Source organism: Rathayibacter caricis DSM 15933 (assembly GCF_003044275.1).
GTDB lineage: Bacteria > Actinomycetota > Actinomycetes > Actinomycetales > Microbacteriaceae > Rathayibacter > Rathayibacter caricis.
In genome coordinates this window covers 3,791,245-3,848,915 of the sequence record NZ_PZPL01000001.1, presented here as the reverse complement: position 1 = coordinate 3,848,915, position 57,671 = coordinate 3,791,245, and the positions used below count along the sequence as shown (strand labels likewise).

Genomic DNA, 57,671 nt, shown 5'->3' with positions numbered 1-57,671 from the left:
GGTGCAGTGGCCGCTCGGGAGAGCGCGGCCTCAGTGCGGTGACGCGGCCCGTCCGTTCTCCTCGGTGCCGCGCGCCGGTGGCCCAGGGGCTTCCTCCACAGGGTCGCGCCGTTGCGCCATACCGGTGTTGTCCCTACTCTCCGAGGAAACCTCACCGATCCGAAGGAGATCCCATGTCCCTCACCCGGCGCGCAAGCGCTTTCGCCCTCGTAGCGGTCGCCGCAGCGACCCTCGCTGCTCCCGCCGCCACCGCGGCGGAGAGTCAGTGCCCCACCGGCTTCAGCTGCGTCTGGACCGACAAGGACTACTCGAGCAGCTACTCCGGCCGCGGCAACGCCAACTACCACGAGTACTACGCCGTCGGCGGCCGCATCTTCAACGACTCCATCTCGAGCATCAAGAACCGGTACCCGGGTCAGAAGACCTGGTTCGAGCACATCGACCGCGGAGGCCAGTACCTGAAGGTGAAGGCGTACGAGAAGATCTCGAACCTCCAGGACCGCTCGCCCGGGGTCTGGTACCACTCCGACTGGAACGACTTCATCTCGAGCGTCGACTGATGGCGGGGGTCCGCCTGCTCCCGCCGCTCGTCCTGGTCCCGGTGCTCGCGCTCTGCGCGTGCACCGGGCCGGGCCCCGAACCGACCGGCGCCACGATGCCGGAGCGCGTCGACATCAGTGAATACGCGGACGTCAGGGCCGGCCTGGACGCGGCGAACGAGACGATGACGTTCCCGATCGACGCCTTCTTCCTGTCTCCCGCCGCGCTCGGCCGGGTCGGCCAGGCGAACGCGCTGCTCTGGGACGCGTGCATGCGGGAGGGCGGGCGGACCTACCCTCCGGCCGCTTTCGACCTCACGACGTCGGGCATGCTGCCCGACACGCTGTACGGGATCTGGAGCCCGGAGAACGCCCGGCAGTGGGGGTACGGGCTCGACCCCGCGAACGACGCGGTGATGGAGGCGGCGAACGAGGCCTTGATGGCGGCCGCGGCGGCGGATCCCGGATGGGATCCCGCGTTCGACGTCTGCCTCGAGTCGACACCCCGGATCCCGGAGCCCGGGCGCGGCTACGGCGGAGACGAGGAGCTGGCGATCTCCGGTCCGGCCAAGCAGGTCGCCGACGACGCGAAGATGCTCGCGATGACGGACCCGCGCTGGGACGAGGCGAGGGCCAGGTGGACCGACTGCCTCGTCGCGGAGGGACTCCGCCTGCGCGAGGGCGAGACGTCGCCCTGGGCTCCCGAGGTGCCCGAGGATCCCGAGGCGGCGATCAGGACGGCCGTCCTCGACGTCGAGTGCAAGGCGAGGACCGAGCTGGTCGAGACGCTGAGCTCGCTCGAGGCGCAGTACCAGGCGGCCCTCATCGATCGGGAGCGGGCGGCTCTGGACGAGGTCGCCGAGAAGGAGCGGGAGATCGTCGAGCGGGCCGACAGGATCATCGCGGGGAGCGGCCGGTGAGCGACGAGCCGCCCTCCCGTGTCCGCCTGCCCGCCGTCGTGCGTCCGCGCGCTCTGGCGGTGTTCGCGGTCGCGGTGCTACTGGTCGGTGCCGCGGGAGTCGCGCTCGGGGCCTCGATGCGCTCGACGTCGGACGTCGACGACGAGGCGCTCCTGGCTCCTCCGCCGGTCGACGCGGCGGTCGAGAGGCGCTCCATCGATCCGGCCCGGATGCTGCAGGGGGCCGTCGACGCGGGGGACACGACGACGGTCGCCTTCCGCGACGCGGGCGGTGAGGACGTGCTGCCCTACGTGACCGAGGTCGGCACCGCTGCGGGAGCGGCGCTCGTCAACGGAGGGCTCCTGCTCGCCGTCGCCGACCGGCCCCGGATCGCGCTGCACGTCGCCTCGCCCCTGTACCGCGACCTCCGCGTGGGCGACGAGGGGAAGGACGTGCGGGCGTTCGAGACCGCGCTGAAGGCCGTGGTCCCCGGCGACTTCGACGTCGACGAGGATTTCACCGCCCGCACCCTCGCGGCGGCGGAGCAGCTCTGGCAGCGGCTCGGGTACGACCTGCCGACCCGTCCCGGCGAGGTGGTCGCTCCGGCGCCGTCCCCGTCGGCACCGGGTCCGGTGGCCACCGGTGCTCCCGTCGCGACGGCGACGACACCTCCCGCGACGGCCACGACTCCGGCGATCGCTGCGGCTCCGGAGGCCTACATCGACGTGGCGCAGATCGTGCAGCTGCACGCCGACGCGGTCGGCGTGCTGACCGTGCTCGACGTCGGCGCGATCGCCGAGGCCGGCGCCCCGCTCGCGACGCTGCTGACGAGCCCGCGCCGGGTGGTCGCCCGCGCGAGCGTCCTCGATGCGGACGAGTTCGTCGTCGGGACCGCGGTGACCCTGCGGGCGAGCGGACGGCCCGAGCAGAGCGGCACCGTCGCAACGGTCGGCGGGTTCGTCGCCGCCGACGGGACCGCGCAGAGCGTGTCGGGACGCGACGTGCGCGTCGACCTCCCGGCCGACTGGGCCGATCTCGCCGAGAAGTCGACGGTCACGCTCACGACCGTCGAGGCGGGCGAGCCGGTGCTGGCGGTGCCGCTCACGGCGGTCCACGACGCGTCCACGGACCCCTACGTCGTCTCCTCCGAGACGGCGGGCTTCGACCGGGGAGAGCGGGTGCCGGTCCAGGTGCTCGGTTCCGGCGACGGCTGGGTGCGCATCGACGAGGAGTCGGGGCTCCTCGAGGGCGATCGGATCGAGGTGGGCCCGTGACCGTGCCGCTCCTGTCCCTCCGCGGCGTCTCGCGGCGCTACGCCGGCACGACCGGCACCCTCGCGCTCCAGGGCATCGACCTCGACGTGCACGAGGGCGAGTTCGTCGCCGTCGTCGGCCGTTCCGGAGCGGGCAAGTCGACGCTCCTCAACGTGCTCGGGCTCCTCGACTCGTCCGACGCGGGGGAGTACCGGATCGGCGGGCTCGACGTCTCGCAGCTGCCGGAGGGCGACCGGGACGCCCTGCGGGCGTGCACCTTCGGCTTCGTGTTCCAGGACTCGTTCGTGCTGCCGGGCGAGAGCGTCGCTCGCAACGCGGCGCTGCCCCTGCGGATGCGGAGGGAGTCCCACGAGTCGCAGACCACCGCCGTCGCCGCGGTGCTCGACCGCTTCGGGCTGCTCCGACTGGCGGAGCAGCCCGCCGGCACGCTGTCGGGCGGGGAGCGCCAGCGGGTCGCCCTGGCCCGCGCCGTGGTCGGCCGGCCCGCGGTCGTCCTCGCCGACGAGCCCACGGGGAACCTCGACTCGGCGACGACCGCGGTCGTGATGGACCTGCTCGTCGAGCTGCACCGCAGCGGGGTCACGGTCGTGCTCATCACGCACTCGGCGGAGGTCGCCGCGGTCGCGGGACGGCGGATCCGACTCGAGGACGGCGCGATCGTCGCCGACAGCGGCGACGGCGTCGACGATCGGCTCGGGGTGCCCGGAGGAGTGGCGACCGCGGTGCCGCGGGAGCGGGGGCGACGCGGTCCGGCCTGGGTGCTCGCCGACGCCGTGTCCGCGCTGCTCCTCTCGCCCGCCCGCACCCTGGGGGTCCTGGCCGCCTTCGTCCTCGCGATCGCCGGACTCGTGTCCTCGGTCGGGATCAGCGCCACCGCCGCGCAGCAGGTGACCGAGCGCCTCGACGCCGCGGCGCTCGACCAGGTGACCGTCCGGATGCCCGAGTCCTCCTCGGACGAGGACCTGCGGCACGCGGCCGCGGCGATCGCCGGTCTCGGCGGAGTCTCCGCGGCGGGCCCGAGGGTCCTGCTCACGGGATCGGAGGGACGACCGGGGCGTCTCCTCGGGCCGGACGGACTGTCGACGGAGGCGACCGTCCTGGCGGTCGACGAGTCGTTCCTCGCCGTCGAGCTGGTCGCGGTCGCCCCCACGACGGCGCCGGCCTGGCTCGACGTCGTCGACGGCGTGCCCGTCGCACTGCTCGGGATCGGAGCGGCGGAGGACCTCGGGATCCCCATCGGGCGCACGGGGGACACGATCCGCATCGCAGGGCAGTCCGTCGTCGTCGCGGGGTTCCTCACGTCCTCGGAGCGGGATCCCGCGCTGACGGAGTCGATCCTCGTCTCGCTCACCGACCTGTCCGTTCCTCCGCGGTCCGAGCGCCAGGTCGTCGCCCGGACGAGCCCGGGTCGTCCGGCCGCGGTGGCCGGATCGATCCCGCTCGCCGTCGACCCGGGGCATCCCGAGAGGGTCGTCGTCGAGACCGTCGCCGACCTGCGGCTGCTCGCCCGCGGGGTGAGCAGCGACCTCGCGTCCAACCTGCTCGTGGTCTCGGCCGTGCTGCTCCTGCTGGTCTGCTTCAGCAGCGCCACGTCGATGTTCCTCGCCGTGTCGGCCCGCACCCGCGAGATCGCGCTGCGGCGGGCCGTCGGAGCGACCCGACGCGACATCCGCCTGCTGTTCCTCATCGAGGGAGCGGTCATCGGATTGGCGGGTGGGGTCTCGGGGCTCGCTCTCGGCGTCCTCGCGACCTCGGTGCTCAGCGGTCTGCAGGGCTGGTCGCCCGTGCTCGACGCGACCAGCGCCGCCGTCGGCCTGGTCGCGGGCGTGGGGGCGGGGGCGCTGTCCGCGGTCGGACCGGCGCTCCGTGCCGCGCGGATCGAGCCGGCGCTCGCCCTGAGGGCGGGATGAGCGCGGCGGCGGGGGCGGGGTCCCTTCCGGGAAGCCGGTCTTCTAGGGTGCTGGTATGTCGAGCACCCCTCCCGACCCCCGTCCGGAAGCGCTGCCGCCCGCGCAGCCCGCGCCGCCCACCGGGGCGATGCCCTACGCCCTCGGCTTCCTCGCCCTGACCGGGATCCCGTTCCTCTCGCTGATCGTCGCGGGCGTCGTGATGGCGGCCGTGTACCCGTCGGCCCGGCGGCGCGGGGGAGCGGCCGCCGAGAACGGCCGGCGGGCGGCGAACTGGGGTCTCACGACGGTCCTGATCACCGTCCTCTGCCTCGTCGGCCACTTCGTGCTGCTCTTCGCGCTGACCGCCGACGCGCCGTCGACGAGCTTCTACCCGATCGGCATCCCGATCACGGTCTTCGCGGTGCTGGCCGTGGCCCACCTCGTGGTGATCATCTGCGGCCTCGTCTCGGCGAACCGCGGGCACGTGTTCCGCAACCCGCTCGCGATCCCGTTCCTCCGCCGCCGCACCGCGCACTGACCGCTCAGGACGTCGCGACGGGCCAGACGTAGTCGAGGTCGTCGGGGGTGCCGGGGAAGCGCGGCGCGTAGAACTCCGGAGCCTTCGCGAGCAGCTTGGAGCGGTGCGAGCGGTGCAGCTCCTCCCGGCCCAGCCACGGCGGCACCGGGAAGCCGTCGAGCAGGTACGCCTCGGCGTCCTCCGGCACCGTCTCGAGCACGGCCATCGTCTTGACGAGGCAGGTGTCGGCGAAGCCCCGCTCCGTCCAGACGGCGCAGGTCTCGCGCTGGTACTCCATCAGCGCGGGCCGGTAGCCGCGCCACATCGCGGTGACCGGGTGGTGCTGCCAGCCGTAGCCGGCGACGGTGAGCGCCTTCATCACCTGCAGCGTCTCGACGCGCTGCTTGCCCAGGCGCCGGTCGTCGAGGGAGCTCGCGCTCGCGTGGAAGTCGGGGAACGGGAGGAACGTCTGCATCCCCTCCAGTCAACACGAGGGCGCGCGTGCGGGACGAGCCCCCTCTCCCCTTCGCCGCGTCGCCCCCCGGCCACCCGGTCGTCACGTCGAGGACGCCTGCGGCCCGTACCGTGCGGTCCATGACCGGACTCCCCCTCCTCGCCACCGACGACGTCCAGCTGCGCTGGGCGCGCCCCGAGGTGCTCGACTCCTCGCGGCACCGGATGCTCCGCCTCCTCACCCTCGCCGAGCGCCTGCGCTTCGAAGCCACCGGCCGCCGCGAGGCGCGCGACAGCTTCCTCCTGGGCCGGGTGCTCGTGCGCGAGCTCGCCGCCGAGACGCTCGGCATCGATCCGCTCGAGATCGCGGTGGAGGCCCGCTGCGCCCGCTGCGGCGGACCGCACGGCCGCCCCGTCCTCGCGGGGGAGCACCCCGCCCTCGAGCGGATGCGCATCAGCATCGCCCACTGCGAGGGCGCCGTCGTCGCGGCGCTGGCCACCGGTCGCGACGTCGGGATCGACGCGGCCCGCACCCGCGTCGTGCGCGAGCGCATCGCCTCCGGGCAGGAGAGCGCCGAGCAGGTGCTCGAGGGGCTCCGCGCGCAGGCCGTCGCCAAGGCCGACGGTCGCGGCACGGACATCGACGAGGCGGTGCGCTTCCGCACCCGCGAGGGCGCGACCGAGGCCTGGATCGACGGCTCCGAGCGCTACTTCGCGGTCTCGGAGCCGACGGTCCACTCGGCGCTCGTCGTCACGCTGGCGCTCGCCGAGGCCTGAGCGGCGGGTCGGCGGCGCGCCGACCGCGCGTCAGAGATGCGGAGCCACGTGCTCCGCGAAGCCCGCCGCGACCTTCGCCGCGACGTCCGCGTACGCCGTGTCCCAGACCTCCTGGTGGAAGATCTCGACCTCGATGTCGCCCGTGTAGCCCGCTTCGACGACGGTCTGCGTGAGCAGCGCGAAGTCGATGACCCCCTCGCCCACGTAGTGGCGCGAGAGCAGCACGTCGGCGGCGAGCGGAGTGGCCCAGTCGCACACCTGGTACGAGGCGATGCGCCCCTCCGCCCCGGCGCGCAGGATCTGCGGCAGCACCTGCGGGTCCCACCAGACGTGGAACGTGTCGACCACGACGCCGACCGCGGCCGCCTCGAACGGCGCGGCGAGGTCGAGGGCCTGGCCGAGCGTCGAGACGACGGCGCGATCGGACGCGTACATCGGGTGCAGCGGCTCGATCGCCAGCTGCACTCCGGAGCCGCGTGCGTAGTCGGCCAGCTCGGCCAGCGCCTCCGAGACCCGGGCGCGCGCGCCGACGAGGTCGCGCGAGCCGGTCGGCAGGCCGCCCGCGACGAGCACCAGCGCCGGTGCGCCCAGCGCGGACGCCTCGTCGATGGCTCGGCGGTTCTCCTCGAGGGCCGCGCGGCGGTCCGGCCCCTCGGGCACGGTGAAGAAGCCGCCCCGGCACAGGCTCGAGACGCGCAGGCCGCTCTCGGCGACCAGGCGCATCGCCTCCGCGACCCCCACCTCGGCGATGGGCTCGCGCCACAGGCCGATCGAGGAGTAGCCGGCCCGCGCGGTGACGTCGAGTGCCTCGCGCAGGTCCGCGTACTTGATGGTCGCCTGGTTCAGCGAGAGCCGCGGATGCACGGTGGTCGCATCGGCCCGCACCACCGGATCGAGCGCGGTCATGCGAGCACCGTCCGGAGCGCATCGACGCCGTTCACGGCGAGCAGGCCCGTCCAGCGGGCGGCGGCGAGCTCCGGGCGCTCGAGCGCTCCGGCCTCGTCGGCCAGCCGCACGATCTCGGAGAGGTGCGGCAGCGAGCGCGCCGAGTGCAGTCCGCCGACCATCGCGAACGCGGTCTGGTGGCCGTTCAGCCACGAGAGAAACGCCACGCCGGTCTTGTAGTACTGCGTGGGCGCCGCGAAGACCTGGCGAGCGAGCGCCTCGGTGGGCCCCAGGACGCGGCGGTAGGCCTCGACGTCGTCGACGTCGAGCGCCTGGATCGCGGCGGAGGCGTTCGGTGCGAACGCGGCGAACGCCCCGAGGAGCGCGTCGGAGTGGCGCACCTCGCCGTCGGCGTCCTGCCCGCCCTCGATCAGGCCGACGTAGTTGAAGTCGTCGCCGGTGAAGAGCGTCGCGCCGAACGGGAGGCGCGCTCGCACCGCGATCTCGGCGTCCGCGTCGAGCAGCGACATCTTGATGCCGCGCACCTTCGCGAGGTTGTCCTCGATGATGCGGATCACGGTGTCCGATGCCGTGGCGACGTCCTCGCTGCCGAAGTAGCCGGTGAGCACGGAGTCGAACGCCGGTCCGAGCCAGTGCAGCACGACCGGGCGCGAGGCCCGCTCGAGCACGGCGCGGTAGACGCGCTCGTAGTCCGCGCCGGACTGCGCCGCGCGGGCGAGATGGCGGCTGGCCATCAGCACCACGCCGACTCCGGCGTCCTCCGCGACCTCGAGCTGCTCGAGGTACGCGTCGATGACGCGCTCGAGCGGCACGACCTCGTCGGTCAGCTGGTCCGTGTTCACTCCGACCACGACGTCGCCGCCGACCGAGGCCGCCTCGGCGCCGCTGCGGCGGATGAGCTCGGTGGTCGCGGCCCAGTCCATGCCCATGTTGCGCTGGGCGGTGTCCATCGCGTCGGCGACTCCGAGGCCCCACGACCAGACGTGGTGCCGGAACGCGAGCGTCGCGTCCCAGTCGACGGCCGCGGGGCTGCCGGGGGTGTTCTCGGCCCAGGTGACCGGGACGACGTGCGCGGCCGCGTAGGCCACCCGCGCGCCCAGCGGACGGCGCGGTCGGACGAGGTCCGGCGCGGCCGAGACGGTGTGCACGCGGAGCGATCCGTCCGCGGCGAGCAGGGTGACGTCGGTCACGGAGCGACCTCGGCGGAGGTGGCGGCGGAGGCGGCGAGGGCCTGCTCGTCGGCCGCGGCGTCGAGCGCGGCGACGTCGATCCGGCGGCCCTCGCGGGCCGACTCGAGGCCCAGCTCGGCGAGGCGGACGCCGCGGGCGCCGGCGAAGAAGTCGTACGAGTGCGGGCCGTTCTCGACCACGTGGCGGATGAACTCCTCCCACTGCGTCTTGAAGCCGTTCTCGAAGACGTCGTTGACGGGCAGCTCCTGCCAGTCCTCGGCGTAGACGTGCTGCTCGGGCAGGTCGGGATTCCAGGTCGGCTTGGGGGTCGCGACGCGCGGCTGCACCTTGGCGCCGAAGAGCCCGACGACCGCGCTGCCGAGGGTGCCGTCGACCTGGAACTCTACGAGCTCCGGGCGGTTCACGCGCACGGCCCAGGAGGAGTTGAGCTGCACGGTCGCGCCTCCCGCGACGTCGAAGATCGCGTAGGCCGCGTCGTCGGCGGTGGCGGTGTACTCGTCGCCGTTCTCGTCCACGCGCACCGGGATGTGGGTCGCGGCCTTGGCGTAGACGCCCTCGACGGCGCCGAACAGGTTCTCGAGCACGTAGTTCCAGTGCGGGAACATGTCGACGATGATGCCGCCGCCGTCCTCCTTGCGGTAGTTCCAGCTGGGGCGCTGAGCGTCCTGCCAGTCGCCCTCGAAGACCCAGTAGCCGAACTCGCCGCGCACCGAGAGGATGCGGCCGAAGAATCCGGAGTCGATCAGGCGCTTGAGCTTCTGCAGGCCGGGCAGGTAGAGCTTGTCGTGCACGACGCCGTTCTTGATGCCGGCCTCCTCGGCCAGCTCGGCGATCTCGAGCGCCTCGGCGTAGCTCTCGGCGGTGGGCTTCTCGGTGTAGATGTCCTTGCCGGCGGCGATGGCCTTCTTCAACGCGGGGACGCGGGCCTTGGTGACCAGAAAGTCGGCGTAGATCTGCCACTTCGGGTCGGCGAGCGCGGCGTCGAGGTCGGTGGTCCAGTGCTGCAGACCGTGCTTCGCGGCGAGCTCGGCGAGCTTGGCCTCGCTGCGGCCGACGAGCAGCGGCTCGAGCTGCACTCGGGTGCCGTCCGAGAGCAGCACGCCGCCCTGCTCGCGGATCGCGAGGATCGAGCGGACGAGGTGCTGACGGTATCCCATGCGGCCCGAGACGCCGTTCATGATGATGCCGAGGGTCCGCGGTTCGGCGGAGGTGGTGGCGGGGGTGGTCGACTCTGACACGGGAGGCCCTTCTGCTGTGCGGTGCCCCGATCGGCCGACGGGCCGGACGGAAAGCGTTTACCAGAGTGTAGGACCGCGGATCGATCGGGGGCAAGCGCATTCCCGCCGAGTGTCGCTGAACGGCCGGTCCGCGCAGGGCCGAGCCCTCAGACCACCGACGCCGTGACGCGCAGCGCGCCCTCGAAGACCTCGGCGCCCTCCGCGGCGACCGTCAGGGTCAGCCGTGTCAGCCGCTCCCCCCAGCTCGCCTCGAGCAGCGGATCCTCGAGCAGCCACTCCTCCGTCGTCGCCTCGGCGCCGGTCCACTCGACCCTCAGCCGCCTCGCCCCCTCGATCGGAGTCACGACCGCGGCGCCGTCCTGCAGCTCCACGTCTCCCGCGATCAGCAGGTGCACCTCGACGCCGTCCACCACGACGCTCGGGGGGCGGGGCAGGCGCCACTCGTCCTCGACGACGACCTGCGCCCCCTCGCGCCGAGCGCGGCGCCTCAGGCTCGATCCGGCGGGCAGGGGGTACGCGGTGGCGAGCTCGAGCAGCAGCCCGGCCGGCCCCGACGAGACGTCCGACGCGCCGAAGCCGCGGCCGACCCCCTGCTCGAGACCCCACGGTGCCGGAGCGGAGTGCCAGCGGCTCTGCATCGCGCGGATGCCGTACCGCTCAGGGCCGAAGGTCTGCGACGTGTACGTCGGCTGTCCGGCGTCGACCAGCACGGGCACGCCGTCCAGCGCCACGATCACGCTCCCGACGTCGAGGTGGTTGTGGTGCTCGCCGTTGTGCCCGCCCTTGACGACGAGGCCCAGACCCTCCGCGCCGCCCGGGTGCTCGCGCGTCACGAGGAGCTGCACCGACGGCAGCCAGGTGGGGGAGACGAGGGGTGCCGGCCCGGGCTCGGCCGCGATCCACTGCCGGTCCGAGAGGGCGCGGACGAGGCGCCCGAGCCCGGCCGCCGGATCGGCGAGCGGCTCGGCCGGCCGGCGCAGGGCGGCGGCGTGCGCGATCACGTCCCGGTCCCCGATCCGCCGCCCCCAGCGGTGCAGCACGTGCCAGGGCAGAGTGTCGGAGGCGCGCGCCGGCCCGTCGGCGACGTTCGCGTACCACGCACCGCCGAGGTGCATCCGGTGGGGGAACCGCACGGCCTGCCGCACGACGGGCAGGTCGGAGGCGTCGAGCGCGCCGTCGGTCGCCTCCGCCAGCAGCTCCAGGGTCTCGAGCGCCCGGCCGGCGCCGTTCCACCAGTAGGCGAAGCCCTCGTCGATCGCGCCGTCCGCCGGCAGCGAGTCCAGGAACCGGTCGAGCCCCTCGAGCACCAGCGCGATGACGTCGGCCCGCTCCTCCGGGTCGTCGACCAGCGCGACGGCGGCGAGCAGGACGTTGCCGTGGATCCACGGGTTCCAGTTGTGCACGTCGCCGTCGAGCCCGAGCCAGTGCCAGTCGCGCCGGTCGAGGAACGGCCGGATCACGCGCGTCCGCGTCTCGGCACGCATCCGCTCGCGCAGGCCAGGGGCCCGTCGGCCGAGCGGCTCGCCCAGCAAGGCGTCGATCCAGGCCAGCTGCCCGACCACCTCACCCGCTCCGAGATCCAGGTAGGGGCGGTCGATCGGAGGGACGACCCGGCCGAGCAGGGGCAGTGCGTCGTCGTGCGCGGCCCAGCTCCAGCTGCTCTGCTCGCACAGCAGCTGCACGCCGTCGGCCGTCTCGTCGAGCCAGGGCTGCTCGCCGGTGGCCGTCGCGAGCACGGCGGCGCGGGTGAGGCGGCGCTGGCGCTCGCCGATGCGGCCCTCGTAGTCGGTCCGGTTGCCGTCGCGGGCGTAGCGGGCGTAGTGCGAGAGCAGCGGCTGCGGCCACGGCGTGCCGAGGTCCTCCTCCGCACGGCGCCGGAGCGCCTCGAGGGTCGGCGCGTGCTCGAGCACCCCGAGGGGGAGCCGGGCGGCGGCCAGGAGGGGGACCAGCGCCTCCGCGTCGAGGGCGGCGCCGAAGCGGCGGCGGAGGGGGCCGGTGAAGGGCTGGGCGGTCGTCGTCGACATGTCTCGTCCCGTGTGCTCGAGTGTGATCGAAGCGGATCGATCCTGTCCGATCCGCCTGCAGCGGTCGGATCAGCCTACGACTCGATCACGGGTGGCCGCGAGCCGCGCTCACTCGAAGAGCGAGAGGGTGACGACGGAGGCGTAGCCGCCCGCGCGGACGGACGGCGCGGTGCGCAGCACCAGCTCGGCGTCCGCGGTCCACCGGCCGGGCCGGGCCGCCGCCCCGTCGGCCAGGGCGAGCAGCTCGGCCGAGACGAGTCCGGGGCGCGGTCCCTCCGTGCCGCCGTCGAGCACGGTCCGGACGGCCGGTCCCGCGACGACGGGGCCCTCTCCCTCGAGCAGCCGGGGCGCCCAGCCCAGGTGCTCGACTCCGAGCGCCGGCTGCCCGTCGTCGCCCGTGAGGTCGGCGGCGGTGCCGAGCACGGACCAGTCCGCGCCCTCCGGCACCGCGTCCGGATCGCGGGTGTCGCGCACCGTGACGGTCGGCAGGACGCCGAGGAAGCGGCGGGCCGTGGCGGTGGACCCGGACTCGGTCAGCGCGGCCGCGTCGCCCGCGACGGTCATGGTCAGAGCACCGCCGTCGACCGGGGGATCGATCGAGACGCCGACGTCGACGCCGTCCGTCGACTGCTCCTCCGGCACGCTCGGTGCGATCGAGGGCGCGGGAGCCGGTGCGGCGGGCGGAACCGGCGCGGACACCTGCGGCTCCGGGGTCCCGTCGAGGTCGGTGCCCTCGGGGCGCTCCTCCGCGACGCCGTCGACGGCACCGGCGGCACTCGAGCGCGGGCTCCTGATCGAGTCCACGGGGCTCGGCGTCGTCGTCGGAGTCGCGGTCGGAGTCGCGGACGGCTCCGCGACCGCCGTCCCGGGAGTCTGCGGCACGGCCTCGGGGGCGGCTGCGGCGGTGGCGAAGAGGAGCGCCAGCACGAGGCCGGCGGTCGGGGCGGCGGCGGCGAGGGCGGCCGTGCGGGCGGAGCGGGTCACGCGTGGATCCTGGTTCTGCCGAGCGGCACTGCGAGCGGCGAGTCCTTCGTACCAGTGCCGCCGTCCGCTCCGAGACCCCTCTTCCGGTGCACGCCGACTCGCGCCGTCACACGGAGGAGCCCCGGTCGGGGGACGATGTCCACCCGACCGGGGCTCCCTTCAGCGCTCCGGGTCAGCAGCTCCGCGCCGGGTAGGCGACGGTCTGCTCGAGCGTCTCCCCGCCGCCGACCGCGGTCACCGTCACCTGGCCCGCCGGTGCGGTGGCCAGGCGCGTCGTGAACGCGTGCGTCGCGTTCGCTCCCGGAGCGACCTGCGAGAACGCCTTCTGCCCGTAGGCCGAGCGCACGGTCACGTCGATCGGCATCGCCGAGCCGTTCGCCGTGGTGACCGTCAGGACGGCCTTCTTGGCGATGCAGCGGCTCGTGACGCTGACGGGGGCCACGACCGCCGGGGCGGCGGCCTCCGGCACCACGATCTCGGTGATCTTCACGAACGAGTCCGGAGTCGCGAAGGTGATCCGCAGTCCCGTCGCCGTGACGGCGCCGAACGTCAGCGTGGTGGCCGCGCCGTTCGCCGCGACCGGAGCGGTCTGCGCGGTGGTCGGGCGCCACACGCCGTCGGTGCCCCGGTACGCCACGCTCGCCGACGCGATCGTGCCCTCGATGTTGGTGAACGTCACCCGGTCGACGCGGTGGGACGCGGCGGTGGTCAGCGTGAGGTCCGCGCTGCTCCGCAGCGGCGCGCTCGACCACGTCGACCAGGCGGTCGCCGCGTTCCCGTCGCACGCGTTCGCCGCAGGCAGGGTCGCCCACTCCGTCTGGCTGAAGGACGCGCTCACGCTCGAGCCGGCGATCCGGCACAGGTTGACCGGAGGCGCCTCGCCCCAGATCTCGACCTCCGAGATCGACTGCCAGGTGTTCGCCGCACTGGTGAGGTGCAGGCGCACGGCCGCGGTGTCGGGGAGGGAGGAGAGATCCAGTGCCACGGTCGGCGCCGCGTCGGTCGCGACCTGGGTCAGGGTCGCCGCGACGGTCGACGTGCGCCAGGCGCCGTCGACCTGGTACTCGACCTCGATCCTCGAGGGCCAGCTCGCGGCTCCGTCCTTGTAGGTGTGCACGGTGAGCGAGTCGAGGTCCTGCGGCGAGCCCCAGGTGAAGGTCAGGCGGCTGTCGCGCGGGTACCCGGTGGAGGTCCAGTCGTCCCAGCCCTTGCCCTTCAGGTCGCCGTCGACGAGCTTCGGAGCGAGGTCCGAGCGGCTCGTCGTCGTCACCGTCGCCAGGCGCGCGAGGTTCGCGATCCCGGGCTCGGCGACCTCGATGGTGCGGGTGAAGCGGCGTCCGTCCGAGTACTCGGCGTCGCCGGCCAGCACGCCCGTGACGCTGAGCGTGCCCAGGACGTTCGGACCGGTCGGCGCCCACTCGACGGCCACGTCGCGCGTGCCGCCGGGGGAGCGGACCGAGACGGTCGCGGGCAGCTTCGCGCCGATGTCGGCCGCGCGGGTGACGGTGTCGGGGAGGCGGTCGTCGACGACCGACCAGAGGCCGGCTCCGACGCCCTTGTCGTCCCAGTACGACGCGTCCCAGCCGTCGGCCCAGCGCGCCGGGTCCTCGACGGCGGGATTGCGCATCTCGAGGCGCCCGTTCTCGCCGATGGTCATCGGCAGCCAGACGTAGTTCGAGTCGGCCGCGCCGTCGTTCCACCGGTCGCCCATGTACACGTGCCTGCCGGCGCCGAGGGTCAGGACGTTCGTCGACTGCGAGCCGAAGGTGGTCTTGCGGCCGTCGCCGACCGAGAGGAGTCCGTCGCCGCCCTCCGGGATCTGGTTGTACGCCACGTTCTCGTACGGGTCGCCGGCCTGGACGCCGCGGATCCACGGTCCGAGCACGCTGTCGGCCGTGTAGTAGGTCTGCGGGTTCGGCGCCCATCCGGTCGCACCCGAGGCGAGCGTGTAGTACTTCCCGCCCTCGGCGAAGATCGCGGGCGCCTCCAGGACGCCGCACTCCTTCACGATCTGGAAGTCCGTCCCGCGCACCGGGGCGCCGGGCGTCCCGTCGGCGAAGACGTACGGGTAGGTGCCGTCGGCCGAGTACTGGTTCGCGTCCAGGGTGTCCGTGGTCGTCGTGCGCTCGACGTTGGTGTAGTCGGCGTCGAGCTTGGCGATGTAGAGGCTCCGGTTCTCCTCGGAGGAGTAGGAGATGTACGCGGTGCCGTCCTCGTCCTGGAAGACGGTCATGTCGCGGGCCTGGCCCGGCACGGCCGCCGAGATGCACGCCCGGTAGTCGGTGCGGTTGTAGAGGCGGTAGGCGCCGGTCATCGTGAACGGACCGGTCGGGCTGTCCGAGACCGCGACCGCGGCGAACGACCGCGCATACGTGCTGCCGCCCGGCGTGATGCGGCCGTCGGAGTGCCACCACATCACCCACTGGTCGTTCTTCTCGTTGTAGAGCACCTTCGGGCGCTCGAAGATCGCGGTGTTGGGCGAGGTCTGGTTCGTGTCGAGGTGGTAGTCGATCTCGGCGATCCGGTCGGCGCGCGGCACTCCGGCGTCGTCGACGGTGTCGTAGAGGGCGTCGAAATAGGGCTGCTCGAGCTCCTCGGGGGTCTGGACGCTGCGCAGCGCCGTGCCGCGGTTCTCCCAGTTCATCCCGTCGGTCGAGCGGTACACGGCGACTCCGGGGCTGTTGTAGTAGCCCTTCGTGCGGTCCTCGCCGTACCAGTAGTGCACATCGGCGCCGTCCTCCTGCACCGTGACGATCTGCCCGCCGTGCGCCTGGATGTGGCGCCCGTCGGTGTCGTACCAGCTCGGCTGGAAGTATCCGGCCGCACTCCGGCCCGGATCCTGGATCGCGGGGAAGGAGTCGTACACGGGCGGCGGATCCGCGCGCGGCACTCCGTCGGCGGGATCGGTCACCACCGCGCTCGCGAGCGGCGCCGCGAGGGCGGGCGCTCCTGCTCCCAGGAGGCCCGTGACGACGAGAGCCGTCACCGCCCATCCGAACGGTCTGAATCGAGTCGTCATTCTGTGCTCCTTTGCACGGGGACTGCGCGAGTGTTCACGTCAACATTCCTGCGATCCACCGTACAGGGCGACGTCGACATGCACGAGGGGGGTGCCCCTCCCTGTGTCAGCGTGGGGCGCGCAGCTCGCGCAGCGGGCCGGCGTGCAGCGGCTCCGTCGCCCAGCGCGCGGTGAACGTCGCGGCGGCGGCGTCGAGCACGAGGTGCAGTCGATGCGGCGTCTCGAGGAACAGCACGTCGACGAGCAGCTCGCCGTCGGGGCCGCGACCGGCGCTCGAGGCCAGGACGTCCGTCGTCATCCACGCCCCGGATCCCGGCGCGACGAGCAGCCGGTCCTCGCCCTCGATCAGCGCGAGCGTCCAGCCCGCGGGCTCGCCCGAGAGCTCGAGACCGGTCAGCGAGAGGACGTCCGAGTGCGACGGCCGGTAGCGACCGGGCGCCACGTCGACGGCGGCAGGGGCGAGCGGAGGGAGGCCGAGGGCGCCGAGGCGCGTCGCGAGCGCCTCCTCCGCCTCGGTCGGGGCGACGGCGCCCTCCGGCTGGAGCGCCGGCAGCAGGTGCTCCCAGACCCGCGCGAGCAGACCCTCGGTGTCGGTCGTCTGGCCGGTGATCGCGAGCACCGCGTCGTGCTCGGGCAGTACGAGGCCGAACTGCCCGTAGGCGCCGTCGGCCCGGTAGCCGTGCTGCGAGCGCCAGAACTGGAAGCCGTAGCCGCCGGACCAGTCGTCGTTCTCCTCCTGCGATGTCGGCACCTGCGAGGTCGACGCCTCCGCGACCCACTCCGCGCTCAGCAGCTGCTCCGAGTCCCAGCGGCCCTCCTGCTGGTACAGCAGCGCGAGCGCCGCCGCGGCCTCGGTCGTGGCGTGCAGTCCGCTGTAGCCGATCTCGCGACCGGAGGCGTCGCGCAGCCACGCGACCTCGCCGATCCCCAGCGGATCGAGCAGCCGCGGCCGGAGGTAGTCGACCAGCGACTCCCCGCTCACCCGCTGCACGATCGCGGCGGCCGCGAAGGTGCACGGCTGGTTGTAGGCGAAGAGCGCGCCCGGCTCCTCGTCGGGCGGCACGAGGAGGAAGCCGCGGACCATGTCGACCGGATCGATCGCCCGCGCGCGGTCGATCGTCTCCTCGCGGTGCCCGCTCGCCATCGCGAGCACGTGCCGGACGCGGATCGCGCGCGAGCGCTCGTCCGTCACCTCGGCGTCGAGCTCCGGGAAGTAGGAGAGCACGGTGGCGTCGAGATCGACGAGCCCCTCGGCGACGGCGAGGCCGACCGCCGTCGCCGTGAAGCTCTTGGAGTAGGAGTAGAGCAGGTGCAGCCGCTCGGCCGAGTACGGCGCCCACCAGCCCTCGGCGACGACGCTCCCGCCGCGCACCAGCACGAGCCCGTGCAGCTCGATGCCGGGCGCCTCCTCGAGGGAGTCGACGAGGGCGAGGACGCCGGCGGCGTCCACTCCGCGGGCGGACGGTGAGCTTCTCGGCAGCGAGCGGTTCATGCCCCGATGCTACGGGCGCTGTCCGACGTCCTGGTCTCCGGGCCGGAGGTCGGCGGTGTGCGGGCTCGGAGCGGCCGGTGCACGATTCGCAGGGGATCCGGGCCGGCAAGCGGATTCCTCCGCCTGCTGCCGTCGCGCCGGGTGCACATCCCCTGCAGATCGCACAGTGCCCTGCAGATCGTGCACGGCCCTGCAGATCGTGCGCGGGCCTGCAGATCGTGCGGAGGCCTGCAGTTCGTACGGGGGAGTTCGCAGCGGGGGCGGACGGCTCCGCCCTACGCGTCGGCGGGCGGCGCGTCCGGGAACGGGCCGAGCCCGAGGAGGAAGCGCAGCAGCACCTCGGCCGGCGCGCGGACGGCCGGGCCGAGGCCCAGCTCCCAGCCGGCGTCCGTCGCGACGAGGGAGCGGCCGCGGAGCGCGGCGCGGATCGGGAGCGGCGCGCGCTGCATCCGCTCCATCGCGATCGCACCCGAGACGCGGGGCGGCAGGTCGACTCCGGTGACGAGGCTCAGCTCGACCCGGACGACGTCGACCAGGTCGGCCACGCCGCGGGACCCGGAGCCGGAGCGCCGGGCCGAGGCGAGCGCCGTGAGAGCGCCGGGGATCTCCTCGGCCGGGGGAGGGGAGCCCGCCTCCCTGGCGCCGACGCGGGTGGCGAGGCGCTGGCCGGTGCTGCTCGAGAGCCGCACCACGAGCTCGCCGAGCACGGCGGCGGCGGAGGGAGGAGGGGTGGAGGGGGCGGAGACGGCACCGGCCGCCTCCTCCTCCAGGAAGGAGGGGGAGGCGGCCAGTACCGCGAGGCGATCGAGTCGATCGGCGACGAGCGGGCGCCAGTCGTTGCTGACCCCCGACTCGTCGACGTCGGGCCGAGCGCTCAGCGGGAGGAACCGCGACCAGTCGGGCACGGGACTCCGATCAGCGTCCGCCTGCGCGGCGCTTGTTGTAGACGTCGAAGGCGACCGCGAGCAGGAGCACGAGGCCCTTGACCGCCTGCTGCCACTCGATGCCGATGCCCATGATCGACATGCCGTTGTTCAGGACGCCGATGATCAGACCACCGAGGATCGCGCCGCCGATGGTGCCGACGCCGCCCTGGACCGCCGCGCCGCCGATGAAGGCGGCCGAGATGGCCTCGAGCTCGAAGCCGTCTCCGGCCTTCGGGCCGGCGAGGTTCAGGCGGGCGGTGAAGACGAGTCCGGCGAGGGCGGCGAGGACGCCCATGTTGACGAACAGCCAGAAGGTCACGTTGCGGGTCTTGATGCCCGACAGCTCCGCGGCGTGCAGGTTGCCGCCGATCGCGTAGACGTGGCGGCCGAAGACCGAGCGGTTCATCACGACGCCGTAGACCAGCACGAGCACGGCCAGCACGATCAGGGTCACCGGGATGCCCTTGAAGGTGGAGAGCGCGAAGGCGAAGGCGCCGATCACGAGCGCGACGAGGACGAGCTTGGTGACGAACCAGACGCCCGGCTCGACGCTCTGGTTGTACTTCTGGCGGCCGCGGCGGGTGCGCAGCGACTGCACGGTGAACGCGATGATCGCGAGCGCGCCGACTCCGAGCGACAGCGGGTCGAGCGCGGTCTCGCCGAACAGGTCGGTGAGGAAGCCGTTGCCCAGCGCGCGGTACTCGATCGGGAACGAGCCGATGTTCGCGTTGCCGAGGACGACGAGCGCGAGGCCGCGGAAGATCAGCATGCCCGCCAACGTCACGATGAACGCGGGTATGCCGACGTACGCGATCCAGAAGCCCTGCCAGGCGCCGACGAGGGCGCCGATGCCGAGCGACAGGATGATCGACAGCCACCACGGGAGACCCATGGTGACCGCGAAGACGCCCGAGACGGCTCCGACGAACGCGGCGACCGAGCCGACCGAGAGGTCGATGTGCCCGGCCACGATGACCATCACCATGCCGATGGCGAGGATCAGGATGTAGCCGTTCTGGACGATCAGGTTGGAGATGTTCTGCGGGCGCAGCAGGATCCCCTCGGTCATGATCTGGAACAGCAGCACCACCACGATGAGGGCGATGAAGATGCCGTTCTTGCCGAGGTCGCCCAGCACGTGGCTGAGGCGCTTCGTGAAAGCGTTCTCGGTGGGGTTCACCTGCGCGCCCGCCGCCGTGGGCGGGGTGTTCTGCAGATCGGTCATCGTTGCTTCTCCTGGGTCATGAGGGTGAGGACCGCCTCGGGGGTCGCCTCGGCGATGGGCAGCTCGCCCGTGATCCGGCCCTCCGACAGCGCGTACACGCGGTCGCAGATGCCGAGCAGCTCGGGGAGCTCGGAGGAGATGACGATGATCCCCTTACCCGCCGCCGCGAGCTTGTTGATGATGGTGTAGATCTCGTACTTCGCTCCCACGTCGATGCCGCGGGTGGGCTCGTCGAGGATCAGGACGTCGGGGTCGGAGTAGATCCACTTCGACAGGACGACCTTCTGCTGGTTGCCGCCCGAGAGCTTGCCGGTCTTGGCGAGCACGGTCGGCGACTTGATGTTCATGCTGCCGCGGTACTCGTTCGCGACCTCGAACTCGCGGTTGTCGTCGACGAGTCCGCCCTTCGACACCTTCTCGAGCGAGGCGAGCGAGATGTTCCGCTTGATGTCGTCGATGAGGTTGAGGCCGTAGTGCTTGCGGTCCTCCGTGGCGTAGGCGAGCCCGTGGGCGATCGCCTCCGACACGTTGCGCATCTTGATCTCCTTGCCGGCCTTGAAGACCTGGCCCGAGATCCGGCTGCCGTAAGAGCGGCCGAAGAGGCTCATCGCGAACTCGGTGCGACCCGCGCCCATGAGTCCGGCGATGCCGACGATCTCGCCGCGGTGCACCGTGAGGTTCACTTTGTCGACCATGACGCGAGTCGGGTCCTGCGGGTGGTGGGCGGTCCAGTCCACGACGCGGAGGATCTCCTCGCCGATGTGCGGGGTGTGGTCCGGGTAGCGGTGGTCGAGGTCGCGGCCGACCATGTCCTTGATGATCCGGTCCTCGGTCACGTCGTCGTGAGCGATCGTCTCGATCGTCTTGCCGTCGCGGATGACCGTCACGGTGTCCGCGATCTTCTTGATCTCGTTCAGCTTGTGGCTGATGATCAGCGACGTGATGCCCTGCTCCTTGAGGTGCAGGATCAGGTCGAGCAGGTGGTCCGAGTCCTCGTCGTTGAGCGCCGCGGTGGGCTCGTCGAGGATGAGCAGCTTGACCCGCTTGGAGAGCGCCTTGGCGATCTCGACGAGCTGCTGCTTGCCGACTCCGATCTCCTGGATCTTCGTCGTGGGGTTCTCCTTCAGACCCACCCGGGCGAGCAGCGCGGCCGCCTCCTGGTTGGTCTTGTTCCAGTCGATCAGCCCCGCGAATCCGCGGACCTCGTTGCCGAGGAAGATGTTCTCGGCGATCGAGAGGTAGGGGCTGAGGGCCAGCTCCTGGTGGATGATGACGATGCCCTTGGCCTCCGAGTCGCGGATGCTGCCGAACTGCATCACGTCGCCCTCGAAGACGATGTCGCCCTCGTAGGTGCCGTGCGGGTAGACCCCGGACAGGACCTTCATCAGCGTCGACTTGCCGGCGCCGTTCTCGCCGCAGATCGCGTGCACCTCGCCGCGCGCGGCGTTCAGGGTCACGTCCTGCAGCGCTTTGACACCCGGGAACGTCTTGGTGATCCCGCGCATCTCGAGAATGTTGGTGCTCACTACGCCTCACTCCTTCAGGGAGCCGGGCCCCCTCTCGGGGACCCGGCTCGGATCGTTCAGTACCGACTCGCGACCCGCACCTTCTCGGGCGCCGATCCGGTCACGGCCCCTCGGGGAGGCCTCGCTCGCTTCCGCTCCTCTTTGTTAAGAGGAGTGACGCAACGGCTCCTCCTCAGGAGGGCATCCGCGGCGGCTCCTCCTCGGGAGGGCTGTCGCGGAGCTCCTCCTCCTGGAGGGCGGTCGCGGTTCTCGGTGGGGTGAGCTGCAAGGCGGAGGAGGAAGCGATGGTGGAACCATCGCGCCCGACGACAGCGCCGCAGATCACCCCACCGAGGTTCGCGATTAACCGTTGATTTCGGCGTCGGTGTAGTAGCCGCCGTCGACCAGGACCGACTCGATGTCGTCCTTGGTCACGATGACGGGCTCGAGGAGGTACGACGGGACGACCTTCTCGCCGTTGTCGTAGGTCTCGGTGTCGTTGACCTCGGGCTCGGTGCCCTCGAGGACGGCCTGCGCCATGGTGACGGCCTCGGCCGCGAGCTCGCGGGTGTCCTTGTAGATGGTCGCGTACTGCTCACCGGAGATGATCGCCTTGACCGAGTCGAGCTCGGCGTCCTGGCCGGTGATGATCGGGAAGTCGGTTCCGACGGTGTAGCCGGCGTCGGTCAGGGCCGAGATGATGCCGCGGCTGAGGCCGTCGTAGGGCGAGAGGACGCCCTGGACCTGGGATCCGTCGGAGTACGACTTGGTCAGGATGTCCTCCATGCGGCTCTGGGCGACCTCGGGGTCCCAGCGCAGCGTGGCGACGGTGGTGAACTCGGTCTCGTCGCTCTTGACGACGAGGGTTCCGTCGTCCATGAAGGGCTTGAGGGTGTCCATCGCGCCGTTGAAGAAGAACGTGGCGTTGTTGTCGTCGGGGCTTCCGGCGAACAGCTCGATGTTGAACGGGCCGGCCGGCGCGTCGGCGGCGGGGGCTCCGGTCAGGTCGGTCAGGCCGAGGCCCGCGAGGAGCGAGGTGGCCTGCTGCACGCCGACCTTGTAGTTGTCGAAGGTCGCGTAGTAGTCGACGTTGGCCGAGTCGCGGATGAGGCGGTCGTAGGCGATGACCGGGATGTCGTTCGCGGCCGCCTCCTCGAGCACGCTCGTGAGGGTGGTGCCGTCGATCGAGGCGATGATCAGGGCCTTGGCGCCCTTGGTGATCATGTTCTCGAGCTGCGAGACCTGGGTGGGGATGTCGTCCTCGGCGTACTGCAGGTCGACCTCGTAGCCGGCCTCCTCGAGCTGCGACTTGACGTTGTCGCCGTCGGCGATCCAGCGCTCGGAGGACTTCGTCGGCATCGCGACGCCGACCAGTCCGCCTTCGCCGCCGCCGTCGCCGCTGCCCGAGTCGCCGCCGCTGGAGCAGGCTGCGAGGGAGAGGATCATCGCTCCGCCGGCGAGGCCGGCGAGGAGGGAGCGCTTCATAGTGGTCACTGTGATTCCTTCGTCATTGAATGCAGTGGGAGGGGCCGCTCCCGGTTGCGGGGCGGGGATGTGAGCGCTCATGTGAGCGATCACATGGAGTGATGCTAGACCCGTGGATCGCTTTCGTGCCACCGGGAAAGTTGCGACTCGGTAACGGCGCGCGGTGACGGACGCTCCGCGACGCCTACCGGGCGCAGGGTGCGGGGCACCGCGGTGGACCCGCGGACGACGAGCTGCGGCTCGATCGGCGGCGCCGGCTCCGGCCGCTCGCCCTCGATCAGGCTGAGCAGCGTCGCCATGCAGCGGCGGCCGAGCTCGGCGAAGTCCTGGCGGACGCTCGTCAGCGGCGGCCAGTAGAACGCGGCCTCGGGGATGTCGTCGTAGCCGATCACGCTGACGTCCTCGGGCACCCGGATTCCGCGCTCGTGGAAGGCGCTCAGCAGGCCCAGCGCCATCTGGTCGTTCGCGGCGAAGACGGCCGTGAAGTCGAGGAACCGCGCGAGCTCCAGGCCTACGCGGTGGCCGCGCTCGGCGCTCCAGTCGCCCAGGAGCGGCGGTCGCATCGCGATGTCGCGGTCGTCGAGCTCGGCCAGGAAGCCGCGCATCCGCGCCTCCGCCTCGATCCAGTCCTGCGGGCCGGCCAGGTGCACGATCTCGGTGTGCCCGAGGTCGATCAGGTGCGCGGTGGCCAGGCGCGCCCCCGCCATCTGGTCGACGTAGAGCGCGTCGTCGCGGGAGTCGTCCGAGGTCTGCAGGGTCACGTGCGGGATCCGCAGCGCGGCTCCCGAGAGGATGTCGAACACGCGGATCTGCGGCGCGATGACCACGAGACCCTCGACCGCCTGGTTCAGCAGGTGGCGGATCCCGGCCTGGATCGACTCGCCGTCGGTGCCGTCGACGTTGGCGGTGACGACGAGGTAGCCGGCATCGCGCGCGGCGACCTCGATCGCCTGGATGCTCGACGCCGGGCCGTACTGGAGGCTCTGCGAGGAGAGCACGCCGACGGTGCGCGTGCGGCTGGTGACCAGCGCGCGGGCGGCGAGGTTGGGACGGTAGTCGAGGTCGGCCATCACTGCGAGGACGCGGCGCTTGGTCTCGGCGCGCAGGCTCGGGTGGTCGTTCAGGACGCGCGAGACGGTCTGGTGCGAGACTCCGGCGGCGCGCGCGACGTCGTAGATGCTGGGAGCCCGGGGCGCGGGCTTGTCTTCCGGCATCGGGGCACCGTGGCTCTCTGTGATCGGCGGCGCCCTGTCGCAGGGACCGTCCGAGCCCGCGTCAGCGCGGGACCCGCCCGTCCGCGGGCGCGTGTGAGCACACCTTACGTCGCTCGGGGCCCCGGAGTGCTCGCGCGGAGGACCACCGAGGTCGCGACGGGCTCGGCGGGAGCGTCGTCGTCGCCGAGCGCGACGGCGAGGGAGCGCTCGCCCAGCTCGCGCAGCGGCACGGCCACGGTCGTGAGCGCGGGGTGCACGTCGCGCACCGTGGGGATGTCGTCGAAGCCCGCGACGCCGAGGTCGGCGCCGGGCTCGATCCCGGCCGCGCGCAGGGCGGAGGAGACTCCCATCGCCATCACGTCGCTCACGGCGAAGACGAGGTCGATCTCGTCGCGGTGCTCGGCGAGGAGCCTCGTGGCGCCGTCGAATCCGCCGTCGCGCGAGAAGGGCGCCTCGACCACGAGCGCGTCGTCGAGGGCGATGCCGTGCGCCTCGAGCCCCTCGCGGAAGCCCTGCACGCGATCGTGCGACGTGAGGATCGCGGGGCTGCCGGACACGACTCCGAAGCGCCGGTAGCCCTGCTCGACGAGAGCCTCGGCCAGCGCTCGCGCACCCGCGCGGTTGTCGAGCACGACGGTCGGGAACGGCAGTCCGCCCTGGCTGATCAGCACGACGCGGCCGCCGGCGGCCTCGAAGGAGGTGAGCTCGGCGATGAGCGCGTCGCGCTCGTCCTCGCCGGCGAAGCGGCTGCCCGCGAGGATCATCACCCGCGGCCGCGCGCCGCGCAGGGCCCGCACGATGGCGAGCTCGCGGGCGGAGTCGCGGCCGGTGACGGCCATCGTGACGACGAGGCCGAGCTGCTCCGCCGCTCCCGCGACGCCCGCGGCGATGGTCGAGAAGTAGGGGTCGGCGATGTCGCTGACGATCAGGGCGACCGTGCTGGTCGAGCCCTTGGCGACGGCCTGGGCCGAGAGGTTGGGGGAATAGCCGAGGCGCTGGGCGGCCGCGAGCACGCGGACCCGGTACTCCTCGGCGACCTTGCGCTGACTGCCGTTCAGCGATCGCGAGGCGGTGGCGAGCGAGACGCCGGCCTCTCGCGCGACGTCGTGCAGGGTCACTCCGGAGCTGCGTCCTGATCGTGTCGGCACAGGCGCGTCCCTTCGGTCCCGGTCATTCTGGCACAGGGGGTGCGCGCGGGGCGGGAGCCGTGGCCCTGGGCCGAGGCCGGGGTTCCCTGGATGCGCGGCGGGTACCGTGGACGGATGCGCCTGCTCCTCATCCGCCACGGCCAGACGCCCTCGAACGTCGCCGGGCTCCTCGACACCCGCATCCCCGGACCCGGGTTGACCGAGCTCGGACGCACCCAGGCGGAGCTGCTGCCCGAGACGCTCGCCGGTGAGGGCATCGGCGCGCTCTACGTCTCGACGATGCGCCGGACCCAGGAGACGGCGGCGCCGCTCGCGGCGGCCCTGGGGCTCGAGCCGATCGAGCGCGACGGGATCCGCGAGATCGCGGCCGCCGGTCTCGAGATGCGCGGCGACGAGGCCGCGGTCGAGGAGTACATGGGCACCGTGTTCCGCTGGGCCGGCGGCGAGACCGGGCTGAGGCTCGCCGGGGGCGAGACGGGCGAGGAGTTCGCGGCGCGGTACGACTCCGTCGTCGCGGAGGCGGAGTCGTCGGGGCACGGCACGGTCGCGCTGGTCAGCCACGGGGCGGCGATCCGCTGCTGGGCGGGGCTGCGCTCGAAGGACCTCGACGCGCGCTTCATCGCCGATCACCTGCTCGACAACACCGGCGTCGTCGTGCTCGTGGGCGGCGGCTCGGAGTGGGTGCTCGAGTCGTGGCAGGGCGAGCCGGTGAGCGGAGTGGGAGCCGCTGCTCCGTCCGGTCCGTCGGGGGACACGACGGCCTGATCCGGACTGCCGGTCGGTTCTCCAGGGAGGGTCGGGTAACGATCGAGCAACGAAGCGTAATGAGCCCTGATCTGGGGTTCCTCGCTGACGACGCGGACGCGCGCGGCCGCTGACACCCCTCCTCCATTAGTCCGACATTTGCCGGATCGGGGCTCCGCGGCTACCGTGGACGGCGGTCTTCGAGACCCCGATGAACCGGTCCGCGCCCGTGCCCCGTCCCCGTGACGGAGAGCCGCGAGCGTACGGTCAGCGGGAGCGGAGGCGGCCCCGAGGCCGTCTCGGACACACCCCGGACGCCTCCATCCCCCGCCTGCGTCGCGCGGCGGGCAGCACGCGGAGGCCCGCTCCGGGGAGTCCCACGCGCCCCGACCCGGCACCACGAGATGAGAGAGCGCGGGATCCGTCCTGCGCCCCGACGGAGCGTACGTGCAGCAGAACCAGAACGACATCAGCGAGCCCGCGGGCGGAGTGGTCCTCGAGGACCTCGCCGTTCCCGCCCTCGAGGCGAGAGGGCTCTTCAAGGTCTTCGGACGGCGTCCCGACGAGGCGGTGAGGCGACTGCGGGCGGGCGCCGACCGGGACGACCTCGGCTCCTCCGGGACCGCGGCGGTGATCGACGCCTCGTTCGCCGTGCGCCGCGGCGAGATCTTCGTGGTGATGGGGCTCTCGGGCTCCGGCAAGTCCACGCTGATCCGCATGCTCAACGGCCTGCAGGAGCCGACGGCGGGCGAGGTCCTGATCGACGGGTCGAGCATCACCGGAGTGCCCGAGGGGGAGCTGCGGCGGGTGCGCCGCTCGTCCGTCTCGATGGTGTTCCAGCACTTCGCGCTGCTGCCGCACCGCACCGTGCTCGACAACGTCGCCTACCCGCTCGAGATCCAGGGCGTCCCCGTTCAGCAGCGGCGCGAGCGCGCGCTGCTGGCGATCGAGCGCGCCGGACTCGCCGGCTGGCACGACACGACGCCCGGCGAGCTCTCCGGAGGCATGCGCCAGCGCGTCGGCCTCGCCCGCGCGCTCGCGGCCGACACGGGCATCGTCCTGATGGACGAGGCGTTCTCGGCACTCGATCCGCTCATCCGGCGCGAGATGCAGGAGCAGCTGATCGAGCTGCAACAGGAGCTCGGGAAGACGATCGTCTTCATCACCCACGACCTCAACGAGGCGATGCTCCTCGGCGACCGCATCGCCGTCATGCGCGACGGCCGCATCGTCCAGATCGGCACCCCGGAGGAGATCCTCACCGACCCGGCGAACGACTACGTCGCGCAGTTCGTCCAGGACGTCGATCGGGCGCGCGTGCTGACCGCCGCCGCCGTGATGGAGCCGCCGCGCTCCGTCGTGACCCTCGCCGCCGGGCCCCGCGCGGCGCTCCGCGGGATGCGCGACCTGCAGACCTCCGCGGCGTTCGTGGTCGGCGCCGGACGCCGACTGGTCGGAACCGTCCGCGACCGCGACGTGATGGGGCAGGTGCGCCGGAGCGAGGTCGACCTCTCGGCCGTCGTCACCTCGGACGTCGTCGCCGTCGCTCCGGACACCGCGCTGAGCCAGATCATCGAGCCCGCCGTCGAGACGGAGCTGCCCGTCGCGGTCGTCGACGGGAGCGGACGCCTGCTCGGGGCGATCCCGCGCGTCACGCTGCTGGCCGCCCTCGGCAACATCAGCTCGCAGACCGGGGAGCAGCCGGTGATCGAGCCGCCGGCGACGATCCCGACGGAGCTCGTCACGGCCACGCTGCACGCGACGGGCGGACCCGTCGACGACTCCGTGCTCGCGAGCGAGGGGGGCGTCCGATGATCCGCCTGCCCCTGGGCGACGCCGTCGAGAGCGGCATCGACGCCCTCACCGCGGTCCTCCAGCCCGTCTTCGACCTGATCAGGACCGTCTTCGGCGCTCTCTACACGGGAGTCGACGCGGTGCTCGCCACTCCGCCGTTCTGGGTGATCATCGCGTTCCTCGCGGTGCTCGCCTATGCCGCGCGCGGGTGGGTCCTCGCGATCGGCACCGCGGTGGGGCTCTTGGTGATCGTGAGCGTGGACCAGTGGGAGAACGCGATGGACTCGCTCGCGCTGGTGCTGGTCGCCTCCGTGATCGCCATCGCGCTGAGCGTGCCGCTGGGCGTGCTCGCCGCGCGCAACCGGACGGCCTCCACGATCCTCCGCCCGGTGCTCGATCTGATGCAGACCATGCCGGCGTTCGTGTACCTGATCCCGGCGCTGATCTTCTTCCGCGTCGGAGTCGTGCCCGGCATCGTCGCGACGATCGTCTTCGCGATGGCGCCGGGGGTGCGCCTGACCGAGCTCGGCATCCGCGGGGTCGACCCCGAGCTCGTCGAGGCGGGGGAGGCGTTCGGCTCGTCGAAGTGGCGGATCCTGCGCCAGATCCAGCTGCCGCTGGCGCTGCCGTCGATCCTGGCAGGGCTCAACCAGGTGATCATGCTGTCGCTCTCGATGGTGGTCATCGCCGGCATCGTCGGCGCCGGCGGGCTGGGCGGCGACGTCGTCGCGAGCCTCAACCGGATCGACGTGTCGCTCGGGTTCGAGGCCGGCATCTCGGTGGTGATCCTCGCGATCGTGCTCGACCGGATGACGGGAGCGCTGGGGAAGCCCTCGCCCGCCCGGGTCGCCCGGGCCGGCAGCCGCCGCGCCGTGGTCCTGACCCGCTCGGCCGTCGCGGCCGTGTCGGTCGCGGTCGTCGCCTCCCTCGGCGCGTCGGCCGTCGCGGGGCCGGCGAGCACCGCCTCCGTCGACAACGGCGACCGCACCGACGTGCGCTTGGCCGTGTTCCAGGGCTGGGACGAGGGCATCGCGGTGTCGGCGCTCTGGGGCGCCGTGCTCGAGGAGCAGGGCTACGACGTCGAGCTCTCGGATATCGACGTGGCGCCCGGCTTCGCGGGGCTCGCCGCCGGGAGCTACGACCTGGCGCTGGACACCTGGCTGCCGACCACTCACGGCAGCTACCTGGAGCAGTACGGCGACCAGCTCGTCGACCTCGGAGCCTGGAACGACGAGGCGAAGCTGACCATCGCGGTCAACGAGGACGCTCCGATCGACACGCTCGAGGAGCTCGCGGCGAATCCGGACGTCGTCGGGAACCGGCTCATCGGCATCGAGCCCGGGTCGGGGCTGAACGCCGTGACGACCGAGGAGGTCATCCCCGGGTACGGCCTCGAGGGGATGGAGTACCTGACGTCGTCGACGCCGGCGATGCTGCAGGAGCTCGAGACCGCGACGGCGAACGGCGAGGACATCGCCGTGACGCTCTGGCGCCCGCACTGGGCGTACGACGCGTTCCCGGTGAAGGACCTCGAGGACCCGAAGGGGCTGCTCGGCGAGGCGGAGGACATCCACTCGTTCGGCTCGAGCTCGTTCGACGGCGACTTCCCGACGCTGAGCAGCTGGATGCGCGACTTCCGGATGGACTCCGAGACGCTCTACTCGCTCGAGAACGCGCTGTTCAACTCCGCGTCGGACGACCGCGACGCGGCGCTCGCGGCCTGGATGGACGAGAACCGCGAGTACGTGGACTCGATGACGTCCTGACCCGGGGCGGGTCTCGGTACGCCGTCTGCGACGGCTACTCGATCAGCGAGCTGCTGCTGGTCGAGTAGCGCGCAGCGCGTATCGAGACCCGCCTCACCAGCGGCGTCAGGCGCGGGCCGCCGCGTACTGCGCGCGGATCGCGGGGCGGTGGTCGGCCGTCGGCTCGGCGACCGAGGTGACCTGCCAGGTCGGCCGCGAGCCGGTCAGCGCCCACGCGGCCTGCACCGCGGCTCCGTCGGCCACGTACTCGCCGGGGGTCGGCACGACCACGGGAACGTCGAACACCTGCGAGGCGGCCAGCTGCACGGCGCGGTTCTGCGCCGCTCCGCCGATCAGCAGGATGCGCCGCGCTTCCACCCCGAGCTCGCGCACCGCGTCGAGGCCGTCGGCCAGACCGCAGAGCATGCCCTCGATCGCCGCGCGGGCGAGGTTCGGGCGCGTGGTCGAGGCGATGGTCATGCCGTGCAGGCTCGCGGTCGCGTCGGGCAGGTTCGGGGTGCGCTCGCCCTCGAAGTACGGGACGAGCACGAGGCCGTCGGCGCCCGGCTCCGCCTGCAGCGCGAGGTCGGCGAACTCGTCGAAGCCGGCGCCGAGCAGGGCGGCGGTCGAGGACAGCACGCGGGCGGCGTTGAGCGTCGCGACGAGCGGCAGGAAGCGCCCGCTCGCGTCCGCGAAGCCGGCGACGGTCCCGGAGGGGTCGCGCACCGGGTCCTCGGTCACCGCGAAGACGGTGCCGCTCGTGCCGATGCTGACGACCACGTCGCCGGGCCCCGCACCCAGACCGAGCGCCGCGCCCGCGTTGTCGCCGGCGCCGGGGCCGACCACGAGGCCCTCCGGCGTCCGGCCCGCCTCCTCCGACGGCCCGAGCACGCGGGGGAGTGCCGGGCGGTGGCCGAGCGCGTGCTCGAGCAGCTCCACGTCGTAGCCGTCCGCGCCCCAGTACGAGGTGCCGGAGGCGTCCGAGCGGTCGGTCGTCAGCGCGTCGAGGTCCACGCCGCGCGGGGATCCGGGTCCGTAGCCCAGCAGGCGCCACGTCAGCCAGTCGTGGGGGAGGGCCACCGCCGCGACGCGCGCCGCGTTCTCGGGCTCGGCATCGCGCAGCCAGCGGAGCTTCGTGGCCGTGAAGGAGGCGACCGGGACGGTGCCCGTGCGGCGCGCCCACTCCTCCGCCCCGAGCTCGGCGACCAGCGCCTCGGCGGCGCCCGCGCTGCGCGTGTCGTTCCAGAGCAGTGCGGGGCGGATCACCTCGCCGTCGGCGTCGAGCACGACCATGCCGTGCTGCTGCCCGCCGATCGAGATCGCGGCGACGTCGTCGAGTCCGCCGGCATCCGCCAGGGCCGCGGTCAGCGCGTCCCACCAGGCCGAGGGGTGCACCTCGGTGCCGTCGGGGTGGCTCGCGCGACCGGTGCGGACCACCGCTCCGCTCTCGAGGTCGCGGACGACCACCTTGCAGCTCTGGGTCGACGAGTCGACTCCTGCGACCAGCGTCATCGCCGTGTCCGTTCTTCCCGCCGCGGCGGGATGCGTCTTCAAAGGGGGTACGGGGGAACGGACGAGACCCCGTGCCGGAGGGCAGGGGGTCTCGTCCGTCAGGGGAGTGCCGGAGCGATCAGCGGGCGCCGAGCAGGTGCTCGGTCGCGAGCTGCTGCAGGCGCACGAAGCCGAAGCCCTTGCCGCCGAGGTAGGCGTCGGTGTCGAACGACTCGTACGACGCGGTGTCGGCGAGCAGGTCGTCGTAGGACTCGCCCTCGTTCAGCGTCGGGGTCTGCAGCTCGGCGACCTTGGCGGCGGCGAGCGCCTCCTGCACCTCGGGGTCGGCGCGGAAGGCCGCGGCGCGCTCCTTCAGCAGGAGGTAGGTGCGCATGTTCGCGGCGGCCGAGTCCCAGACTCCGGTCTCGTCCTCGGTGCGCGAGGGCTTGTAGTCGAAGTGGCGCGGGCCGTCGTAGGAGGGGACTCCGCCGGGGCCGCCGTTCTCGAGGAGGTCGACGAGCGAGAACGCGTTGTGCAGGTCGCCGTGGCCGAAGACCAGGTCCTGGTCGTACTTGATGCCGCGCTGGCCGTTGAGGTCGATGTGGAAGAGCTTGCCGTGGTACAGCGCCTGGGCGATGCCGGCGGTGAAGTTCAGGCCCGCCATCTGCTCGTGGCCGACCTCGGGGTTCACGCCGACGAGCTCGGGGCGCTCGAGCGAGTCGATGAACGCGATCGCGTGACCGAGGGTCGGCAGGAGGATGTCGCCGCGGGGCTCGTTGGGCTTCGGCTCGATGGCGAAGCGGATGTCGTAGCCCTTGTCGGTGACGTAGTCGCCGAGCAGGTTGACGGCCTCGCGGTAGCGCTCGAGAGCGGCGCGGATGTCCTTCGCGGAGTCGTACTCGGCGCCCTCGCGGCCGCCCCACATCACGAAGGTCTGCGCGCCCAGCTCGGCGGCGAGGTCGATGTTGCGGAGGACCTTGCGCAGCGCGAAGCGGCGGACGTCGCGGTCGTTGGAGGTGAATCCGCCGTCCTTGAAGACCGGGGCGCTGAAGAGATTGGTGGTGACCATCGGCACGACGAGGCCGGTCGACTCGAGCGCGCCCTTGAGGCGGTCGATCTGGGTCTGGCGCTCGGCGTCGGTCGAGCCGAACGCGAAGAGGTCGTCGTCGTGGAAGGTGAGGCCGTAGGCGCCCAGCTCGTCCAGCTTCTCGACGGCGTGCACCACGTCGAGCGGCTCGCGGGTCGGGCCGCCGAAGGGGTCCGTGCCGTTGTAGCCGATGGTCCAGAGGCCGAACGAGAACTTGTCGGCGCGGGTGGGGGTCAGGGACATGGATCCGATCCTTTCCGGCGACGTCGCCGAATTGTTGTTGCGGCCAACATATCGGGGGCGGCGTCTACGCGCAACGCCGATCGACTGCGTCCTCGGTCTCGGCGGTCGATATGTCGCGGGTCGCGACAAACCTGTTGCGGAAGCGCTTCGACTCTGCGTACAGTGCTCAGCAGCACAGCCCCGACGAAGCGTTTCGAGCGTCGAGGGGGTCCGACGACGAGGTCCGGCAGGAGGAACGATGGCGACCATCCACGACGTCGCCCGCGCTGCCGGGGTCTCGATCAGCACGGTGTCCTACGCCCTCTCGGGCAAGCGCTCCATCGCCGCCACCACCCGCCAGCGGGTCGACGACGCGGTGCGCGAGCTCGGCTACCGGCCGCACGCCGGCGCCCGGATGCTCGCCGGGGCGCGGACCCACATCCTCGCCCTCTCGGCGCCGATGCGCGGCGAGCTGCACCTCCCCACCCACATGCGCTTCGTGACGGAGGTGCTCGAGCGGGCCCGCGAGTCCGACTACGACGTGCTGCTGCTCGTCACCGACGAGGCCTCCAGTGGCATCGACCGGGTCTCCTCCTCCTCGCTCGTCGACGGCATCGTGCTGATGGGCGTCGACGACGACGACGACCGCGCCGCGCTCATCCGCGACGCGGGGGTGCCCGCGACCTTCATCGGCGTCCCCGCCGACGCCCACGACCTCGCGTGCGTCGACCTCGACTTCGCGGAGGCGGCGCGTCGCAGCGTCCGCACGCTCGCCGAGCAGGGCCACCGGTCCGTCGGCCTGATCGAGCACCCGCAGTCGTACACCGACCGCAACGCCGGCTTCGTCCGCCGCTTCGACGACGCGTTCCGGGCGGAGTGCGTCGCGCTCGGCCTCGAGATCGTGGTCGAGCGCCCGCACCTCGGCCGCGCCCACGCCGCGTCCGCCGTCGACGCGATCCTCGGATCCGCGATCGCCCCGACCGCCCTCGTGCTGCACTGCAACGAGCCGGTGGCCGAGGCCGCCGTCGAGCGCGTGCTCGAGCGCGGCCTCTCCGTCCCCGGGGACCTCTCGGTCCTCGCCGCCTGCGCGAGCTACGACGGAGCGGCGCTGCCGGTCCCGGTGAGCTCCTTCCCCCTCCCGTTCGACGCGATGTGCCGTGCGGCCGTCGGTCGCACCCTCCAGCAGATCGACTCCGGCCGCACCGTCGGCGTCGACCTCCTCCCGCCCCACTACGTCGACCGCGGTTCCGTCGCGGCCGCGGCGATCGGCGCTCGCGTGCCGACCGCCTCCTGACGCCCCTCCCTCCACTTCCTGCTCCTGCTCCTCGTCGGCCGATCGTCGAAACGCTTCGACATTCGTCCGATCGGAGAGCGCTCCACCACCCACCCACGCAGTCACAGCCCAGCGGCACCGTCCGAAGGAGAACACCCGCTATGTCGCCTCGTCCCCGCACCGCCTTCCACCGCCCCACCGCCTCCGCGGTCGGCTCGCTCAGCCGTCGCGGCCTGCTCGCCGGCGGCGTCGGCCTCGGCGCGGTCTTCGCGCTCGCCGCCTGCTCCGGAGGAGGATCCGACGCCGGATCCGACGCCCTCGCCACCGAGGTCGACGGCGCCGGCCGCACCCTCACCATGTGGGACTTCGAGACCCCCGACAGCGACCGCGGCATCGCCTGGCTCGCCGCCCGCGACATCTTCACGCAGGAGACCGGCGCCGAGATCGCCTACGAGTTCAAGGCCTTCGAGCAGCTGCGCACCGGCGCCAGCCAGATCTTCAACTCCAACTCGGCACCGGATGTCGTCGAGTACAACAAGGGCAACGCCACGAGCGGCCTGCTCTCGAGCCAGGGCCTGCTCACGAACCTCGACGAGGCCGTCGAGTTCTACGGCTGGGACAAGCTGGTCCCGGGTGCGCTGCAGACGACCGCCAAGTACGACGAGGACGGCATCATGGGCTCCGGCTCCTGGTACGGGATCCCGAACTACGGCGAGTTCACCTTCGTCTACTACAACGAGGACGCCTTCGCGGCGAACGGCATCGAGGTGCCGACGACCTACGACGAGTTCATCGCTGTGCTCGACGCGTTCGTGGCCAAGGGCATCACGCCGCTCGCCGAGGCCGGGGCCGAGTACCCGCTGCAGCAGCTCTTCTACCAGCTCGCGCTGCTGAAGGCCGACCGCCAGTGGATCACCGACTACCAGACCTACACGGGCGAGGTCGACTTCTCGGACGCCGCGTGGTCCTACGCCGCCGACCAGCTCCAGGAGTACGTCGACAAGGGCTACATCTCGCCGGACGCCTCCGGCCTCAAGGCCGAGGACGCGGGCACCGCGTTCATCTCGGGCGACTACCCGATCTTCTTCTCGGGCTCCTGGTGGTTCGGCCGCTTCAAGACCGAGATCACCGGCTTCGAGTGGAACACGTTCCTCTTCCCGGGCGCGGAGTTCACGATGGGCTCGGCGGGCAACCACTGGGTGATCCCCGAGACGGCGAAGAACAAGGACCTCGCCTACAAGTGGATCGACATCACGATGCGCCCCGAGATCCAGAACCTGATCGGCAACAACGGAGGCATCCCGCTGGTCGTCGACGAGTCGGCGATCACGGACGAGAAGAGCAAGGAGCTGCTGTCGCAGTGGAAGACGGTCGTCGACGGCGACCAGCTCTCGTTCTACCCCGACTGGCCCACCGCGACCTTCTACGACGACCTCGTCGCCGCGACGCAGGAGCTGCTGAACAAGTCCACGTCGCCCGACGACATGCTCTCGCAGCTCCAGGAGAAGTACGACGACGGCGTGGACGACATCAAGTGACGCGCAGCGTCACTTGAAGGCGGCCAGCCCCGCGCCCACAGGCGCGGAGTGACCGCGGAAGCCTCGCCGACGCGACGGCGACCCCTCAATGGGGTCGCATGAACGTCCGCTGAGGTCCCCCGCTGCTCCTCCCTCCCGATCGGGCGGGTCTCGATACGCCCCTCCGGGGCTACTCGACCAGCAGGCACGGATCCGCCGCCTCCCTCTTGCTGATCGAGTAGCCCGCGCAGCGGGCGTATCGAGATCCCCCACCGCCGGAATTCCCATCCGCGATCGCACCGCACACCCCTCTAGGAGTACCCATGACGACGACCGCCCCGCGTCGCGCGGAGAGCGCGCCACCGCCTCCGGCCGCGAAGCCCCCGCGCGAGAAGCGCTCGGGCGGCTACTGGCTCTACCTGATCCCCGGGTTCGTGCTCTTCACGTTCATCGTGCTGATCCCGCTCGTGTGGAACGTCTACATCAGCTTCACCTCGTGGCGCGGCATCAAGCCGCCGATCTTCATCGGCCTCGAGAACTGGGTCGAGCTGATGGGCGACGACCAGTTCTGGACGTCGTTCCTCAACTCCGTCTACATGATCATCGCCATGGTGATCGTGCCCACGATCCTCGGCCTCCTGCTCGCCGCGATCCTGTTCGACCTGGTCGGCAAGAAGTTCGGCGGGAAGCTCGCGAGCTTCCTCCGCGCCACCTACTACCTCCCGCAGATCCTCCCCACGGTGATCGCCGCGATCGTCATCGGCTGGATCCTGCGCCCCGACAACGGCGCGCTCAACACGATCCTCGAGGCCGTCGGCCTCGGCTCCCTCTCGCACGACTGGCTGGGCAAGCCCGACACCGCGATGCTCTCGATCATGGTCGTGATGATCTGGGTCCAGCTGGGCTACCCGGTCGTCATCTTCATGGCGGCGCTGCAGCGCGTGGATCCGGAGCTCTACGAGGCCGCGGAGCTCGACGGCGCGAACTGGTTCCAGCGCTTCCGCTGGATCACCGTGTCGATCATCCGCCCCGAGATCTTCGTGGTCACCCTCACCTGCACCATCGCCGCGCTGAAGGTCTTCGGACCGATCTACGCGCTGACCCGCGGCGGGCCGGGCGATTCGACGATCGTGCCGAGCTACTACTCCTACACCGAGTTCTTCCAGAAGCAGCAGGTGGGCTACGGCGCCACCATCGCGACCGCGCTCACGATCGTCATCGTGATCCTGGCCGTGCTGTTCATCCGCGCCCAGGAGCGCGTCGAGCGCAGCGAAGGAGCCCGCTGATGTCGGCCATCGAGACCCTGCCCCTCACGCAGGCGGGCACCGCGGACAGCGACCTGACCACGTCGCGCCGAGCGCCCAAGCCGGCCAAGGGCACCACCAAGCGCACGATCGGCGACTGGGCGATCCTCGTGGTCGCGATCGTCATCGGGCTGGTGATCATCAGCCCGGTGCTGCTGATCCTGCTCAACTCGTTCAAGACCCCCGACGAGTACTCGGCGAACGGGCCGCTCGCGTTCCCGACCGGGCTCTCCTTCGACGGCCTGTCGACCTTCTGGGAGCGGGTGAACTTCCCCGAGAAGCTCGGCAACTCGATCCTGATCTCGGGGTCGGTCGCGATCCTCGCCGTCGCCCTCTCGGTGCTGAACGCCTATGCGATCGGCATCGGCCGGGTGAAGGGCCGCAGCTGGATCATCGTGCTGTTCCTGCTGGCGAACATGCTGCCGCAGGAGGCCCTGCTCTACCCGCTGTACTACATGTTCAAGGCGGTGGGGATCTACGACAGCCAGCTGTCCGTGATCATCATCTTCACGGTCATCCAGTCGGCCTTCGGCACGTACCTGCTCTCGAGCGTCTACGGCACGTTCCCGAAGGAGATCCTCGAGGCCGCGGCGCTGGACGGCGCCTCGAAGTGGCAGGTGCTCACCCGGGTGATCGTGCCGATCTCGCGGCCGACCCTCTCGGTGCTGATGATCTTCTTCTTCATCTGGACCTGGAACGAGTTCCTCATCCCGCTGGTGTTCCTCGTGAGCGACGCGACGCAGACCGTCCCGATCGCGATCTCGAGCCTCCAGGGCGACAAGATCATGGACGTCACGACGACCAGCGCGAGCGCCCTGCTGGGCCTGCTCCCGACGCTGATCTTCTTCCTGATCTTCCAGCGCACGCTGACCCGCGGCATCACCGCCGGCGCGGTCAAGTAGCACCACCACCGCAAGCGGGGGCCCCACCGGCCCCTGCTCCGCGGTGCCCGCACTCCGCACGACGCACGACCACCTCCACCGCCACCAGAGAGGCACACGCATGAAGTTCACCGACGGGTTCTGGCAGACGAGGGCCGGATTCACCGCCCTGTTCGCGCAGGAGGCGTACGACATCCGCGCCACCGGCTCCGCACTGGAGGTGATCGCGCCGACGAAGGTCATCCAGGGCCGCGGCGACGTGCTGAACCGTCCCGCGCTCACCGTCACGGTCTCCTCGCCCGCCGAGGGAGTCGCGAAGGTGCGCATCGAGCACTGGCGCGGCACCGCCACACGGCCCGGCTTCGCCCTGACCGAGGGCTCGGTCGGCGAGGCGAGCGTCACGGAGGCGGGCGGCGTGCTCCGCACGGGCGACCTCGAGGTCCGCGTCGCGCAGGGCGCGCCCTGGTCGCTCGAGTTCTGGGACACCGCGACCGGCACGCGCCTGACCGGCTCCGGCCACAAGTCCCAGGGCTACCTGACCGGACCCGACGGCGATCCCTACGTGCACGAGCAGCTCGACCTCGGAGTCGGCGAGCTCGTCTACGGTCTCGGCGAGCGATTCGGCCCGTTCGTGAAGAACGGCCAGACGGTCGACGTGTGGAACGCCGACGGAGGGACCTCCTCCGAGCAGGCCTACAAGAACGTGCCCTTCTACCTCTCCAACCGCGGCTACGGCGTGCTCGTCAACGACCCCGGCCTCGTCTCGTTCGAGATCGGCTCGGAGTCGGTCGAGCGCGTGCAGTTCTCGGTCGGCGGCGAGGCGCTGGAGTACCTGGTGATCCAGGGCCCGACGAAGAAGGACGTCCTGCGCCGGTACACGGGGCTCGCCGGCCGCCCCTCCGTCGTGCCCGCGTGGAGCTACGGCCTCTGGCTGACCACCAGCTTCACGACGAGCTACGACGAGGACACCGTCAACTCCTTCATCGACGGCTTCGCCGAGCGCGAGCTGCCGCTGTCGGCCTTCCACTTCGACTGCTTCTGGATGCGCGAGTTCCAGTGGACCGACCTCGAGTGGGACTCCCGCACCTTCCCGGACCCCGAGGGCATGCTCGCCCGCCTGCACGACCGGGGCCTGAAGACCTGCGTCTGGATCAACCCGTACATCGCGCAGGCGTCGCCGCTCTTCGCGGAGGGCCGCGAGAAGGGCTACCTGCTGAGGACGACGTCGGGCGACGTCTGGCAGTGGGACCTCTGGGTCGCCGGCATGGCGCTGGTCGACTTCACGAACCCGGACGCGACGCGCTGGTTCCAGGACAAGCTGCGCGTGCTCGTCCGCCAGGGCGTCGACTCCTTCAAGACCGACTTCGGCGAGCGGATCCCGGCCGAGGGCGTGGTCTGGGCCGACGGCACCGACCCGGAGGCGATGCACAACTGGTACACCCAGCTCTACAACCTCGCGGTGCACCAGGTGCTCGTCGAGGAGCTGGGGGAGGGGCGCGCGACGCTCTTCGCCCGCAGCGCCACCGTCGGCGGGCAGGCCCTGCCGGTGCACTGGGGCGGCGACAACACCTCGTCCTACGTCTCGATGGCCGAGACCCTCCGCGGCGGACTCTCGCTCGCGCTCGGCGGCTTCGGCTTCTGGGCGCACGACATCGGCGGCTTCGAGGGAACGCCCGACCCGGGCGTCTTCAAGCGCTGGCTCGCGTTCGGACTGCTCTCCTCGCACTCCCGCCTGCACGGCTCCACCTCGGTCCGCGTGCCGTGGGAGTTCGGCGACGAGGCGGTCGACATCACCCGCCGCTTCACCGAGCTCAAGCTCTCGCTGATGCCGTACCTCTACGCGGCGGGCGCGGAGGCGGCGCGCGAGGGGATCCCGGTGATGCGGCCGATGACGCTCGAGTTCGAGGACGACCGGAACGCGGCGCACCTGGACACGCAGTACATGCTCGGCCGCGACCTGCTGGTCGCCCCGGTCTTCACTCCTGACGGCTCGGTCGAGTTCTACCTGCCCCGCGGACGCTGGACCAGCTGGTGGACCGGTGAGATCGTCGACTCGACGGGGGAGTGGCGCCGCGAGGTCCACGGCTTCGACACCCTGCCGCTCTACGTGCGCGAGGGGGCAGTGGTGCCGGTCGGCTCGCGGACCGACGTCGCGGAGTACGACTACCTCGACGGGCTCGAGCTCCTGGTGTTCCCGGGCGGCGGCGGCGCGCGCGAGGTGCGGGTCGTGGCGCACGACTCCGGGGTCGAGACGGTCTTCACCGTCACCCGCTCGGGTGCCGATGTGAGCGTCGACGGGCCGGAGGGCAGCTGGACCTGGAGCCGCGTCGGCGCCTGAATCGTGCAGAACCTCCGCCGGGAGCGCCTCTCAGTCACCATCGTGCGCGAGAGGGGCTCTCGGCGGACGTTCCGTCGGAACGAGGGCGCCGAGGCCCGCCGATAGGCTGACCCGAGACCAGAGGAGACCGCGGAATGCCCGACCACGCGACGCGCGGCAACACTCTCGACCGGGTCCGGCGCCACAACCTGGCGGCGATCCTGCGCCTCGTGCACCGCGGCGGGCCCCGCTCCCGTTCGCAGCTGACGCGGGCGACCGGGCTGAACCGCTCGACCATCGCCGCCCTCGTGGGCGAGCTGGTCGAGCTCGGCATCGTGCGCGAGCGCGATCCCGACACGCTGAACCAGGTCGGCCGGCCGAGTCCGATCGTCGGGGCCGATCCGCGGGTCGTCGCGTTCGCCGTGAACCCCGAGATCGACGCCGTGACGGTCGCGGTGGTCGGCTTCGACGCGGAGGTGCGCCGCCGCCTCCGCCGCACCGCGCTCGTGCCCACTGCCGAGGCGGCCGCCGCGCTCGCCGCGGACGCGATCGCCGAGCTGCGCGCCGAGCTGCCCGCCGACGCCCGCACGGTCGGCATCGGAGTCGCGGTGCCCGGCCTCGTCCGCGACGCCGACGGCCTCGTCCGCACCGGCCCGCACCTGGGCTGGAGCGACGAGCCGTTCTCGCGGATGCTCGCCGACGCGACCGGGCTCCCCGTCCTCTCGGCGAACGACGCCAACCTCGGCGCCCTGGCCGAGAGCGCGCTCGGCGCCGGCCGCGACGTCTCGCACCTGATCTACCTCAACGGCGGCGCCAGCGGCGTCGGCGCGGGCGTGATCGTCGGAGGCGCTCCGCTGCACGGCATCGACGGCTACGCGGGCGAGATCGGCCACACCCTCGTCAACAGCGCGGGCGTCGACTGCCACTGCGGCGCGGTCGGCTGCCTCGAGACCGAGGTCGGCCGCGCCGAGCTGCTGCGCGTGCTGGGCCTGGAGGAGAGCGAGCGGCTGGAGGAGGCGCTCGCCGCCTCCGAGGACCCGGCGGTCCGCGCGGAGGTCGAGCGCCAGCTCGGCCACCTGGCCGTGGCCCTCCGGAACGTCGTCAACATCTTCAACCCGCAGCTGGTCGTGCTCGGCGGCTTCCTCGGCGCCCTGGTCGGCGTGGCGCCCGGGTTCCTCGAGGAGCGCCTGACCCACGGCGGTCCGTTCCGGGTGGCGCTCGAGTCGGTCCGCATCGCGCGCACCGAGCTCGGCGGCGATCTGCTGATGATCGGAGCGGCCGAGCTCGCGTTCGAGCAGCTGCTCGCCCATCCGCTGGCCGCGCCGCTGCATCCGCTCGCCCCGTGATGACGGGGACTTGGGCGCGGCGGAGGTAAGCGTTTACCCTGCTGGAGGACCACCGGGATCGGGCACCACCGTCGGCGCCCCGGCCCGCACCACCGCTGCGGCGGTCGAAGGAGAGAGCACATGCCCGTTCGCTACGGAGGCGACTACAACCCCGAGCAGTGGCCGAAGGAGGTGTGGCCCGAGGACGTGACCCTGATGAACCGCGCCGGAGTGAATCTCGCGACGGTGGGCGTCTTCTCGTGGGCGCACCTGGAGCCGCGCGACGGCGAGTTCGACTTCGCCTGGCTCGACGAGGTCCTCGACGGCCTGCACGCCGGCGGCGTCCGCGTCGACCTCGCCACCGCCACCGCGTCCCCGCCCCCGTGGCTGAGCCACGAGCACCCCGAGATGCTGCCCGTCACCGCTGACGGCGTGGTCCTCGGAGTCGGCTCGCGCCAGCAGTACGCGCCGTCCTCGCCCGTCTACCGCCGCTACGCCGCGCGCCTCGTCCGGAAGCTGGCCGAGCGCTACGCCGGCCACCCCGCGCTCGAGATGTGGCACATCGGCAACGAGTACGGCTGCCACGTCTCGCACGACTACTCCGAGTCGGCCGTCGTCGCGTTCCGCGAGTGGCTGAGCGCCAAGTACGGCAGCATCGAGGCGCTCAACGAGGCCTGGGGCACCGCCTTCTGGTCGCAGCGCTACTCGAGCTTCGAGGAGGTGCGCCCGCCCGCCGCGATGCCGACCCTGCCGAACCCGACCCAGCGCCTGGACTTCGACCGCTTCTCCTCCCGCCAGCTGCTCGAGTGCTACCTGGCCGAGAAGGAGATCCTGCGCGAGTACTCGCCCGAGACCCCGATCACCACCAACTTCATGGGGCTCTTCAAGCCCGTCGACTACTGGGCATGGGCGCCGCACGTCGACGTCGTGTCCGACGACCTCTACCCCGACCCCGCCGATCCGGAGGCGCCCTTCACCGCCGCGGTCGCCCGCGACCTGATGCGCTCGCTGGGCGAGGGCCGCCCGTGGCTGCTGATGGAGCAGGCGACGAGCGCCGTCAACTGGCGCCGCAGCAACGCCCCGAAGAAGCCCGGCCAGATGCGCGCCTGGAGCTACCAGGTGCTGGGCCGCGGAGCCGACGGCATCCTGTTCTTCCAGTGGCGGCAGTCGCGCGCCGGGGCCGAGAAGTTCCACTCCGGCCTCGTGCCGCACGGCGGCCCCGAGACGCGCGTGTTCCGCGAGGTCGAGGAGCTGGGCGCCGAGCTCGGCCGCCTCGACGAGATCCTGGGCACGGAGGTGGCCGCGCGCGTGGCGATCGTCTTCGACTGGGACAGCTGGTGGTCGATCGAGCAGGACGCCACTCCCGGCGAGATCGACTACGCGGCGCACGTGACCGCCTGGCACCGCGAGTTCACCCGCCGCCACGTCACGGTCGACTTCGTGCGTGCCTCCGGGCCGTTCGACGGCTACGACCTCGTCGTCGCTCCGGCGCTGTTCACCGCGCGAGCGGAGGATCTGGCCGGCCTCGCCGCGTACGCGGAGGGCGGCGGGCACCTCATCACCACGTTCCAGAGCGGCATCACCGACGAGGACGCGCACATCACCGAGGGCGGCTACCTCGGCGCGCTGCAGTCGACGCTCGGCGTGCGCGTCGAGGAGTTCGCTCCGCTCGCCTCCGCCGACGCGTTCTCGGACGATCTTCCCGAGTCCACCGTGACCGGCTCGCTGGCGGGCGCGATCACCCGGTGGCGCGAGTACCTGCACGCCGACGGTGCGGAGGTACTCGCGCGCTTCACCGACGACCTCGACGGCTGGCCCGCGATCACCCGCCGCGAGACGGTGGGAGGCGGCTCCGCCTGGTACGTCGCGACCTGGCCCGCGCCGGAGCTGCTCGGCACGGTCGTCGAGCGCGCGCTCGCCGACGCGGGTGTCGAGGGGATCCTCGCCGAGCCCCTCGAGGGAGTGGAGCTCATCCGCCGCGGCGCGCTCGTCTTCGCGATCAACCACGGGCGCTCGGACGCCGTCGTGCCGATCGCGGGGGTCGACGTGCTGACCGGCGGGCGCGCCGACTCCGTCACCCTCGCGCCCCAGGGGGTCGCACTGCTCCGGGTGGAGTGAGAGCGCTCCCGGTCTCGGATCGCGCCGATCACGTCCTCGCATGGACTGATAGTCGAATCAATTCGACCGAGGGGGAGTACACAGGCGCTCTCGGCGGTTAGCGTGAGGAGCGGTGCACGGATCCGAGGGTCCGGCGCCGCTCCTCGCGGCCGTTCCAGCCGCTCCAGCTCCGCTCCCCGCGCTCCTGCGCAGGAAGGCCTCCGTGACCACCGTCGCCTCGACGCCCACCGGCTCCGTCCCCGTCCACCGCCACCCCGGCGACGCCCTGACCGCGCGTCAGCGGCTCGTCTACATCATCGTTCTGGGAGCGCTCACCGCGCTCGGCCCGTTCACGATCGACCTCTACCTCCCCGCGTTCCCGGTGCTGCAGAGCGAGCTGAACGTGTCCGAGGCGGCGGTGCAGCTGACCCTCACCGGCACGACGCTCGGCTTCGCCCTCGGCCAGCTGATCGTGGGGCCGTGGAGCGACGCGGTCGGGCGCCGGCTGCCGCTGATCCTGGCCACGGCCGTGCACGTGCTCACCTGCATCGGCGCCGCCTTCGCGCCCGACATCGTCTGGCTCGGCGTGTTCCGCGTGCTGATGGGCGCGGGTGCCGCGGCGGGCGGAGTCGTCGCCATGGCGATGGTCCGCGACCTCTTCGGCGGTCGTCCGCTCGTCAAGATGCTCTCCCGCCTCGCCCTGGTGTCGGGTCTCGCTCCCGTCCTCGCCCCGGTGATCGGCTCGCAGCTCCTGCTCGTCATGGACTGGCGCGGAGTCTTCGTCTTCCTCGCCGGCTACGGCCTCGTCGTGATGGTCGCCGTGGCGCTCCTCATCGTCGAGACCCGCCCGCGGACCGCGCGCGACGACCGCGATCGCCGCTCCCTCGCGCAGCGCTACGGCTCGGTGCTCGGCGACCGCCAGTTCGTCGGCGTCGCGGTCATCGGAGGCATGACCTTCGCCGGCCTCTTCACCTACCTCTCGAGCTCCTCCTTCCTCTTCCAGGGCCTCTACGGCTTCGACGCGCAGCAGTACGGCCTGCTCTTCGCGGTCAACTCGCTCGGAGTCGTCTTCGGCGTGCAGGCGTCCTCGCGCCTCAGCCGCCGGGTCGGCCCGCAGTGGATCCTCGCGATCACCACCGTGTCGCTCTTCACGTCGGCCGGGCTGATCGCGCTGTTCGACGTCCTCGGCTTCGGACTCTGGGGCACGCTCGTCCCGCTCTGGCTGTTCATCGCCTCCTGCGGCTTCAGCTTCCCCTGCGTGCAGGTGCTGGGCCTCGTGAACCACGGCAGGGAGGCGGGCACCGCCGCGTCGCTGCTGGGTGCGGTGAACTTCGGAGTCGCCGGCCTGCTCTCGCCGATCTCCGGGATCTTCGGTGCGTCCTCCGCCGTGCCGATGGCCCTGGTCATGATGGCGACCGCGACCGTCTCGATCCTCGCGCTCTGGCTGATCGTCCGCCCGCGGACGGTCGCCGCCCTGCAGGACTGACGCGCGGCTCCTCCTCCCTCGGTGCGATCCGCGGGGCCCCGGTGCGATCCGCAGGGACTTGCACGATCTGCAGGCCCCGGTGCGATCTGCAGGCCTCTGCACGATTCGCAGGCCTCGGTGCGATCTGCAGGCCTCAGTGCGATCTGCAGGGGATCCGGGCGATCCCGACGCCGTTGTCCGGAGGGAAGCGTGTTCCGGCGCGGAACCCCTGCAGATCGCACCGACCGAGGCGCCGTCGTCCGATCTGCAGGCCCCCGCACGATCTGCAGGCATCTGCACGATTCGCAGGGGATCCCGCTGTCGGCGAGGGGTCCCCGCGGAGGAAAGCGAGTTCCCCTCCGGAACCCCTGCAGATCGCGCAGACCCCTGCAGATCGCGCACAGCACCGCCCGAACGCAGCGCCCCGCGCCCGGCGCAAGCCCCCGCAAGGTGAACGGCCATCGCGGCATCATGTCCATATGGTGAACCGCGAGAACCGCCCCCCGACCGAGCCGGCGTCGGCGTCCCCCGACGCGGTGCAGCGCGAGCGGATGACCACGGCCGCGCCGTCCGCGGACCCCGCGGCGACCAAGGTCCTCACGCAGGAGGTCGCGCACCGCGTCTCGCGCCGCTGGCCGCTCATCTCGGCGTCGATCGCCCTGCTGATCACCGTCGTCCTCGCGATCATGATCGCCTACCGCCCCACCACCGCCTTCGGCTTCGACGTCGAGTGGATGGACGAGGTCGTCGAGCACCGCTCGAGCGTCTGGGACATCCCCGCCCTGATCATGAACACGGTCGGCGCCGGCATCACCGGCACCGCGATCATCCCGCTGGCCATCGTGGCCGTCCTGCTCGTGTTCCGGAGGCGCTGGGCCGCGCTGTACTACGCCGTCGCCGCCCTCGTCAGCGTCGGCCTGACGCAGCTCGTCAAGGAGCTCGTCGGCCGCGCCCGCCCCGAGGACATGCTGGTGACCAGCGACTACGGCTCGTTCCCCTCCGGCCACACCGCCAACGCGGCGACGACCGCCATGGTGCTCGCCCTGATCTTCCCGCTGATCTGGGTCTGGATCGCCGGCTTCCTCTACACGATCGCGATGATGGCGAGCCGCACCTACCTCGGCGCCCACTGGCTGAGCGACACGATCGGCGGCCTGCTCCTGGGCGTCGGAGTCGCGCTCGTCGTCTGGGCGCCGCTCGCCGGCCGTCTCCGCAGCGAGAGCGAGCTGCCGCATCCGCCGATCTGGGTGAAGCGCTCGGACGTGCGCTAGGAGCCGAACGAGGCGAGCCCGTCGAGCTCGTTGAACGTGTACACGTGCAGCCCGTGGAGCCGGTCGCCCGCCGCCGCCTCCAGCCGCCCGACGAAGGCGGTCGGGTCGAAGCGGCGGCCGCGCAGCAGCCCGCCCGCGACGGAGGAGCTGCGCGTCAGGAACCCGAGCGACGAGCCCACGCCGATCTTCGCCCCCAGGCTCAGCAGCTTCGCGCGCTCGACCGGTCCCGGGATCCCGGCCCACAGCTCCGCGTCGATGACCTCGGCGCGCAGCGAGTCGGCGTAGCGGGCGACGGCGTCCACGTCGAAGCACATCTGCGTGACGATCGAGCGGATGTAGGGCGCCCGCTCGCGCAGGTGCTTCAGGATGCTGTCGTCCGAGAGGTGCGGGTGCCCCTCCGGGTAGCCGGCGATGCCGACGGCCAGGGCGGGCATGATCTCGAGGGCGTCGCGGAGGAGCTCCAGGCTCGTCGAGTAGGTCCCGCTCGCCTTCTTCGCGTCGCCCGAGACGACGAAGGCCTCGCCGATCCCGGAGTCGCCCAGGCGGCCGAGCGCGCGCTCGAGGGCGGGCCTCCCCTCGACGGTGCGGGCGGCCAGGTGCGGCACGACGCCGAAGCCCAGGGCGGCGAGCTCGATGGCCGCGTCGAGGGTGCGCTCCAGGCCGTGCTTCGGGAGGCTCGTGACGGTCAGCACGACGGCCGACGGGTCGGGGAACGCGCGGCGGGCCCGCTCGGCGATGTCGGCGGTGGGGATGATCTCGAAGCGCGCCCTGGTCACCTGTCCAGCCTCCCACGGCCCGGTGTCGGAGGGTCGCCCTAGCCTGGAGGCGCCCGCCGCACGGCGGCACCGGAGGGAGTCGCATGTACCTGGAGGCCGGCCGCGTGGTCACGAGCCCCACCGACCTCTCGAACTGGGCGGCCTGCGAGTGGGCGGTGCTGCGGCGCTTCGACGCGATGCTCGGCCGGTCCCCGCGGCTCGACCCGGTGGTCGACGCGATGCTCGACCGCACGGCGGTCCTCGGCGACGAGCACGAGCACCGCTTCCTCGACGAGCTGAAGCGCACGCACGAGGTCCTCGAGTTCGAGCGTCCCGAGCCAGCGGGCTACGCGGCGGCCGCCGACGCCGCGATCGAGGCGATGCGCGCCGGAGTCGACGTGCTCTACCAGGCCGTCTTCTTCGACGGCGAGTTCCTCGGCTTCTCCGACTTCCTCCTCCGCACCGACGACGGCGCGTACGAGGTCTACGACACCAAGCTCGCGCGGCACGCCAAGATCCCGGCCCTGCTGCAGCTCGCGGCCTACGCCGAGCAGATGAGCGCCCGCGGCGTCCGGGTCGGCGAGCGGGTCCACCTGGTGCTGGGCGACGGCTCCGTCACCAGTCACGAGCTGGCCTCGATCGCGCCGGTGCAGCGCGTGCAGCGCGCGCGGCTGCGGTCCGTGCTCGCCGAGCGCCTCGCCGCCGCCGAGCCGCTGGCATGGGGCGATGCGCGCTACCTCTCCTGCGGTCGCTGCCCGGTCTGCGCTCCCGAGGTGGCGGCGCACCGCGATCCGATCCTCGTCGCCGGCATGCGGCTCGACCAGCGGGCGAAGCTCGCCGCGGCCGGAGTGACGACCCTCGACGCCCTCGCCGAGCACGTCGGCGCTGTCCCCGGCCTCGGCGCCGGCACCCTCGACTCGCTGCGCGCGCAGGCGCGGCTGCAGGTGCTGTCCGAGTCCTCGTCCGTGCCCGCCGTCGAGCTGATCGACCCCTCCGTCCTCGCCGCCCTGCCCGCTCCCGATCCCGGCGATCTCTTCTTCGACTTCGAAGGCGATCCGCTGCACAGCGAGGACAACCGCGAGTGGGGCCTCGACTACCTCTTCGGCATGGTCGACGACCAGGAGGAGTTCACGGCGTTCTGGGCGCACGACCTCGCCGCCGAGCGGCGCGCGCTCGTCGACTTCCTCGCGTTCCTGCGCGAACGCCGGGCCCGGTACCCGCGGATGCACGTCTACCACTACGCCTCCTACGAGCGCACGCACCTGCTCTCGCTCGCCCTGCGGCACGGCGTCGGCGAGGAGGAGGCCGACCAGCTGCTGCGCGACGGCGTGCTCGTCGACCTCTATCCGGTGGTCCGGCGGGCGCTCCGGGTGGGCTCGCGCAGCTACTCGATCAAGAAGCTCGAGCCGCTCTACATGGGCTCGGAGGAGCGCGACGCGTCCGGAGTGTCGAACGCGGCCGACAGCATCGACGTCTACGTGAAGGCGCGCGCCGCGTTCGCGGACGACCCCGTGAAGGGTCAGCGCGAGCTCGACCTCGTGGCCGAGTACAACGCCTACGACTGCCGGTCGACCCTCCGGCTGCGCGACTGGCTGCTGTCGCTCGCGCCGCCCCGCGACGCGCCGCTGCCGCTCGTCGAGATCGACCTTCCCGTGCCGCGCGAGCCCGACCCCACCGCCGTCGCCCTGCTCGCGCAGGTCGAGGGCGTCGAGCCCTGGGAGCGGACGGCCGACCAGACCGCGCTCGCCCTGGCCGGCGCCGCGATCGACTACCACCGCCGCGAGGCGAAGACCTTCTGGCAGGAGCACTTCGACCGCCTCCGCGAACCGCTCGACGAGTGGGCCGACACGCGCGACGTCGTGATGATCGACCGAGTCGAGGTCGTCCGCGACTGGTCCAAGCTCCCGAAGGCGCGGACGCAGTCGCGCGAGCTGCGGATCCTCGGCCGGCTCGCTCCCGGCAGCCGGCTCGGCACCGGCTCCTCGCCGTACCTCGTCTACGACGCGCCCCCGCCGCCCGGAGCGCCCTCGCCCGGCCCGGGGCTCCGCGGCGCGTCCGACCGCTCCGAGATCCTCGCGGTCGACGACGACGGCGCGCGCATCGTGCTGCTGCTCAAGGAGGGCCTGAAGGCGGGGGAGGACCCGCACGACGACGCGCCCGTCGCGCTCGCCCCCGCCCCGCCTCCGCGCGCGGCCCCGCAGCCCGAGGCCATCGCCGAGTGGGGCGGCGAGGTCCTCGACGCGCTGCCCGAGCTGCTGCCCGACCCCGCGCTCGACGTGCTGCGGCGCAGGCCCCCGCCGCGGTCGCCCCGGTCGAGGGCGACGACGTCATCGGCGCCGTGGTCTCGACGCTCATCGGCCTCGATCGGGCGACCCTCGCCGTGCAGGGCCCGCCCGGCACCGGCAAGACCTACGTCGGCTCGCACGTGATCGCCCGGCTCGTGCGCGAGCACGGCTGGCGCGTCGGCGTGGTCGGTCAGTCCCACTCCGTCGTCGAGAACGTGCTGACGGCGGTCGTGGGCCGCGGAGTCGACCCGTCGCGGGTCGCGAAGGTGCCGAAGAAGGGCGCCTCGGCCGAGTCGCTCGCCGCGGCGGCGTGGGCTCCCGTCACGAACGGCGCCGCCCTCGCGGCGGTGCTCCAGGAGGAGGGCGGCTGCGTCGTCGGCGGCACCGCGTGGACCTTCGCGAACGCCCAGACCGTGCCCCGTCGCTCCCTCGACCTGCTCGTCGTCGACGAGGCGGGTCAGTTCTCGCTCGCGCCGACCATCGCGAGCTCGGTCGCGGCGCAGCGCCTGCTGCTCCTCGGCGATCCGCAGCAGCTCCCGCAGGTCAGCCAGGGCTCGCACCCCGAGCCGGTGGACGAGTCGGCGCTCGGCTGGCTGGCCGACGGCCACGACGTGCTGCCCGCCGAGTACGGCTACTTCCTCGCGCAGACCTACCGGATGCACCCGGCGCTCGCCGCCGCCGTCTCCGAGCTCTCCTACGAGGGCGCCCTGGTGTCCCGGGCCCCCGCCGAGCGCCGCCTCGAAGGGGTGGCGCCGGGGCTGCACTCCGTCCCGGTCGTGCACGCCGGCGACACCACCTCCTCGCCCGACGAGGCGCGCCGCGTGGTCGAGATCGCACTGTCGATGATCGGCCGCACCTGGGTCGACGAGCACGGCGAGCGGAGTCTCACCGCCGCCGACGTCATCGTGGTCGCGCCCTACAACGCCCAGGGCGGGCTGCTCCGCGCCGCGCTCGACGAGGCGGGCCTCGTCGAGACCGCGGTCGGCACCGTCGACCTGTTCCAGGGCAGGGAGGCGGTGGTCGCGATCGTGTCGCTCGCCGCGTCCTCGGGCGCCGACGTCCCGCGCGGCCTCGAGTTCCTCCTCCTGCCGAACCGGTTGAACGTCGCGATCTCGCGGGCGAAGTGGGCCGCGTACCTCGTACACTCGCCCGCCCTCGCGGCCTCCCTGCCCACCTCGCTCACCGGGCTCGAGCGGCTGTCGCGCTTCATCCGCCTCCTCGAGAAGGACGTCGGCGTGGGGGAGTGACGGAATCAGTGGCCGGAAGGCGAGAGGAGCACCGTTCTCGATGGTTCCAGGCGTGGTGGGCGACGTGATCCGTCGCTACGGTAGGGGCATGAGAATCCTCCTGGTCGGCGCCGGCGGCGTCGGCGACGCCTTCGCCCGGATCGCCGCCCGCCGCACGTTCTTCGAGCAGATCATCGTCTGCGACTACGAGCTCGCCCGCGCCGAGCGCACCGTGGCGTGGATCGCCGACCGCCACGGCGTCGACGACCGCTTCGTCGCCGCCCGCATCGACGCCTCCGACGCCGAGAGCGTCGAGACGGTCGCGCGGGCGCACGGAGCGACGCACGTCATGAACGCCGTCGAGCCCAAGTTCGTCCCCACGATCTTCGCGGGCGCCCTCGCGGCCGGCGCCGACTACGTCGACATGGCGATGAGCCTCTCCCGCCCGCACCCCGACGAGCCGCACGCGAAGACCGGCGTCAAGCTCGGCGACGAGCAGTTCGAGGCGGCGGGGGAGTGGGAGTCGCGCGGACGTCTCGCCCTCGTCGGCATGGGCGTCGAGCCCGGCCTGTCGGACGTCTTCGCCCGCTACGCCTCCGATCACCTCTTCGACCGGATCGACGAGCTGGGCGTGCGCGACGGCGCGAACCTCGTGGTCCGCGACGAGAGCGGCGCGGAGGTCTTCGCTCCGTCCTTCTCGATCTGGACGACCATCGAGGAGTGCCTGAACCCTCCGGTCGTCTTCGAGAAGGACCGCGGCTGGTTCACCACGCCGCCCTTCTCGGAGCCCGAGGTGTTCGAGTTCCCCGAGGGCATCGGCCCGGTCGAGTGCGTGAACGTGGAGCACGAGGAGGTGCTGCTGATGCCGCGCTGGCTCGACGCCGAGCGGGTCACCTTCAAGTACGGGCTCGGCGAGCAGTTCATCGGCGTCCTGCGCACACTGAATCTGCTCGGCCTCGACCGCACCGAGCCGATCCGCGTGCGCTCGGCCGAGGGCCCCGTGCTCGTCGCCCCGCGCGACGTGGTCGCCGCGGCGCTGCCCGACCCGGCCGGCATCGGCCCGCGCATGACCGGCAAGACCTGCGCCGGCCTGTGGGTCAGCGGCACGAAGGACGGCGCGCACCGCGAGGTGTACCTCTACCACGTGAGCGACAACGAGTGGACGATGGCCGAGTACGGGGCGCAGTGCGTGGTGTGGCAGACCGCGCTGAACCCGGTCGTGGCCCTCGAGATGCTCGCCACGGGCGCCTGGACGGGAGCGGGAGTGCTCGGCCCGGAGGCGTTCGACGCGGCGCCGTTCCTCGAGCTGATGGCGAGGCCCGTCGAGGAGGGCGGCTACGGCCAGGCCTGGCACGTCCGCGAGGACACGCGAGCCTAGGCTGGTCGCATGAGCATCGACGACGGGCTCGCCTCGGCGAGGGACGACGCACGCGCGGCCCTGGAGGCCGCCCGAGCACTGCAGGCCGAGGCGGCGCGGGCGCTCGAGCGCGCCGAGGCCGCCGCGGCGGCGCTGGGTGCGGTGTCGGGGCCGGAGGAGGCGAGCGCGGTCGTCGACGACGTGCGGCTGGTCGAGGCGGCGCAGGAGGATCCGGTCGCCGCGCCCGCGCCAGTGCCCGCCGGTCCCCTCTCCGAGTCCGCCGTCGACGCCGTCCGCGCCGGCTACGCCTTCGCGGGCCCCGTCCTCGAGCTCGGCGCCCTCGTCAACGGCGAGGCCCGCCCCGAGGTCCCCGTCCGGCTCCCGCTCGGCATGCTCAACCGCCACGGCCTCGTCGTCGGCGCGACCGGCACCGGCAAGACCAAGACGCTGCAGGTCCTCGCCGAGCAGCTCTCCGCGGCCGGCGTCCCCGTCTTCGCCGCCGACATCAAGGGCGATCTCTCCGGCCTCGCGACGCCCGGCACCGGGAACGAGAAGCTCCTCGCCCGCACCCGCACCATCGGGCAGGACTGGCACGCGGAGGCGTCACCCGCCGAGTTCTTCGCGCTCGGCGGCATCGGCACGGGCGTCCCGGTGCGCGCGACCGTCACCGGCTTCGGGCCTCTGCTGCTCTCGAAGGTGCTCGGTCTGAACGCGACCCAGGAGTCGAGCCTGGGCCTCGTCTTCCACTACGCCGAGGGCGAGGGCCTCCCGCTGGTCGACCTCTCCGACCTCCGCGCCGTCCTCACCTACCTCGTCGGCGACGAGGGCAAGGGCGAGCTGGCCGAGCTGGGCGGACTGTCCAAGGCCACCGCGGGCGTGATCCTCCGCGAACTCATCGCCTTCGCCGACCAGGGCGCCGACGTCTTCTTCGGCGAGCCCGAGATCGACACCGCCGAGTTCCTCCGCACCACCGCCGACGGCCGCGGCGTGGTGAGCCTCCTCGAGGTGCCCGGAGTGGCGGACCGGCCCGCGCTCTTCTCGACGTTCCTGATGTGGCTGCTCGCCGACCTCTTCAACGACCTCCCCGAGGTCGGCGACCTCGAGCGCCCGAAGCTCGTCTTCTTCTTCGACGAGGCGCACCTGCTGTTCCGCGACGCCTCGAAGGACTTCCTCGCGGCGATCACCCAGACCGTGCGCCTCATCCGCTCGAAGGGCGTCGGCATCGTCTTCGTCACCCAGACGCCCAAGGACGTGCCGGGCGACGTCCTCGCCCAGCTCGGCTCGCGCATCCAGCACCAGCTCCGCTCGCACACGCCCGACGACGCGAAGGCCCTGAGAGCCACCGTCTCGACCTACCCGGAGTCGGACTACGACCTCGGCGAGACCCTCCAGGCCCTGCCGATCGGCGAGGCGATCGTGACGGTGATGAACGAGCGCGGCGCTCCGACGCCCGTCGCCTGGACGCGGCTGCGCGCCCCGCAGGGCTCCATGTCGCCGACCCCGGAGTCGGAGCGCGAGGCGAGCGTGCAGCGGTCCCCGCTGCTCGCGCGCTACGGCACGCCGCTCGACCGCGACTCCGCCCGCGAGATCCTGACCCGCCGCCTCGACGCCGCGGCCGACGCGGAGGAGGAGCGCCGGGTCGCCGAGGAGCGCGCCGAGGAGGACGCCCGCCTCGCGAAGGAGCAGGCCCGCGCCGCGAAGGAGCGCGCCGCCGCCGACGTCCGCCTCCAGAAGGAGCGCGCCGCCGCCGAGCGCCGCGCCGACGCCGCCGCCGAGCGCACCCGCCGCCGCACCGCCCCCACCACCCGCAGCAGCACCCCGCGCCGCGAGAAGGGCGTCGTCGAGCAGGTCCTCGGCTCCTCGGCGGGCAAGACCCTGCTCCGCGAAGTCGTCCGCGGCATCTTCGGCACCGCCCGCCGCCGCCGCTGACGCGCCCGCCGCCGCCGCTGACGGGGCCGTCTGCGGCGTTGTCGTCGGTCGCGATATCGCCGGTATCGCTCCCTCCTCCGCCTTGCAGCCGCCCGCCGCCGCTGACGGGGCCGTCTGCGGCGTTGTCGTCGGTCGCGATACCGCCGGTATCGCTCCCTCCTCCGCCTTGCAGCCGACCCCGTCAGCGGCGGCGGCCCTGCGGGCGCCTTCCGGGAAGACAGGCGGCCCTGTGGGCGTCCTCTTGCCAGCCGGCGAAGCGGGCGCCGCTAACGCCCGCGTGTTAGCGTCACTACTCGTGACCGAGAGCCCGAGCACCCGAGACCGCATCCTCCGGGCGACCGCCGAGCTCCTGGCCGAGGGCGGCCGCGACGCCGTCTCGACGCGCGCCATCAGCTCCGCGGCCGGCGTGCAGGCGCCCACCATCTACCGCACCTTCGGCGATCTCCGCGGCCTCCTCGACTCGGTCGTCGCCGCGGCCGTCGCCGACGCCCTCGCCGACTTCGAGCGGAGCGACGCCCCGGCCGATCCCGTCGACGCCCTCCGCGCGGCCTGGGACCAGCACGTCGCGTTCGGGCTCGCGCAACCGCACCTCTACGCGCTGATGTTCACCGCCCGGCCGGGGGAGGAGTCCGAGGCCGCTCGCCTCGCCGGCGGCGTCCTGCTCGCGCACGTGCGCGCCGTCGCCGAGGCCGGCCGCCTCACCGTCGACGTCGAGCACGCCGCCCGGCTCCTGCAGTCCGCGGCCCTCGGCTGCACGTTGACCCTGACCGCCGGGCGCGACTCCGACGACGACCTCTCCTCCCGGTCCCGCGAGGCGGTCCTGACGGCGATCACGACCTCGGAGGCGGGACCGACCGATCCCGCGGCCCGCGCCCTCGTCGCGCACGCGGTCGCCCTGCGCGCGGTGCTCGGCTCGGTCGACGCCCTGAGCGAGGCCGAGCGGATGCTGCTCGAGGAGTGGCTCGTCCGCATCGCCCGCTGAGAGCGGACCCGCCGGAAGCGGCGCACGGGTTAACGAAAACGGTGCCCGTGCTGGCGAGAGCAACGGACACCGTTCGCGGAGGATGGGGGATTCGAACCCCCGAGGGCTTTCACCCAACACGCTTTCCAAGCGTGCGCCATAGGCCACTAGGCGAATCCTCCAGGCGCGACCGTGATCGCGACCTCATGCACACTACACGGAACGGGCGCCCCCTGCAGACCACCGGGCGCTCCTGAGCCCCGCCGGATCGGGTTAGACTGTCTCCCGGCTCCCCGCGTGGCGCCATCCAGGCCAACTCCCCCAGGGCGGAAACGCAGCAAGGGTAACCGGGCTCTGGCGGGTGCGCGGGGGGTCTTCTTCCGTTAAACAGGACGCGTACCGCTCCTCCGCAGGCCGCACCTCGTGCACGCCCTCCCATCCTGAAGCGACTGCCCAGTCTCGACGCGGGCCCCGTCGGTAGGGTGGCTCCGATGGTCCAGAGCATCTACATCTCGTCCGCCGAAGGTCACTCCGGCAAGTCCACGGTCGCCCTCGGCGTCCTCGATGTGCTCAGCAGCCAGGTGCAGCGGGTGGGCGTCTTCCGCCCGATCGCGCGCTCCACCTCCGAGCCCGACTACGTGCTCGAGATGCTGCTCGGCCACTCCGATTCGGGTCTCGCCTACGAGGACTGCATCGGCGTCACCTACGAGGACGTGCACGCCGACGGCGAGGCCGCGCTGTCGCGGATCGTCGAGCGGTACAAGGGCGTCGAGGCGCAGTGCGACGCGGTCGTCATCCTCGGCTCCGACTACACCGACGTCGGCAGCCCCACCGAGCTGGGCTACAACGCCCGCATCGCGGCCAACCTGGGCGCCCCGGTGCTGCTGGTGCTGACCGGTCGCGACCCCTCCCGAAGCGAGCAGCTCGGCCAGGCGCCCGCGCGCACTCCCGAGGAGATGCGCCAGATCACCGAGCTCGCCTCGGTCGAGCTGCGCACCGCGCACGCCTCCCTGATCGGAGTGATCGCGAACCGCGCAGATCCCGAGACCGCTCCGAACGCGGTCGCGGCGATCCGCGAGGTCCTGCCGGAAGGCGTCCCCGTCTGGGCGATCCCCGAGGATCCGTTCCTCGTCGCTCCCAGCGTCTCCCGTCTCGTCGAGGCGGTCGACGGCGTCGTCGTCGCGGGCGATCCCGAACTGCTCGGCCGCGAGGCGCTCGGCGTCGTCGTCGCCGGCATGTCGATGGTCAACGTGCTCCCGCGCCTGATGGAGGGCGGGGTCGTCATCGTCCCGGGCGACCGCCCCGAGGTCGTCCTCGCCGTGATCATGGCGCACGCCTCGGGCAACTTCCCGACGGTCTCGGCCATCATCCTCAACGGCGGCTTCGAGCTGCCGGAGCCGATCGTCCGGCTGATCGAGGGCGTCGACACCCGGCTCCCGATCGTCATGACCGAGCTCGGCACCTACGACACCGCGGTGCGCGTCACCGCGGCCCGCGGGCGCCTGGCGGCCGACTCGCCGCGCAAGCGCGACACATCCCTCGCCCTGTTCCACCAGACGATCGACGCGGTCGAGCTGCTGACCCTCCTCGACGTCGGCCGCTCCGAGGTCGTCACGCCGCTCATGTTCGAGTACGGCCTGATCGAGCGGGCGCGCATCGCCGACCGGCACATCGTGCTCCCCGAGGGCGGCGACGACCGCATCCTCCGCGCCGCGGCGACAGTGCTGAAGCGCGGCATCGCCCGCCTGACGATCCTCGGCGAGGAGTCGGAGGTCCGCGGCCGCGCCGCCGGGCTCGGCCTCGACATCGACGGCGCCCGTGTCCTGAGCGTGCTCGACCCCGAGCACCGAGCCCGGTTCGCCGAGGAGTACGCCCGCATCCGCGCGCACAAGGGCATCACCTACGACCACGCGTTCGACACCGTCACCGACGTGTCCTACTTCGGCACGATGATGGTGCAGCTCGGCCTCGCCGACGGCATGGTCTCGGGAGCCGCGCACACGACGGCGCACACCATCCGCCCCGGCTTCGAGATCATCAAGACCAGCCCCGGCGTCTCGGTCGTCTCGAGCGTGTTCCTCATGGCGCTCGCCGACCGCGTGCTCGTCTACGGCGACTGCGCGGTGAACCCCGACCCGACCGAGGCTCAGCTCGCCGACATCGCGATCTCCTCGGCCGAGACCGCCCAGCAGTTCGGCATCGACCCCCGCATCGCGATGCTCTCGTACTCCACGGGCGAGAGCGGAGCAGGAGCCGACGTCGAGAAGGTGCGCGCCGCCACCGCGCTCGTCCGCGAGCGCCGCCCCGACCTGCTCGTCGAGGGCCCGATCCAGTACGACGCGGCAGCGGATGCGGCGGTCGCCGCCTCGAAGATGCCCGGGTCGCAGGTGGCCGGCCGCGCGACGGTGTTCATCTTCCCCGACCTCAACACGGGCAACAACACCTACAAGGCCGTGCAGCGCTCGGCCGGCGCGGTCGCCATCGGCCCGGTGCTGCAGGGGCTGCGCAAGCCGGTCAACGACCTCAGCCGCGGCGCCCTCGTCCAGGACATCGTCAACACCGTCGCGATCACGGCCATCCAGGCCGCGACGCAGGCGATCGTCCCGCCCACCTCCGCCATCCCCGTCGTGCGCTGACGTCACCCGCGTCACCGCCTCCCCTCCGACCCCGACCCCCAGGAGTCCTCACCATGTCCGTCGTCCTCGTCGTCAACAGCGGTTCGTCCTCGTTCAAGTACCAGCTCATCGAGATGACGACGGAGGAGACGCTCGCCAGCGGCCTCGTCGAGCGGATCGGCGAGGAGACCGGCCGGACGAAGCACTCCCACGACGGCGAGAGCGTCGAGATCGAGGGGCCGATCCCGGATCACACCGCCGGCTTCGACGCAATGATCCGCGCCTTCGAGGAGAACGGGCCGAGCCTCTCCGAGTTCCCGCCCGTCGCCGTGGGGCACCGCGTGGTGCACGGCGGCAAGCGCTTCTACGAGGCGACGGTCGTCACGGACCTCGTGAAGATCAACATCGAGGACCTCTCGGATCTCGCGCCCCTGCACAACCCGGCGAACCTCGAGGGCATCGAGGCGGCGCAGAAGGCGTTCCCGGACGTGCCGCACGTCGCCGTCTTCGACACGGCGTTCCACCACACCCTCCCGCCGGAGGCCTCGACCTACGCGATCCCGGCCGAGCTCGCCGACAAGCACCGCATCCGCCGCTACGGCTTCCACGGCACCTCGCACAAGTTCGTGTCCGAATCGGCCGCCGCCTACCTCGGTCGCCGCCGCTCCGACCTCAAGACGATCGTCCTGCACCTGGGCAACGGCGCGTCCGTCTGCGCGGTCGACGGAGGAGCCTCCGTCGAGACCTCGATGGGCATGACCCCGCTCGAGGGCCTCGTCATGGGCACCCGCTCCGGAGACCTCGACCCCGCCGTCGTCTTCCACCTGGCCCGCAAGGCCGGGCTGTCGATCGACGAGCTCGACACGGTCCTCAACCGCCGCAGCGGACTGCTCGGCCTCTCCGGCCGCGGCGACATGCGCGACGTGCAGGAGGCGTCCGAGGCCGGCGACGAGAAGGCCGCCGCCGCCCTGGAGGTCTACTACCACCGCCTCCGCCACTACATCGGCGCCTACTACGCCCAGCTCGGCCGTGTCGACGCCATCGTCTTCACCGCCGGAGTCGGCGAGAACGTCGCCGCCGTCCGCGCCGGCGCCCTCCGCGGCCTCGAGGGCCTCGGCATCGAGCTCGACCCCGAGCGCAACGCCTCCGGCGACCGCGGCGCCCGCCGCATCTCGACCGACGACTCCCGCGTCGCCGTCCTCGTCATCCCCACCAACGAGGAGCTCGAGATCGCCCGGCAGTCCTTGTCGGTCGTGTAGCGGCTGCGCCGCTGCACGACCCGCGGTCGGCTTCCCGGGTGGTCCCG

42 protein-coding genes, 1 tRNA gene and 1 other RNA gene are annotated in these 57,671 nt (G+C 72.3%); 26 read left to right on the top strand and 18 right to left on the bottom strand.

All coding sequences use genetic code 11. From position 1 onward, the window contains the following. The first annotated feature begins 173 nt into the window (after positions 1-173). The 5 genes from C1I63_RS17905 to C1I63_RS17885 are packed head-to-tail and all read left to right on the top strand — an operon-like array spanning position 174 to position 5,139. Complete coding sequence (locus tag C1I63_RS17905) at positions 174-560, top strand: peptidase inhibitor family I36 protein (protein ID WP_107575647.1); 387 nt, start codon at positions 174-176, stop codon at positions 558-560. Next, a complete protein-coding gene (locus tag C1I63_RS17900) occupies positions 560-1,459 on the top strand; it encodes a hypothetical protein (protein ID WP_107575646.1) in 900 nt (299 codons plus the stop codon). Before C1I63_RS17905 ends, C1I63_RS17900 begins: the two co-directional genes overlap by 1 nt. Then, positions 1,456-2,712, top strand: a complete 1,257-nt coding sequence (locus tag C1I63_RS17895) for an efflux RND transporter periplasmic adaptor subunit (RefSeq protein WP_107575645.1) — start codon at positions 1,456-1,458, stop codon at positions 2,710-2,712. Before C1I63_RS17900 ends, C1I63_RS17895 begins: the two co-directional genes overlap by 4 nt. Next, on the top strand, positions 2,709-4,622 hold the full coding sequence (locus C1I63_RS17890) for an ABC transporter ATP-binding protein/permease (RefSeq protein ID WP_107575644.1): 1,914 nt from the start codon (positions 2,709-2,711) through the stop codon (positions 4,620-4,622). Before C1I63_RS17895 ends, C1I63_RS17890 begins: the two co-directional genes overlap by 4 nt. 55 nt (positions 4,623-4,677) lie before the next feature. Then, positions 4,678-5,139: a DUF4870 domain-containing protein gene (locus tag C1I63_RS17885; protein ID WP_107575643.1), complete on the top strand. Its 462-nt coding sequence runs from the start codon at positions 4,678-4,680 to the stop codon at positions 5,137-5,139. A 4-nt stretch (positions 5,140-5,143) separates the two neighbouring features. Here C1I63_RS17885 and C1I63_RS17880 read toward each other — a convergent pair whose 3' ends face one another. Beyond that, complete coding sequence (locus tag C1I63_RS17880) at positions 5,144-5,593, bottom strand: MSMEG_6728 family protein (protein ID WP_107575642.1); 450 nt, start codon at positions 5,591-5,593, stop codon at positions 5,144-5,146. Positions 5,594-5,712: 119 nt separating this feature from the next. Here C1I63_RS17880 and C1I63_RS17875 point away from each other — a divergent pair, with 119 nt between their 5' ends. Continuing rightward, positions 5,713-6,348 (top strand): 4'-phosphopantetheinyl transferase family protein, encoded by a 636-nt coding sequence (locus tag C1I63_RS17875; protein WP_055791139.1) that lies wholly within the window; start codon positions 5,713-5,715, stop codon positions 6,346-6,348. A gap of 30 nt (positions 6,349-6,378) precedes the next feature. On the opposite strand, the gene C1I63_RS17870 is transcribed toward C1I63_RS17875, so the two are convergent. The 13 genes from C1I63_RS17870 to C1I63_RS17810 form a co-directional block, all read right to left on the bottom strand. Next, a complete protein-coding gene (locus tag C1I63_RS17870; RefSeq protein ID WP_107575641.1) occupies positions 6,379-7,254 on the bottom strand; it encodes a sugar phosphate isomerase/epimerase family protein in 876 nt (291 codons plus the stop codon). Next, complete coding sequence (locus C1I63_RS20005; protein ID WP_107575640.1) at positions 7,251-8,444, bottom strand: DUF993 family protein; 1,194 nt, start codon at positions 8,442-8,444, stop codon at positions 7,251-7,253. Before C1I63_RS20005 ends, C1I63_RS17870 begins: the two co-directional genes overlap by 4 nt. Beyond that, a complete protein-coding gene (locus C1I63_RS20000) occupies positions 8,441-9,622 on the bottom strand; it encodes a Gfo/Idh/MocA family protein (RefSeq protein WP_107575951.1) in 1,182 nt (393 codons plus the stop codon). Before C1I63_RS20000 ends, C1I63_RS20005 begins: the two co-directional genes overlap by 4 nt. Positions 9,623-9,828: 206 nt before the next feature. Next, positions 9,829-11,706 carry a heparinase II/III family protein gene (locus tag C1I63_RS17855; RefSeq protein WP_107575639.1) on the bottom strand — a complete coding sequence of 626 codons (1,878 nt, stop codon included), beginning with the start codon at positions 11,704-11,706 and terminating at the stop codon, positions 9,829-9,831. Between the two features lie 108 nt (positions 11,707-11,814). After that, a complete protein-coding gene (locus tag C1I63_RS17850) occupies positions 11,815-12,690 on the bottom strand; it encodes a hypothetical protein (RefSeq protein ID WP_107575638.1) in 876 nt (291 codons plus the stop codon). Between the two features lie 172 nt (positions 12,691-12,862). After that, complete coding sequence (locus tag C1I63_RS17845; RefSeq protein WP_107575637.1) at positions 12,863-15,709, bottom strand: discoidin domain-containing protein; 2,847 nt, start codon at positions 15,707-15,709, stop codon at positions 12,863-12,865. Between the two features lie 106 nt (positions 15,710-15,815). Further along, on the bottom strand, positions 15,816-17,201 hold the full coding sequence (locus tag C1I63_RS17840; protein ID WP_107575636.1) for a serine hydrolase domain-containing protein: 1,386 nt from the start codon (positions 17,199-17,201) through the stop codon (positions 15,816-15,818). A gap of 275 nt (positions 17,202-17,476) precedes the next feature. Then, positions 17,477-18,106 carry a hypothetical protein gene (locus C1I63_RS17835; protein ID WP_055791156.1) on the bottom strand — a complete coding sequence of 210 codons (630 nt, stop codon included), beginning with the start codon at positions 18,104-18,106 and terminating at the stop codon, positions 17,477-17,479. Between the two features lie 10 nt (positions 18,107-18,116). After that, positions 18,117-19,352: a multiple monosaccharide ABC transporter permease gene (gene mmsB / locus C1I63_RS17830; RefSeq protein ID WP_055791160.1), complete on the bottom strand. Its 1,236-nt coding sequence runs from the start codon at positions 19,350-19,352 to the stop codon at positions 18,117-18,119. After that, the gene (mmsA, locus tag C1I63_RS17825) at positions 19,349-20,878 is read right to left on the bottom strand and encodes a multiple monosaccharide ABC transporter ATP-binding protein (protein ID WP_055791163.1); all 1,530 of its coding nucleotides are present in this window, start codon (positions 20,876-20,878) and stop codon (positions 19,349-19,351) included. Before mmsA ends, mmsB begins: the two co-directional genes overlap by 4 nt. Positions 20,879-21,220: 342 nt before the next feature. After that, positions 21,221-22,342, bottom strand: coding sequence for a multiple monosaccharide ABC transporter substrate-binding protein (gene chvE, locus C1I63_RS17820; RefSeq protein ID WP_055791166.1), 1,122 nt, complete (start codon positions 22,340-22,342; stop codon positions 21,221-21,223). A 104-nt stretch (positions 22,343-22,446) separates the two neighbouring features. Further along, positions 22,447-23,556, bottom strand: coding sequence for a LacI family DNA-binding transcriptional regulator (locus tag C1I63_RS17815; RefSeq protein ID WP_107575635.1), 1,110 nt, complete (start codon positions 23,554-23,556; stop codon positions 22,447-22,449). Between the two features lie 104 nt (positions 23,557-23,660). After that, on the bottom strand, positions 23,661-24,674 hold the full coding sequence (locus tag C1I63_RS17810; protein WP_107575634.1) for a LacI family DNA-binding transcriptional regulator: 1,014 nt from the start codon (positions 24,672-24,674) through the stop codon (positions 23,661-23,663). 144 nt (positions 24,675-24,818) lie between these two features. On the opposite strand from C1I63_RS17810, the gene C1I63_RS17805 reads away from it, so the two are divergent. The 3 genes from C1I63_RS17805 (at position 24,819) to C1I63_RS20375 (ending at position 29,008) form a co-directional block, all read left to right on the top strand. Beyond that, positions 24,819-25,469 carry a histidine phosphatase family protein gene (locus C1I63_RS17805; RefSeq protein WP_107575633.1) on the top strand — a complete coding sequence of 217 codons (651 nt, stop codon included), beginning with the start codon at positions 24,819-24,821 and terminating at the stop codon, positions 25,467-25,469. A gap of 426 nt (positions 25,470-25,895) precedes the next feature. Further along, the gene (locus C1I63_RS17800; RefSeq protein WP_425326982.1) at positions 25,896-27,263 is read left to right on the top strand and encodes a quaternary amine ABC transporter ATP-binding protein; all 1,368 of its coding nucleotides are present in this window, start codon (positions 25,896-25,898) and stop codon (positions 27,261-27,263) included. Continuing rightward, positions 27,260-29,008, top strand: coding sequence for an ABC transporter permease/substrate binding protein (locus C1I63_RS20375; protein WP_107575632.1), 1,749 nt, complete (start codon positions 27,260-27,262; stop codon positions 29,006-29,008). The genes C1I63_RS17800 and C1I63_RS20375 overlap by 4 nt, the downstream gene beginning before the upstream one ends. A 105-nt stretch (positions 29,009-29,113) precedes the next feature. Here the strand turns inward: C1I63_RS20375 and xylB are convergent, their stop codons facing one another. Continuing rightward, on the bottom strand, positions 29,114-30,499 hold the full coding sequence (gene xylB / locus C1I63_RS17790) for a xylulokinase (RefSeq protein WP_107575631.1): 1,386 nt from the start codon (positions 30,497-30,499) through the stop codon (positions 29,114-29,116). A gap of 118 nt (positions 30,500-30,617) precedes the next feature. After that, a complete protein-coding gene (gene xylA / locus C1I63_RS17785; protein WP_107575630.1) occupies positions 30,618-31,808 on the bottom strand; it encodes a xylose isomerase in 1,191 nt (396 codons plus the stop codon). 238 nt (positions 31,809-32,046) lie between these two features. On the opposite strand from xylA, the gene C1I63_RS17775 reads away from it, so the two are divergent. From C1I63_RS17775 to C1I63_RS17735, 9 genes are all read left to right on the top strand, one after another. After that, positions 32,047-33,081: a LacI family DNA-binding transcriptional regulator gene (locus C1I63_RS17775; protein WP_170116412.1), complete on the top strand. Its 1,035-nt coding sequence runs from the start codon at positions 32,047-32,049 to the stop codon at positions 33,079-33,081. Between the two features lie 140 nt (positions 33,082-33,221). After that, the gene (locus tag C1I63_RS17770; protein ID WP_107575629.1) at positions 33,222-34,598 is read left to right on the top strand and encodes an ABC transporter substrate-binding protein; all 1,377 of its coding nucleotides are present in this window, start codon (positions 33,222-33,224) and stop codon (positions 34,596-34,598) included. 302 nt (positions 34,599-34,900) lie between these two features. Then, positions 34,901-35,863 carry a carbohydrate ABC transporter permease gene (locus C1I63_RS17765; protein WP_056867832.1) on the top strand — a complete coding sequence of 321 codons (963 nt, stop codon included), beginning with the start codon at positions 34,901-34,903 and terminating at the stop codon, positions 35,861-35,863. Beyond that, positions 35,863-36,783, top strand: coding sequence for a carbohydrate ABC transporter permease (locus tag C1I63_RS17760; RefSeq protein ID WP_107575628.1), 921 nt, complete (start codon positions 35,863-35,865; stop codon positions 36,781-36,783). The genes C1I63_RS17765 and C1I63_RS17760 overlap by 1 nt, the downstream gene beginning before the upstream one ends. 100 nt (positions 36,784-36,883) lie before the next feature. After that, positions 36,884-39,100: an alpha-xylosidase gene (yicI, locus tag C1I63_RS17755; protein ID WP_107575627.1), complete on the top strand. Its 2,217-nt coding sequence runs from the start codon at positions 36,884-36,886 to the stop codon at positions 39,098-39,100. Positions 39,101-39,234: 134 nt separating this feature from the next. Continuing rightward, on the top strand, positions 39,235-40,425 hold the full coding sequence (locus tag C1I63_RS17750) for an ROK family transcriptional regulator (protein ID WP_107575626.1): 1,191 nt from the start codon (positions 39,235-39,237) through the stop codon (positions 40,423-40,425). 120 nt (positions 40,426-40,545) lie between these two features. Continuing rightward, positions 40,546-42,522 carry a beta-galactosidase gene (locus C1I63_RS17745; RefSeq protein WP_107575625.1) on the top strand — a complete coding sequence of 659 codons (1,977 nt, stop codon included), beginning with the start codon at positions 40,546-40,548 and terminating at the stop codon, positions 42,520-42,522. Positions 42,523-42,724: 202 nt separating this feature from the next. Beyond that, a complete protein-coding gene (locus C1I63_RS17740; RefSeq protein ID WP_055791617.1) occupies positions 42,725-43,987 on the top strand; it encodes a multidrug effflux MFS transporter in 1,263 nt (420 codons plus the stop codon). Between the two features lie 458 nt (positions 43,988-44,445). Then, the gene (locus C1I63_RS17735) at positions 44,446-45,237 is read left to right on the top strand and encodes a phosphatase PAP2 family protein (protein ID WP_235577232.1); all 792 of its coding nucleotides are present in this window, start codon (positions 44,446-44,448) and stop codon (positions 45,235-45,237) included. Here C1I63_RS17735 and C1I63_RS17730 read toward each other — a convergent pair. Next, complete coding sequence (locus C1I63_RS17730) at positions 45,234-46,013, bottom strand: methylenetetrahydrofolate reductase (protein ID WP_107575624.1); 780 nt, start codon at positions 46,011-46,013, stop codon at positions 45,234-45,236. The two genes, C1I63_RS17735 and C1I63_RS17730, sit on opposite strands and share 4 nt — an antisense overlap. Positions 46,014-46,096: 83 nt before the next feature. Here C1I63_RS17730 and C1I63_RS17725 point away from each other — a divergent pair, with 83 nt between their 5' ends. The 5 genes from C1I63_RS17725 to C1I63_RS17710 all read left to right on the top strand — a co-directional run bounded on the left by C1I63_RS17725 (position 46,097) and on the right by C1I63_RS17710 (position 53,771). After that, positions 46,097-48,421: a TM0106 family RecB-like putative nuclease gene (locus C1I63_RS17725; protein WP_342353117.1), complete on the top strand. Its 2,325-nt coding sequence runs from the start codon at positions 46,097-46,099 to the stop codon at positions 48,419-48,421. Continuing rightward, on the top strand, positions 48,331-49,524 hold the full coding sequence (locus tag C1I63_RS20370; protein WP_342353116.1) for a DEAD/DEAH box helicase: 1,194 nt from the start codon (positions 48,331-48,333) through the stop codon (positions 49,522-49,524). Before C1I63_RS17725 ends, C1I63_RS20370 begins: the two co-directional genes overlap by 91 nt. Before the next feature lie 88 nt (positions 49,525-49,612). Further along, positions 49,613-50,881, top strand: a complete 1,269-nt coding sequence (locus tag C1I63_RS17720; protein WP_107575947.1) for a saccharopine dehydrogenase family protein — start codon at positions 49,613-49,615, stop codon at positions 50,879-50,881. Positions 50,882-50,890: 9 nt separating this feature from the next. Next, the gene (locus tag C1I63_RS17715; RefSeq protein WP_107575623.1) at positions 50,891-52,789 is read left to right on the top strand and encodes a helicase HerA-like domain-containing protein; all 1,899 of its coding nucleotides are present in this window, start codon (positions 50,891-50,893) and stop codon (positions 52,787-52,789) included. Positions 52,790-53,084: 295 nt separating this feature from the next. After that, on the top strand, positions 53,085-53,771 hold the full coding sequence (locus C1I63_RS17710) for a TetR/AcrR family transcriptional regulator (protein WP_107575622.1): 687 nt from the start codon (positions 53,085-53,087) through the stop codon (positions 53,769-53,771). Between the two features lie 76 nt (positions 53,772-53,847). On the opposite strand, the gene C1I63_RS17705 is transcribed toward C1I63_RS17710, so the two are convergent. Next, a tRNA-Ser gene (locus C1I63_RS17705) sits at positions 53,848-53,932 on the bottom strand. Positions 53,933-54,034: 102 nt separating this feature from the next. On the opposite strand from C1I63_RS17705, the gene ffs reads away from it, so the two are divergent. The 3 genes from ffs (at position 54,035) to C1I63_RS17690 (ending at position 57,624) form a co-directional block, all read left to right on the top strand. Next, positions 54,035-54,131, top strand: an RNA gene (ffs, locus tag C1I63_RS17700) — signal recognition particle sRNA small type. A 110-nt stretch (positions 54,132-54,241) separates the two neighbouring features. After that, positions 54,242-56,386, top strand: a complete 2,145-nt coding sequence (pta, locus tag C1I63_RS17695; RefSeq protein WP_107575621.1) for a phosphate acetyltransferase — start codon at positions 54,242-54,244, stop codon at positions 56,384-56,386. Between the two features lie 53 nt (positions 56,387-56,439). Further along, positions 56,440-57,624, top strand: coding sequence for an acetate/propionate family kinase (locus C1I63_RS17690; RefSeq protein WP_107575620.1), 1,185 nt, complete (start codon positions 56,440-56,442; stop codon positions 57,622-57,624). Positions 57,625-57,671: the final 47 nt, after the last annotated feature.

What these genes read in the sequence shown, in the direction of transcription:
- C1I63_RS17905 (WP_107575647.1), top strand. Translation starts at nt 174, where the DNA reads ATGTCCCTCACCCGGCGCGCAAGCGCTTTCGCCCTCGTAGCGGTCGCC.
- C1I63_RS17900 (WP_107575646.1), top strand. Translation starts at nt 560, where the DNA reads ATGGCGGGGGTCCGCCTGCTCCCGCCGCTCGTCCTGGTCCCGGTGCTC.
- C1I63_RS17885 (WP_107575643.1), top strand. Translation starts at nt 4,678, where the DNA reads ATGTCGAGCACCCCTCCCGACCCCCGTCCGGAAGCGCTGCCGCCCGCG.
- C1I63_RS17880 (WP_107575642.1), bottom strand. Translation starts at nt 5,593, where the DNA reads ATGCAGACGTTCCTCCCGTTCCCCGACTTCCACGCGAGCGCGAGCTCC.
- C1I63_RS17875 (WP_055791139.1), top strand. Translation starts at nt 5,713, where the DNA reads ATGACCGGACTCCCCCTCCTCGCCACCGACGACGTCCAGCTGCGCTGG.
- C1I63_RS17870 (WP_107575641.1), bottom strand. Translation starts at nt 7,254, where the DNA reads ATGACCGCGCTCGATCCGGTGGTGCGGGCCGATGCGACCACCGTGCAT.
- C1I63_RS20000 (WP_107575951.1), bottom strand. Translation starts at nt 9,622, where the DNA reads ATGAACGGCGTCTCGGGCCGCATGGGATACCGTCAGCACCTCGTCCGC.
- C1I63_RS17855 (WP_107575639.1), bottom strand. Translation starts at nt 11,706, where the DNA reads ATGTCGACGACGACCGCCCAGCCCTTCACCGGCCCCCTCCGCCGCCGC.
- C1I63_RS17845 (WP_107575637.1), bottom strand. Translation starts at nt 15,709, where the DNA reads ATGACGACTCGATTCAGACCGTTCGGATGGGCGGTGACGGCTCTCGTC.
- C1I63_RS17840 (WP_107575636.1), bottom strand. Translation starts at nt 17,201, where the DNA reads ATGAACCGCTCGCTGCCGAGAAGCTCACCGTCCGCCCGCGGAGTGGAC.
- mmsB (WP_055791160.1), bottom strand. Translation starts at nt 19,352, where the DNA reads ATGACCGATCTGCAGAACACCCCGCCCACGGCGGCGGGCGCGCAGGTG.
- chvE (WP_055791166.1), bottom strand. Translation starts at nt 22,342, where the DNA reads ATGAAGCGCTCCCTCCTCGCCGGCCTCGCCGGCGGAGCGATGATCCTC.
- C1I63_RS17815 (WP_107575635.1), bottom strand. Translation starts at nt 23,556, where the DNA reads ATGCCGGAAGACAAGCCCGCGCCCCGGGCTCCCAGCATCTACGACGTC.
- C1I63_RS17805 (WP_107575633.1), top strand. Translation starts at nt 24,819, where the DNA reads ATGCGCCTGCTCCTCATCCGCCACGGCCAGACGCCCTCGAACGTCGCC.
- C1I63_RS20375 (WP_107575632.1), top strand. Translation starts at nt 27,260, where the DNA reads ATGATCCGCCTGCCCCTGGGCGACGCCGTCGAGAGCGGCATCGACGCC.
- xylB (WP_107575631.1), bottom strand. Translation starts at nt 30,499, where the DNA reads ATGACGCTGGTCGCAGGAGTCGACTCGTCGACCCAGAGCTGCAAGGTG.
- xylA (WP_107575630.1), bottom strand. Translation starts at nt 31,808, where the DNA reads ATGTCCCTGACCCCCACCCGCGCCGACAAGTTCTCGTTCGGCCTCTGG.
- C1I63_RS17775 (WP_170116412.1), top strand. Translation starts at nt 32,047, where the DNA reads ATGGCGACCATCCACGACGTCGCCCGCGCTGCCGGGGTCTCGATCAGC.
- C1I63_RS17770 (WP_107575629.1), top strand. Translation starts at nt 33,222, where the DNA reads ATGTCGCCTCGTCCCCGCACCGCCTTCCACCGCCCCACCGCCTCCGCG.
- C1I63_RS17765 (WP_056867832.1), top strand. Translation starts at nt 34,901, where the DNA reads ATGACGACGACCGCCCCGCGTCGCGCGGAGAGCGCGCCACCGCCTCCG.
- C1I63_RS17760 (WP_107575628.1), top strand. Translation starts at nt 35,863, where the DNA reads ATGTCGGCCATCGAGACCCTGCCCCTCACGCAGGCGGGCACCGCGGAC.
- yicI (WP_107575627.1), top strand. Translation starts at nt 36,884, where the DNA reads ATGAAGTTCACCGACGGGTTCTGGCAGACGAGGGCCGGATTCACCGCC.
- C1I63_RS17750 (WP_107575626.1), top strand. Translation starts at nt 39,235, where the DNA reads ATGCCCGACCACGCGACGCGCGGCAACACTCTCGACCGGGTCCGGCGC.
- C1I63_RS17745 (WP_107575625.1), top strand. Translation starts at nt 40,546, where the DNA reads ATGCCCGTTCGCTACGGAGGCGACTACAACCCCGAGCAGTGGCCGAAG.
- C1I63_RS17735 (WP_235577232.1), top strand. Translation starts at nt 44,446, where the DNA reads ATGGTGAACCGCGAGAACCGCCCCCCGACCGAGCCGGCGTCGGCGTCC.
- C1I63_RS17725 (WP_342353117.1), top strand. Translation starts at nt 46,097, where the DNA reads ATGTACCTGGAGGCCGGCCGCGTGGTCACGAGCCCCACCGACCTCTCG.
- C1I63_RS17720 (WP_107575947.1), top strand. Translation starts at nt 49,613, where the DNA reads ATGAGAATCCTCCTGGTCGGCGCCGGCGGCGTCGGCGACGCCTTCGCC.
- C1I63_RS17715 (WP_107575623.1), top strand. Translation starts at nt 50,891, where the DNA reads ATGAGCATCGACGACGGGCTCGCCTCGGCGAGGGACGACGCACGCGCG.
- pta (WP_107575621.1), top strand. Translation starts at nt 54,242, where the DNA reads ATGGTCCAGAGCATCTACATCTCGTCCGCCGAAGGTCACTCCGGCAAG.
- C1I63_RS17690 (WP_107575620.1), top strand. Translation starts at nt 56,440, where the DNA reads ATGTCCGTCGTCCTCGTCGTCAACAGCGGTTCGTCCTCGTTCAAGTAC.